Annotated in this window: 50 protein-coding genes, 4 tRNA genes and 2 pseudogenes (1 of these 56 running past the window's edge); 33 read left to right on the top strand and 23 right to left on the bottom strand. The window is 63.5% G+C overall.

The genetic code is table 11. The features are described 5' to 3' along the window. Positions 1-771, bottom strand: the 5' portion of a protein-coding gene (locus DU505_RS19830) for an ABC transporter permease (protein ID WP_114480695.1). It extends 177 nt beyond the left edge of the window; only the first 771 of its 948 coding nucleotides appear in the window; it begins with the start codon at positions 769-771; its stop codon lies off the left edge, out of view. Positions 772-835: 64 nt separating this feature from the next. Then, positions 836-2,413, bottom strand: a complete 1,578-nt coding sequence (locus tag DU505_RS19825) for an ABC transporter substrate-binding protein (protein WP_114480694.1) — start codon at positions 2,411-2,413, stop codon at positions 836-838. Positions 2,414-2,592: 179 nt separating this feature from the next. Between DU505_RS19825 and DU505_RS19820 the strand changes: the two genes are divergently transcribed. The 3 genes from DU505_RS19820 (at position 2,593) to DU505_RS19810 (ending at position 5,350) form a co-directional block, all read left to right on the top strand. After that, positions 2,593-3,261 (top strand): DUF1028 domain-containing protein, encoded by a 669-nt coding sequence (locus DU505_RS19820; RefSeq protein WP_114480693.1) that lies wholly within the window; start codon positions 2,593-2,595, stop codon positions 3,259-3,261. 178 nt (positions 3,262-3,439) lie between these two features. Further along, positions 3,440-3,907 carry a tellurite resistance TerB family protein gene (locus DU505_RS19815; protein WP_114480708.1) on the top strand — a complete coding sequence of 156 codons (468 nt, stop codon included), beginning with the start codon at positions 3,440-3,442 and terminating at the stop codon, positions 3,905-3,907. Positions 3,908-4,099: 192 nt separating this feature from the next. Further along, a complete protein-coding gene (locus DU505_RS19810; protein ID WP_114480692.1) occupies positions 4,100-5,350 on the top strand; it encodes an NAD(P)/FAD-dependent oxidoreductase in 1,251 nt (416 codons plus the stop codon). A 16-nt stretch (positions 5,351-5,366) separates the two neighbouring features. Here DU505_RS19810 and DU505_RS19805 read toward each other — a convergent pair whose 3' ends face one another. Beyond that, complete coding sequence (locus tag DU505_RS19805) at positions 5,367-5,798, bottom strand: hypothetical protein (protein WP_114480691.1); 432 nt, start codon at positions 5,796-5,798, stop codon at positions 5,367-5,369. Positions 5,799-5,929: 131 nt separating this feature from the next. Between DU505_RS19805 and pyrC the strand changes: the two genes are divergently transcribed. After that, positions 5,930-6,967, top strand: coding sequence for a dihydroorotase (gene pyrC, locus DU505_RS19800; protein WP_114480690.1), 1,038 nt, complete (start codon positions 5,930-5,932; stop codon positions 6,965-6,967). Between the two features lie 70 nt (positions 6,968-7,037). Here pyrC and mtnN read toward each other — a convergent pair whose 3' ends face one another. The 3 genes from mtnN to folD all read right to left on the bottom strand — a co-directional run bounded on the left by mtnN (position 7,038) and on the right by folD (position 9,313). Next, a complete protein-coding gene (mtnN, locus tag DU505_RS19795) occupies positions 7,038-7,817 on the bottom strand; it encodes a 5'-methylthioadenosine/S-adenosylhomocysteine nucleosidase (RefSeq protein ID WP_245948095.1) in 780 nt (259 codons plus the stop codon). Between the two features lie 65 nt (positions 7,818-7,882). Next, the gene (locus DU505_RS19790; RefSeq protein WP_114480689.1) at positions 7,883-8,356 is read right to left on the bottom strand and encodes an S-ribosylhomocysteine lyase; all 474 of its coding nucleotides are present in this window, start codon (positions 8,354-8,356) and stop codon (positions 7,883-7,885) included. A 39-nt stretch (positions 8,357-8,395) separates the two neighbouring features. After that, a complete protein-coding gene (folD, locus tag DU505_RS19785) occupies positions 8,396-9,313 on the bottom strand; it encodes a bifunctional methylenetetrahydrofolate dehydrogenase/methenyltetrahydrofolate cyclohydrolase FolD (protein ID WP_114480688.1) in 918 nt (305 codons plus the stop codon). A 225-nt stretch (positions 9,314-9,538) separates the two neighbouring features. Between folD and DU505_RS19780 the strand changes: the two genes are divergently transcribed. From DU505_RS19780 to DU505_RS19730, 11 genes are all read left to right on the top strand, one after another. Then, positions 9,539-9,615: transfer RNA gene (locus DU505_RS19780), tRNA-Pro, on the top strand. Positions 9,616-9,683: 68 nt separating this feature from the next. Continuing rightward, positions 9,684-9,760: transfer RNA gene (locus DU505_RS19775), tRNA-Arg, on the top strand. A 155-nt stretch (positions 9,761-9,915) separates the two neighbouring features. Continuing rightward, positions 9,916-9,990: transfer RNA gene (locus tag DU505_RS19770), tRNA-His, on the top strand. 37 nt (positions 9,991-10,027) lie between these two features. Next, positions 10,028-10,102: transfer RNA gene (locus DU505_RS19765), tRNA-His, on the top strand. Positions 10,103-10,423: 321 nt separating this feature from the next. Next, on the top strand, positions 10,424-11,794 hold the full coding sequence (tig, locus tag DU505_RS19760) for a trigger factor (RefSeq protein WP_114480687.1): 1,371 nt from the start codon (positions 10,424-10,426) through the stop codon (positions 11,792-11,794). Positions 11,795-11,890: 96 nt separating this feature from the next. Beyond that, on the top strand, positions 11,891-12,511 hold the full coding sequence (clpP, locus tag DU505_RS19755) for an ATP-dependent Clp endopeptidase proteolytic subunit ClpP (protein ID WP_114480686.1): 621 nt from the start codon (positions 11,891-11,893) through the stop codon (positions 12,509-12,511). 75 nt (positions 12,512-12,586) lie between these two features. After that, entirely contained in the window at positions 12,587-13,864 is a 1,278-nt protein-coding gene (gene clpX, locus DU505_RS19750; RefSeq protein WP_114480685.1) for an ATP-dependent Clp protease ATP-binding subunit ClpX, read from the top strand. A gap of 156 nt (positions 13,865-14,020) precedes the next feature. Continuing rightward, positions 14,021-16,426 carry an endopeptidase La gene (gene lon, locus DU505_RS19745; RefSeq protein ID WP_114480684.1) on the top strand — a complete coding sequence of 802 codons (2,406 nt, stop codon included), beginning with the start codon at positions 14,021-14,023 and terminating at the stop codon, positions 16,424-16,426. A gap of 175 nt (positions 16,427-16,601) precedes the next feature. Then, positions 16,602-16,874, top strand: a complete 273-nt coding sequence (locus tag DU505_RS19740; protein WP_114480683.1) for an HU family DNA-binding protein — start codon at positions 16,602-16,604, stop codon at positions 16,872-16,874. 200 nt (positions 16,875-17,074) lie between these two features. Next, positions 17,075-18,892 (top strand): SurA N-terminal domain-containing protein, encoded by a 1,818-nt coding sequence (locus DU505_RS19735; protein ID WP_114480682.1) that lies wholly within the window; start codon positions 17,075-17,077, stop codon positions 18,890-18,892. A 179-nt stretch (positions 18,893-19,071) separates the two neighbouring features. Continuing rightward, complete coding sequence (locus DU505_RS19730) at positions 19,072-20,106, top strand: CobW family GTP-binding protein (RefSeq protein ID WP_114480681.1); 1,035 nt, start codon at positions 19,072-19,074, stop codon at positions 20,104-20,106. Positions 20,107-20,126: 20 nt separating this feature from the next. Here DU505_RS19730 and DU505_RS19725 read toward each other — a convergent pair whose 3' ends face one another. Both DU505_RS19725 and DU505_RS19720 read right to left on the bottom strand, forming a co-directional pair. Next, complete coding sequence (locus DU505_RS19725; RefSeq protein WP_114480680.1) at positions 20,127-20,885, bottom strand: UDP-2,3-diacylglucosamine diphosphatase; 759 nt, start codon at positions 20,883-20,885, stop codon at positions 20,127-20,129. Between the two features lie 78 nt (positions 20,886-20,963). Then, positions 20,964-21,473, bottom strand: coding sequence for a peptidylprolyl isomerase (locus DU505_RS19720; RefSeq protein WP_114480679.1), 510 nt, complete (start codon positions 21,471-21,473; stop codon positions 20,964-20,966). 190 nt (positions 21,474-21,663) lie between these two features. Here DU505_RS19720 and DU505_RS19715 point away from each other — a divergent pair, with 190 nt between their 5' ends. Together DU505_RS19715 and cysS are read left to right on the top strand one after the other, a co-directional pair. After that, positions 21,664-23,373, top strand: a complete 1,710-nt coding sequence (locus DU505_RS19715; RefSeq protein ID WP_114480678.1) for a glutamine--tRNA ligase/YqeY domain fusion protein — start codon at positions 21,664-21,666, stop codon at positions 23,371-23,373. Between the two features lies 1 nt (position 23,374). After that, entirely contained in the window at positions 23,375-24,778 is a 1,404-nt protein-coding gene (cysS, locus tag DU505_RS19710) for a cysteine--tRNA ligase (protein WP_114480677.1), read from the top strand. Between the two features lie 53 nt (positions 24,779-24,831). Here the strand turns inward: cysS and DU505_RS19705 are convergent, their stop codons facing one another. Continuing rightward, complete coding sequence (locus DU505_RS19705; RefSeq protein ID WP_114480676.1) at positions 24,832-25,827, bottom strand: DUF1853 family protein; 996 nt, start codon at positions 25,825-25,827, stop codon at positions 24,832-24,834. A 93-nt stretch (positions 25,828-25,920) separates the two neighbouring features. Between DU505_RS19705 and osmF the strand changes: the two genes are divergently transcribed. The 9 genes and pseudogenes from osmF to DU505_RS19665 all read left to right on the top strand — a co-directional run bounded on the left by osmF (position 25,921) and on the right by DU505_RS19665 (position 35,792). Next, positions 25,921-26,832, top strand: coding sequence for a glycine betaine ABC transporter substrate-binding protein OsmF (gene osmF, locus DU505_RS19700; protein WP_114480675.1), 912 nt, complete (start codon positions 25,921-25,923; stop codon positions 26,830-26,832). A 48-nt stretch (positions 26,833-26,880) separates the two neighbouring features. Then, on the top strand, positions 26,881-28,002 hold the full coding sequence (locus tag DU505_RS19695) for an ABC transporter permease (RefSeq protein WP_114480707.1): 1,122 nt from the start codon (positions 26,881-26,883) through the stop codon (positions 28,000-28,002). After that, positions 27,999-28,940 (top strand): ABC transporter ATP-binding protein, encoded by a 942-nt coding sequence (locus DU505_RS19690; protein ID WP_114480674.1) that lies wholly within the window; start codon positions 27,999-28,001, stop codon positions 28,938-28,940. The genes DU505_RS19695 and DU505_RS19690 overlap by 4 nt, the downstream gene beginning before the upstream one ends. Further along, positions 28,937-29,719 carry an ABC transporter permease gene (locus DU505_RS19685; protein WP_114480673.1) on the top strand — a complete coding sequence of 261 codons (783 nt, stop codon included), beginning with the start codon at positions 28,937-28,939 and terminating at the stop codon, positions 29,717-29,719. The genes DU505_RS19690 and DU505_RS19685 overlap by 4 nt, the downstream gene beginning before the upstream one ends. Positions 29,720-29,938: 219 nt before the next feature. Next, positions 29,939-31,165: a thiamine pyrophosphate-dependent dehydrogenase E1 component subunit alpha gene (locus DU505_RS19680; protein ID WP_114480672.1), complete on the top strand. Its 1,227-nt coding sequence runs from the start codon at positions 29,939-29,941 to the stop codon at positions 31,163-31,165. A gap of 1 nt (position 31,166) precedes the next feature. Beyond that, positions 31,167-32,144, top strand: coding sequence for an alpha-ketoacid dehydrogenase subunit beta (locus DU505_RS19675; protein ID WP_114480671.1), 978 nt, complete (start codon positions 31,167-31,169; stop codon positions 32,142-32,144). A gap of 28 nt (positions 32,145-32,172) precedes the next feature. Further along, positions 32,173-32,379: pseudogene (locus DU505_RS23150) on the top strand (biotin/lipoyl-containing protein); the annotation flags it as partial. 201 nt (positions 32,380-32,580) lie between these two features. Then, positions 32,581-33,861, top strand: a complete 1,281-nt coding sequence (locus DU505_RS19670) for a 2-oxo acid dehydrogenase subunit E2 (RefSeq protein WP_422667064.1) — start codon at positions 32,581-32,583, stop codon at positions 33,859-33,861. Between the two features lie 71 nt (positions 33,862-33,932). Beyond that, positions 33,933-35,792, top strand: coding sequence for a protein kinase domain-containing protein (locus tag DU505_RS19665; protein ID WP_114480669.1), 1,860 nt, complete (start codon positions 33,933-33,935; stop codon positions 35,790-35,792). Positions 35,793-35,957: 165 nt separating this feature from the next. On the opposite strand, the gene DU505_RS19660 is transcribed toward DU505_RS19665, so the two are convergent. From DU505_RS19660 to DU505_RS19640, 5 genes are all read right to left on the bottom strand, one after another. Next, entirely contained in the window at positions 35,958-37,262 is a 1,305-nt protein-coding gene (locus tag DU505_RS19660) for a TRAP transporter large permease (RefSeq protein WP_114480668.1), read from the bottom strand. A 33-nt stretch (positions 37,263-37,295) separates the two neighbouring features. Further along, positions 37,296-37,859 carry a TRAP transporter small permease gene (locus DU505_RS19655; protein ID WP_114480667.1) on the bottom strand — a complete coding sequence of 188 codons (564 nt, stop codon included), beginning with the start codon at positions 37,857-37,859 and terminating at the stop codon, positions 37,296-37,298. 67 nt (positions 37,860-37,926) lie between these two features. Beyond that, on the bottom strand, positions 37,927-38,910 hold the full coding sequence (locus tag DU505_RS19650) for a TRAP transporter substrate-binding protein (RefSeq protein ID WP_114480666.1): 984 nt from the start codon (positions 38,908-38,910) through the stop codon (positions 37,927-37,929). 16 nt (positions 38,911-38,926) lie between these two features. Next, positions 38,927-39,919 (bottom strand): LysR family transcriptional regulator, encoded by a 993-nt coding sequence (locus tag DU505_RS19645; protein ID WP_114480665.1) that lies wholly within the window; start codon positions 39,917-39,919, stop codon positions 38,927-38,929. 13 nt (positions 39,920-39,932) lie between these two features. Next, the gene (locus tag DU505_RS19640; RefSeq protein WP_114480664.1) at positions 39,933-40,370 is read right to left on the bottom strand and encodes a VOC family protein; all 438 of its coding nucleotides are present in this window, start codon (positions 40,368-40,370) and stop codon (positions 39,933-39,935) included. 215 nt (positions 40,371-40,585) lie between these two features. On the opposite strand from DU505_RS19640, the gene DU505_RS19635 reads away from it, so the two are divergent. Genes DU505_RS19635 through DU505_RS19625 form a run of 3 tightly spaced genes read left to right on the top strand, consistent with a single transcriptional unit; the run spans position 40,586 to position 42,995 of the window. Continuing rightward, the gene (locus DU505_RS19635) at positions 40,586-41,338 is read left to right on the top strand and encodes a 5-oxoprolinase subunit PxpA (RefSeq protein ID WP_114480663.1); all 753 of its coding nucleotides are present in this window, start codon (positions 40,586-40,588) and stop codon (positions 41,336-41,338) included. A 23-nt stretch (positions 41,339-41,361) separates the two neighbouring features. Next, the gene (pxpB, locus tag DU505_RS19630; protein WP_422667063.1) at positions 41,362-42,039 is read left to right on the top strand and encodes a 5-oxoprolinase subunit PxpB; all 678 of its coding nucleotides are present in this window, start codon (positions 41,362-41,364) and stop codon (positions 42,037-42,039) included. Beyond that, the gene (locus DU505_RS19625; RefSeq protein WP_114480661.1) at positions 42,036-42,995 is read left to right on the top strand and encodes a 5-oxoprolinase subunit C family protein; all 960 of its coding nucleotides are present in this window, start codon (positions 42,036-42,038) and stop codon (positions 42,993-42,995) included. The genes pxpB and DU505_RS19625 overlap by 4 nt, the downstream gene beginning before the upstream one ends. Before the next feature lie 13 nt (positions 42,996-43,008). Here DU505_RS19625 and DU505_RS19620 read toward each other — a convergent pair whose 3' ends face one another. The 9 genes from DU505_RS19620 to DU505_RS19580 all read right to left on the bottom strand — a co-directional run bounded on the left by DU505_RS19620 (position 43,009) and on the right by DU505_RS19580 (position 51,668). Beyond that, the gene (locus DU505_RS19620; protein ID WP_114480660.1) at positions 43,009-43,224 is read right to left on the bottom strand and encodes a hypothetical protein; all 216 of its coding nucleotides are present in this window, start codon (positions 43,222-43,224) and stop codon (positions 43,009-43,011) included. A 163-nt stretch (positions 43,225-43,387) separates the two neighbouring features. Continuing rightward, a complete protein-coding gene (gene csiR, locus DU505_RS19615; RefSeq protein ID WP_114480659.1) occupies positions 43,388-44,074 on the bottom strand; it encodes a DNA-binding transcriptional regulator CsiR in 687 nt (228 codons plus the stop codon). A gap of 124 nt (positions 44,075-44,198) precedes the next feature. Further along, the gene (locus DU505_RS19610; protein ID WP_181872881.1) at positions 44,199-44,846 is read right to left on the bottom strand and encodes an ABC-type transport auxiliary lipoprotein family protein; all 648 of its coding nucleotides are present in this window, start codon (positions 44,844-44,846) and stop codon (positions 44,199-44,201) included. Then, the gene (locus DU505_RS19605) at positions 44,843-45,784 is read right to left on the bottom strand and encodes an MlaD family protein (protein WP_114480658.1); all 942 of its coding nucleotides are present in this window, start codon (positions 45,782-45,784) and stop codon (positions 44,843-44,845) included. The genes DU505_RS19610 and DU505_RS19605 overlap by 4 nt, the downstream gene beginning before the upstream one ends. Beyond that, positions 45,784-46,575, bottom strand: coding sequence for an ABC transporter ATP-binding protein (locus tag DU505_RS19600; protein WP_114480657.1), 792 nt, complete (start codon positions 46,573-46,575; stop codon positions 45,784-45,786). The genes DU505_RS19605 and DU505_RS19600 overlap by 1 nt, the downstream gene beginning before the upstream one ends. Further along, complete coding sequence (locus DU505_RS19595) at positions 46,572-47,714, bottom strand: MlaE family ABC transporter permease (RefSeq protein WP_114480656.1); 1,143 nt, start codon at positions 47,712-47,714, stop codon at positions 46,572-46,574. Before DU505_RS19595 ends, DU505_RS19600 begins: the two co-directional genes overlap by 4 nt. 264 nt (positions 47,715-47,978) lie before the next feature. Further along, positions 47,979-48,788, bottom strand: coding sequence for an IclR family transcriptional regulator (locus DU505_RS19590; protein WP_114480655.1), 810 nt, complete (start codon positions 48,786-48,788; stop codon positions 47,979-47,981). A gap of 98 nt (positions 48,789-48,886) precedes the next feature. Then, entirely contained in the window at positions 48,887-50,095 is a 1,209-nt protein-coding gene (locus DU505_RS19585; RefSeq protein ID WP_114480654.1) for a 3-oxoadipyl-CoA thiolase, read from the bottom strand. Positions 50,096-50,117: 22 nt separating this feature from the next. Further along, entirely contained in the window at positions 50,118-51,668 is a 1,551-nt protein-coding gene (locus DU505_RS19580) for a 3-hydroxyacyl-CoA dehydrogenase (protein WP_245948092.1), read from the bottom strand. 202 nt (positions 51,669-51,870) lie between these two features. Here DU505_RS19580 and DU505_RS19575 point away from each other — a divergent pair, with 202 nt between their 5' ends. From DU505_RS19575 to DU505_RS19560, 4 genes and pseudogenes are all read left to right on the top strand, one after another. Further along, positions 51,871-53,022: an acyl-CoA dehydrogenase family protein gene (locus DU505_RS19575; protein WP_114480652.1), complete on the top strand. Its 1,152-nt coding sequence runs from the start codon at positions 51,871-51,873 to the stop codon at positions 53,020-53,022. Then, on the top strand, positions 53,022-54,626 hold the full coding sequence (locus DU505_RS19570) for a class I adenylate-forming enzyme family protein (protein ID WP_114480651.1): 1,605 nt from the start codon (positions 53,022-53,024) through the stop codon (positions 54,624-54,626). Before DU505_RS19575 ends, DU505_RS19570 begins: the two co-directional genes overlap by 1 nt. Continuing rightward, positions 54,623-56,011: a hypothetical protein gene (locus DU505_RS19565; RefSeq protein WP_114480650.1), complete on the top strand. Its 1,389-nt coding sequence runs from the start codon at positions 54,623-54,625 to the stop codon at positions 56,009-56,011. Before DU505_RS19570 ends, DU505_RS19565 begins: the two co-directional genes overlap by 4 nt. Positions 56,012-56,155: 144 nt before the next feature. Beyond that, positions 56,156-56,705 (top strand): annotated as a pseudogene (locus DU505_RS19560) (electron transfer flavoprotein subunit beta/FixA family protein); the annotation flags it as partial.

Below are 56,705 nucleotides of genomic sequence, written 5' to 3'. Positions count from 1 at the left end.
GACAGCTCCACCAATGACGAAGCCGGCCTGTACCCCGATTACCGGTATCAGGTTGACCAGGGCCACCTTGAAGGCGTGACGCAGGACAACCCGACTCTCATCCAGGCCCTTGGCACGAGCCGTGCGGATATAGTCCTGGCGCATCACTTCGAGCATGTTCGAGCGGGTCAGTCGCGCGATGACTCCGGCGGCGACCACGGCCAGCGCGATCGAGGGCAGCGCCAAGTGGCGCAGGAGATCGGTTAGCCCACCGCCGCCATAGATCGAATACATGCCACTGACGGGAAACCAGCGCAGTTCGACGGCGAACAGCATGATCATCAACATGCCCAGCCAGAAGGCCGGCACCGAGATGCCCACAAGCACCAGCAGGGTAATGATCCGGTCGGCCCAGCCGTACTGGCGTATCGCCGAGATAATCCCGGCTGCGACGCCCACCAGGGTGCAGATCACCAGTGAGGTACCGGCCAGGATCAGGGTGGCAGAGAAACGCTCCATCACTTCGTCCAGCACCGGTCGATTCAGGGTGAAGGAGCGCCCCAGGTCGCCCTGGACGATATTGCCGAGCCACACCAGGTACTGCTGGGGCAGCGGCAGGTCGAGTCCCAGGTCGGCGCGCAGTCGGGCCAGGTTCTCAGGGGTGGCGTAGGAGCCGAGGATGGCCATGGCCGGATCACCGGGGATCAGGGACATGATCATGAACACGATCACGGAAAGACCCAGCAGCACCGGCAGGGTCATCAGCAGGCGGCGCAGCGCGTAGCGAGTCATTGCGAGTCCATCGGCGAAGTGGCGGTGACAGGCCAGGCCGCCCGGCCTGACCTGGCGTCATGTGTCAGTGCTTGGCCACGTCATGCAGCAGCAGGAAGAACGATGGCTGCAGCGTGAAGTTCTCCACGTTTGCGCGGGCCACGGCATTCTGTTGCCAGTTGGCGATGAAGGCCCAGGGTGCGTCCTCATGAACGATTGCCTGCATTTCCCGATAGAGAGCGGCACGCTCGCTCTGGCTGATGCTGCGCCTGGCCTGTTCGAGCAGGTCATCGACCTCGGGGTTGCTGTAGTAGCCCGAATTGAAACCGCCCTGGTCCGGCATGGCATCGGTGCGCAGGGCGAGGAAGGGCAGGGTATCCGGGTCGTTGGTCATCCATGCCATCTGCGCCATGTCGGCCTTGCCCTCGAGCCCCGGGTTGACCCGCTCGAGAAAGGTGTTCCATTCGTAGGTTTCGATGGTGACGTCGAGACCCACCGCGGCCAGGTCGGCCTGAATGGCTGAACCCATGGGGATGGGGGCCAGCATCCCGGAACCGCCTTCGGTGACGTAGAAGGTCAATTCGGCACCTGCATGGCCGGCTTCCTCGATCAGCTCGCGGGCGCGGTCAGGATCATGGGGGTAGGGTTCGAGCGAGTCGTTGTAGGCCCAGGCGAAGGCGGGGGGCGTGGGGCCGGCGGCTACCTCGGCGGTACCCTGGAGCACGTCGTCCACCAGCGAGCGTTTGTCGATGGCGTAGTTGACGGCCTGGCGCATGCGCTTGTCGGAGAAGGGGCCTTCCCGGGTATTGAGGATCAGGAACCAGAGGTGCGGCCCGGCCTGCTCGAAGACCTCGAACATGCCGTCTTCCTCGAACATGGCCACGTTGTCCGGTGGCACCTCGACCATGAGGTCGATACCGCCGGCCATCATCTCAGCGACTCGGGTGTTGCCGTCGGTGATGGGGCGAAAGACCACGGCCTCGAGGGGTGGCGCCCCGTCCCAATACGCGTCGTTGCGCGACGCCACCACCCGGCTGTTGCTTTGCCACTCTTCAAACTGGAAGGGGCCGGTGCCGGAGGGGTTGCGGCCGAATTCCTCGCCATGCAGCTCCACGGCACTTGGGGAGACGATCAGCCCGGTGGGATAAGCCAGGTTGGAGAGGAAGGGGGCGTAGGGCTCGGCGAGGGTGAAAGTCACCTCGAACTCTGCCGTTGCCTCGACGTGTTCCACGGCATTGAAGAAGAAGGCCAGCGGGAAGGGGCCCGTGTCATGGTAGGGGTGGGTGTCGTCGAGCATGCGCTGAAAATTGAACACCACCGCCGCGGCGTCCAGCGGGCTGCCGTCATGGAAGGTGACATCATCGCGCAGCGTGAAGGTGTAGACCGTACCGTCCTCGTTGATCGACCATTCGCTGGCCAGCGCCGGTTCCATATCGAGGGTGCCGTCGGCGTAGCGTACCAGGCCGTCGTAGAGGTTCATCATGATGCGGAAGTCGTTGACCGCCGTGACCTGAGCGGGATCGAGTGACTTGGGCTCGGCGATCTGGCCCACGATCAGCACATTGGGCGGGGTCTGGGCGGCCAGGGCGGCGCTGAAGCCGAGTGCGGCGCTGGCCAAGGCTGGAAGCAGCCAGCGGCGCACTCCTTTGGGTATGGGTGTCATCTTGCCTCTCCTGATGCGTCGGTTGTTGTTGGCGAGGTGTCATTTGTGAGCGAGAGCGGCTAGGCTGAAAACGCGCCCTGTATTTATCATTATAAATAGGCCCTATCAGGTATGGCACAGCTGCGCCGTCCCTGCAAGCCGACATCTACGCGTCAGCGGAGCCAGCTGGAGAGACCTACATGACCTATAGCCTCATCGCCCTGGATCTCGAAAGCCGTACGCTTGGAGTGGCCTGCGCCACGGGGGGGCCGGCCCTGGGTGGCTTCGTGCCGCACCTGCTTCCCGGCGTCGGCGCCGCGATCACCCAGGGCTACAGCACGCATGTGCTGGCGGCGGAGCGGGGTCTGGCCCAGCTTGGTGAAGGCTGTGATGTGGTAAGCATCATCGAGCGTTTGCGCGCCGATGACCGGGGCGCGGCTTGGCGTCAGCTGGCACTGCTGGACATGGCCGGCCGGGGCGCTGGCTGGACCGGTGAGGCCAATCTGCCGGAATGCGACATGCATATCGAGCCGGGCCTGGTCCTGGCCGGCAACATGCTGGCAAGTCGAGCGGTCGTGCCGGCGATGCGGGATGCCTATCTTGGGGCACAGAGCGCCGGCAAGCCCTTGTCACTGCGGCTGCTCGGGGCCCTGGAGGCAGGTCAGCAGGTCGGTGGCGATTACCGCGGGTCGTTGTCGGCGGCGCTCAAAGTGCGGGCCCCCGGTGGTTTGCCGCTGGACCTGCGTATCGATGATGCCAGCGACGCGGTCGCGGCGCTGGCGGCCCTGTATCGTCGCCTGCAGTTGGACGATGACTTTCAGCAGTTCCTGGGGCGCCTGCCGACCGCCGACAATCCCCACCGGCATTGAGCAGGACCATACGAGGCATCGTTGAGTCATTGTGATTGGCGACATCCTGAGCCAGCAGCCTTCCCCCACGCTCGCCAGACGACGGATAATCTCGTGGCCGACATCGCTTGCACACCACCGAACTGAACGCTGGCATTCAAGCGCGTGTCTCATGACCGACTACAGCCGGGAGTTCGATATGCTTGCCAGTATCACGCGGTTCTTCCAGGAAGCCCTTGCCGAGCCGGAGTCCACTGCCGACCCCGCACCGACCCTCGAGCTGGCAACCGCCGCTCTGCTGTGCGAGGTGATGCGCGCCGATTACCACACCGACCAGGCGCAACTCGATGCCCTGCGACAGCTGCTGCAGAATCATTTCCACCTGCAGGACGCCGCTGTGGAAGAGTTGATGGAGATGGCCAGGGAAGAGGTCGAGACGTCGGTGGATCACTACCAGTTCGTCAGCCTGGTCAAGCAGCACTACTCCTATGACCAGCGCCGTGAACTGGTGAGGATGATGTGGGTGCTGGCCTATGCGGATACACAAGACGGACATAACGCCCTGGAAGAGCACCGTATCCGCGGGCTGGCCGACCTGCTCCATGTCAGCCACTCCGACTTCATTCGCACCAAGCTCCAGGTTCAGAACGCTGCGGGCGGCTCCTAGCCACTCCCGAGTGGTCCAGTCAATGCGTTGTCTTCGCGTACCGGGCCCCTCAGCCCGGTTTTCGATCGATACATTGATTCGCCTCAGGGCGCGCGGGAATGCGTCGGCGTCGGTCCGGCAGCGCTGATAGAATGAGCCCTCGCCTTCGGTCGGGAGTCGGGGGCACCGTCTGCGCACACCTGGAGGAGAGGCATGTCTCGCGAAACCATCGTACTGGGCGCCGGGATGGTCGGCGTTTCCATTGCCTGGCATCTGGCCCGTCGCGGGCGCTCGGTGCTGCTGGTCGACCGCCGCCCGCCGGGGCAGGAGACCTCATTCGGCAACGGTGGTCTGATTCAACGCGAGGCCGTCCGCCCCTATCCCTTTCCCCAGGGGGTGGGCAAGCTCCTTTCCGTGCTGCCCAATCGCCGGGTGGATATTCGCTATAACCTCCGTGGCATGCTGGAGGCCGCCGGGCCACTCTTTGGCTATTGGCGCCACTCCCTGCCGCGCAGCCATGCGCGGATCATTCCCGAGTATGCCTCGCTGATCATGCTGTCGACCCAGGAGCACGAGCCGATGATCGAGGCGGCGAATGTCGATGCCATGATCAGCAAGGACGGCTGGCTCGAGGTCTATCGCAGCCAGGCCGGGTTGGACGCACGCCGATTGGAGGCCCGTGAAGCTGCCGAGCGCTTCGGGGTGACCCATGAAGTGCTGGATCGGGCGGGTCTTGTGCGGCGTGAACCCCAGCTCTCCGACCGAGCCATTGGCGCAATCCATTGGACGAATTCATGGGGTGTCGACGATCCAGGCGGGCTGGTGGCGGCTTACGCCCGCAGCTTCGAAAGCGAGGGTGGTCGTTTCGTCCAGGCCGAGATCCAGGATGTCGCCCGGAATGGCCAGGGCTGGCGGGTAGTGACCGACGGGGGCGTGCATGAGGCGCAGGAGGTGGTCATGGCATTGGGCCCCTGGGCCGGGAGCTGGATGAAGCGCCTGGACTACCGCATGCCGACCTTCGTCAAGCGCGGCTATCACATGCACTACGACGCCCATGAGGCCCGGCGGCTGCAGTATTGGGTCGCCGATGCCGAAGTCGGCTATATCCTGGCGCCGATGCGCGCTGGCATTCGGCTGACCACCGGTGCCGAGCTCAAGCCTCTCGATGCACCGCCCCACTATGGCCAGCTCGACGCCGCGGAGCGAGTGGCCCGAAGCATCTATCCCTCCTTGGGGGAACGCCTGGACCCCGAGCCCTGGAAGGGCGCGCGCCCCTGCCTGTCGGACATGAAGCCGGTCATTGGCCCGGCCCCTCGGCACGAGGGTCTCTGGTTTGCCTTCGGCCACGGACATCAGGGATTCACACTAGGGCCGGTCACCGGCCGGGTGATGGCCGAAATGATGGAGGGTGAGGTGCCAGTGGTGGAGATGTCGCCTTTCCGCGCAGACCGCTTCGGAAACTGATGGAATGTTCAAAGGCTCAGGCATGGCCCGACCGCTGGCGGCGCTTCCTCAGCAGGTGGTGAATGAACTTGATCACCAGGGTCATGACATAGACGACCCAGCCGGCCGTGGCCAGGACATTGAGCAGCAGCATCTTCTGCTGTCCACTGAGCGGGGCGATCAGCATCTCGAGCAGGACGCCGAGCAGCAGGGCCAGAACCATGGGTAGCGCCAGGATATGCATCCACATTTCGGTACGGCGCTTGCGCACGTGATAGCGGCTGAGATGGACGCGAAAGGGGCGATGGACAAAACTGACCAGTATCATGGCTCCCAGAGCGAGCAGGGCGGCCAGAGTGGGTTCGATGCTGTCGAGGCGAGCGGAAATGCTGATCGACCAGAAGACGAGAAGCCACATCAGACCGGCCAGAATGGCGACGATATCGGCGTAGTGGCGAACCCTGGGCATGATAATGTCTCTTGCGGTGAAAACGGCGTCGATGATACGGCAATTCGGCTCGGCTTGCTGTGGTTTGACGTGCTTCCGGTATACTGTCGCCCGCCATTCCCTGCCGATCACAGCCGACTACAGGATATGCCGTGAACACTATTACCCTGACCCGACCCGACGACTGGCACCTTCACCTGCGCGATGGAGACGCGTTGCAGGCAGTGGTGCCCGCGACTGCCCGGCAGATGGGGCGTGCCATCATCATGCCCAACCTGAAGCCCCCGGTCACCACCACGGTTCAGGCGCAGGACTATCGTGAGCGCATCCTGGCTGCCCGGCCCCAGGGATCGGGTTTCGAGCCATTGATGACCCTCTATCTCACCGACGACACGCCGGCGGAGGAGATCGAACGGGCATACGCCAGCGGCATGATCCATGCAGTGAAGCTCTATCCGGCAGGAGCGACAACCAATTCGGCTTCCGGAGTGACGGATCTGGCGCATTGCGACGAGGCAATCGCGGCCATGGCGCGATTGGGCATGCCACTGCTGGTTCACGGCGAGGTCACCGATAGCGAGATCGATATTTTCGATCGCGAGGCGGTCTTCATCGATCGGGTCATGAAACCGCTGCTGGCACGGCATCCGTCGCTCAAGGTGGTCTTCGAGCATATTACCACCGCCGATGCCGCCGACTTCGTGGCCCAGGCGCCCGCCAACGTGGCGGCCACCATTACCGCACATCACCTGCTGTTCAACCGAAACCACATGCTGGTGGGCGGTATTCGCCCGCATTACTACTGCCTGCCGATTCTCAAGCGCGAACGCCATCGCGAAGCGCTGCTGGCGGCGGCGACGTCCGGCAGTAGCAAGTTCTTCCTGGGCACCGACAGTGCCCCCCATGCCCAGGGTGACAAGGAGTCGGCCTGCGGCTGTGCCGGGGCCTATACGGCACCGGCCGCCATCGAGTTGTACGCCATGGCGTTCGAGCAGGCAGGCGCTCTGGACAGGCTGGAAGGGTTTGCCAGTCATCATGGCCCCGATTTCTATGGCCTGCCACGCAACGCCGATACGGTCACCCTGGTGCGTGAAACATGGCAGCTGCCCTCGTCGCTGCCCTATATCACGGGCCAGCGGATCGTGCCGCTCAAGGCGGGTGAGACGTTGGACTGGAAACTGCGCGACTGATGCGACGCAAACGGCCGCCTCGAGAGGCGGCCGTTTGCGTAGTCAGGGGGCGAAGACGTAGAGAGAGGCTTCAGCCGACGGTGGCCGTCTCGGGCTCTCCCTCGCCTTTATTCTTCTGTTTCCGCTGCTGTTCTCCCGAGAGCGATGGGTCGGCCAGGCGCGCCACCATGGTTTCGACCATGCGTGCGGAGTGGGCGGCCGCTTTTTCCAGAAACTCTTCGAAGGAGAGGTGGTTGTCGCCACCGCTAGCGATATCCGACAGCGAGCGGATGACCACGAAGGGGCAGCCGTACAGGTGGCAGGTCTGGGCGATGGCTGCGGCTTCCATCTCGGCGGCCAACATGGTGGGAAAACGCGTGCGCGTCTTCAGGACCAGTTCGGGGCAGGCCATGAAGACATCGCCGGTGGCAATGAGTCCTTCTACCACCCGCACCTCACCCAGTGCCTCGACGCACTCCCGGGCGATCTTTACCAGGCGTTGATCGGGCATATAGGCCGCGGGCATCATAGGCACCTGGCCATGCTCGTAGCCGAATACCACGGCATCGACATCGTGATGGCGTACCTCGCTGGACACCACCACATCGCCGATCTCCAGGCCTTCGCCGAAGCCGCCCGCCGAGCCGGTATTGATGATCGCTTCCGGCTTGTAGACATCCAGCAGCAGGGTGGTGCCGATGGCGGCATTCACTTTTCCGATGCCGGACTGAAGGATCACCACATCGACGCCATGGAGCATGCCATGGTGGAAGGTGCAGCCCACGTGAGTCCGGGTGCGGCGACCTTCCAGCAGCGAGGCAAGGTAGTCGACCTCCTGGGCCATGGCGCCGATGATGCCGATGCGTTTCATTCGTGGGGGTGTCTCCGGTGTCGCTGGGTCAGAGGTGTTGCCGGCCCGGGGCCGTCGAGCCGGTTTCACGCCTCGGCCGCGAAGACATGGATCCATTCATCGCGCTTGGCAAGGAAGCCGCTCGCGATCTGCTTGGCGCCCTCCAGGCTGTGGCTCGCCGCCCAGCCGCACTGCATCTCGTTGCAGGCAGGAACCTCGTCGGCTTCCAGCACGTCCTCCAGGGTTTTCTGCAGCAGATTCAGCACGTCGTCATAGTCGTCGTGATTGATCAGAGCCACATAGAAGCCGGTCTGGCAGCCCATGGGGCTGATGTCGACGATACGGTCCGAGTGGTTGCGAGACAGCTCTGCCATCAGGTGCTCCAGGGAGTGCAGGGAAGGCATCTCCATGTGTTCCTGGTTGGGTTGGCAGATACGCATGTCGTACTTGTGGATCGTGTCGCCGTTGAGTCCCGTCTTGATATCGGCCAGGCGCACGTAGGGAGCCTTCACCTTGGTGTGGTCCAGGTTGAAGCTTTCGACGTTCATCTTGTCGCTCATGGGCGGCCTCGGGGCTAGGTAAATGGAAAGGGGCGTATTCTACCCGAGGTACGTGTCCCTGTCAGGCGCTGGCTCGTCTCGGGCAGGCAGCGACCCCTGCTCCATGGCGTCATGCATCTCGGCTGCGATCAGCGTGTTCTCCAGCAGCGATGCAATGGTCATGGGGCCGACGCCGCCGGGCACGGGGGTGATCCAGGCGGCACGTTCCGCCGCACTGGTGAAATCGACGTCGCCCACCAGTCGACCGTCCTCCTCGCGGTTGATACCCACGTCGATGACAATGGCGCCCTCGCGCACCCATTCGCCCTTGACCAGGCCGGGGTTGCCTACCGCCACCACCAGCAGTTCGGCGCGCCTGACGTGCTCCTCGAGGTTGCGGGTAAAGCGGTGGCATACCGTCGTGGTACAGCCGGCCAGCATCAGTTCCAGCGCCATGGGGCGGCCGACGATGTTGGAGGCGCCGACGACGGTGGCATCGAGGCCCCGGACCTTGAGGCCACTGGCCTGCAGCAGGGTCATCACCCCCTTGGGCGTGCAGGGGCGCAGCATCGGCAGCCGCTGGGCAAGACGACCCAGGTTGTAGGGGTGGAAGCCGTCGACATCCTTGTGGGGCAGGATGTGCTCCAGTATGGGCCGGGCATCGAGGTGGTCGGGCAGGGGCAGCTGTACGAGAATGCCATCGACCCGCGGATCGGCGTTCAGCTCGTCCACCAGCGTTTCCAGTGCCTGCTGGGATGTTTCGGCCGGAAGGAGATGCAGGAAGGAGCGGATGCCGGCCTGCTCGCAGTCGCGGTGCTTGTTGTTCACGTAGATGCGGGAGGCCGGGTCGTCGCCCACCAGAACGACGGCCAGGCCTGGGGTCCGCTTGCCATCCGCGTGGCGTGTCTCGAGCTGGCGAGCAACCTGTTGGCGGACCTGGGCGGCAATGGCCTTGCCATCGATGAGTTGGGCGGTCATCGTTTCTTCCTCGTGCTTGGGTGGTGGGCTGGCCGGCGGCAGCATCACCCTTGGAAGGAGGCTGGCCGGTGCAGGAAGGGGGCTGATTTTCGCATGGCGGGGCCGTCAGGCAAAGCGCAAAAAAGGCCGGCTTGTCAGGCCGCTATTGACCCCGAGGAATTCTCGCGTAGAATACGCAGCGCTCGATGAGGCCCTGTGGCGGCATCGGGGCCGTGCGAAGACCGGCGGGGTGTAGCGCAGTCTGGTAGCGCGCCTGCTTTGGGAGCAGGATGTCGGGGGTTCGAATCCCTCCACCCCGACCACAACCTCTTGTTTGCGCGAAGGAACTTGCACAATCAGGGTTGCGGTCAGACGCCATGGAACGTAGAATGCGCCCATAGCTCAACCGGATAGAGCAACGGCCTTCTAAGCCGTAGGTTGCAGGTTCGAGTCCTGCTGGGCGTGCCATGCGGCATGTTGTGGCAGTGACTGTTCCTGATCGTCTGAGGCGGGATCGTCTGAGACGCCGAGACAGGATTGTCTGAGCAAGATTGCCTGGGTAAGATTGTCTGGGCAAGAAAGGCGCCGGAAGCGCGGTGCCAGTAGTTCGAGTCATCGTTATGGTGGATGTAGCTCAGTGGTAGAGCCCCGGATTGTGGTTCCGGCTGTCGTGGGTTCGATCCCCATCATCCACCCCATATCGATGCTTCAGATATTGAAGTGGTGCTTGCAGTGGTGGATGTAGCTCAGTGGTAGAGCCCCGGATTGTGGTTCCGGCTGTCGTGGGTTCGATCCCCATCATCCACCCCATTGCCACCTGACCAGATCGTTACTCCGCTCGTTCCTTCTGATTTTCGTTCTTTGTTTCTCGCTCTCCAGCTCTTGTGTCGGCGCTTGCGCCAGCCTTTTTCCGTGTGTCTGTCTCCCGCAGCGCCATCTCCGGATCGTTTGCCATTGTCGGTAGTCAGGCCATCGTTTGCCTATGTCGATTGCCGCCGGCCCCTTGTAATCTATCCTGATGCCCCAATCCTATGGGCATGGCGCTTGCCAGCGCAGGCCGGGATTCTTAGAATCTCTCTTTTGACCTTCCACGCTTTCAACTGAACGCCCCCAGTCGGTAGAGGACTATTCATGCAAGTTTCCGTCGAAACGCCTTCCCAGATCGAGCGCCGTGTCACGTTTCAGGTGCCAGCGGCCGAGGTCGACGAAGCCGTCGAGGCTCGCCTCAAGGACACTGCGAAGAACGTGCGCCTGAACGGCTTCCGCAAAGGGCGTGTGCCCATGGCGGTGGTGCGTCAGCGTTACGGTCGCGACGTGCGCGATGAAGTGGTGGGCGAAGTGATGCGCGAGCGTTACGTCAAGGCCATCTCGGAAGAGAACCTCAACCCCGCCGGTTTCCCCAGCATCGAGCCCCGGGTAAACGAAGCGGGCAAGGACCTGGAGTTCGTGGCCAATCTCGAGGTCTACCCCGAGATCGAGCTGGCCTCCATCGACGATGTCGAGGTCGAGCGTCCGGTCGTTGACGTGACCGATGCCGATCTCGAGGAGATGGTCGAGACGCTGCGCAAGCAGAACGCTTCCTGGGAGGAAGTCGACCGCGTCGCCGAGGAAGGCGACCAGGTGAAGATCGACTTCCAGGGCTTCCTGGGCGATGAGCCCTTCGAGGGCGGCAGCGCCGAGGGCCACGACCTGGTGCTGGGTTCCGGCAATTTCATCCCCGGCTTCGAAGCACAGCTGGAGGGTGCCAAGGCTGGCGACGAGAAGGAGATCAAGGTCACCTTCCCGGAGGATTATCAGGCCGAGCAGCTGGCCGGTCAGGAAGCCACCTTCAAGGTCAAGGTCCATGCGGTGAAGGGCCAGGCCCTGCCCGAGATCGACGAGGAATTCATCAAGCGCTTCGGTGTGGAAGACGGCGATATCGAGAAGTTTCGTGCCGAAGTGCGCAAGAACATGGCGCGCGAAGCGAAGCAGGCCGTCGATAACCGCGTCAAGCAACAGGTGCTCGATGCGCTGAAGAAAGCCAACGACGTGCCGGTGCCCCAGGCACTAGTGCAGCAGGAGACCGATGCGCTCAAGCGCCAGGCGGCCCAGCAGTTCGGCCTGGGTGAGGACTTCGACGTTTCCCAGCTGCCCAACGAGCTCTTTGCCGAACAGGCCAAGGGGCGCGTCCAGGTCGGCCTGCTGCTGGCTGAAGTGATCAAGTCCAGTGAGCTCGATGCCACTGATGACGAGATTCGCACCAAGGTCGAGGAACTGGCCGAGCAGTACCAGGACCCGCAGCAGGTGGTCGAGTACTACATGAGTAACGAGCAGCTGAAGACCCAGGTCAAGTCAGCCATCCTCGAAGAGAAGGCGGTTGACAAGCTGCTGGAACAGGCGACCGTCAAGGACGTCGAAATGAGCTACCAGCAGGCCCTGGCCGCTGCACAGCAGCAGGCCGAGCAGGACGACGAAGCTGCCAGCGAGGCCGAGGCCGAAGAAGGTCAGGAAGCCAAGAGCTGAACCCAAGCCGGCTGACCCTTCCGGCGCTGTCGAGACTGGCAGGTACCGGAAGGGGGTATTACGCTTCCATTCATCGGATGCAAGGACATCACACTGATGAGCAACGAGTTCGAGATCCAAAACGCCGGCGGCCTGGTGCCGATGGTGGTAGAGCAGAGCGCACGCGGTGAGCGGGCCTATGATATCTACTCTCGCCTGCTGAAGGAGCGTGTGATCTTTCTGGTGGGGCCGGTGGAGGATCACATGGCCAACCTGGTGGTGGCACAGATGCTTTTCCTCGAGTCCGAGAATCCGGACAAGGACATTCATCTCTACATCAATTCACCGGGTGGGGCCGTGACCGCCGGCATGGCGATCTATGACACCATGCAGTTCATCAAGCCGGATGTGTCAACGGTCTGTATCGGCCAGGCGGCCAGCATGGGCGCTCTGCTGCTGGCTGCCGGTGCGGCTGGCAAGCGCTACTGCCTGGGCAATTCACGGGTGATGATCCACCAGCCGTTGGGTGGCTATCAGGGGCAGGCCTCCGATATCGAGATCCACACTCGTGAGATACTCGGCATCCGGGACAAGCTCAATCGGATTCTGGCGCACCACTCCGGCCAGGATTTCGAGACGATTGCGCGGGACACCGATCGCGACAATTTCATGGATGGCAGCCAGGCGGCCGAATATGGACTGATCGATGCTGTGCTGGATAAGCGGCCCACATCCTGATAGCGTGATTCGATACACGCCCTTCACACGTGACAACCGGCGGCTTCAGGCCGCCGAAGCGACAGAGGTACGCGAATGGCCGACGGCAAAGGCAAGGACGAGGGCGGCAAGCTGCTGTACTGCTCGTTCTGTGGCAAGAACCAGAATGAAGTGCGCAAGCTGATTGCAGGCCCGTCCGTGTATATCTGCGACGAGTGTGTCGATCTCTGTAACGACATCATTCGCGAGGAAGTTCTCGATGCCGACGCCGAGAGCGATGAGGAGCGGTTGCCCGTTCCCCGCGAGATTCGTCGCACCCTGGACGATTACGTCATCGGCCAGGACCGCGCCAAGACGGTGCTGTCCGTAGCCGTCTACAATCACTACAAGCGCCTTCGCGCCGGTATCAAGGGCGACGACGTGGAGTTGGGCAAGTCCAACATCCTGCTCATTGGCCCCACCGGTAGCGGCAAGACTCTGCTGGCCGAAACCATGGCGCGGCTGCTCAATGTGCCGTTCACCATCGCGGACGCCACCACGCTTACCGAGGCGGGTTACGTCGGCGAGGACGTCGAGAACATCATCCAGAAGCTGCTGCAGAAGTGCGACTACGATGTGGAGAAGGCCCAGCGTGGCATCGTCTACATCGACGAGATCGACAAGATCTCGCGCAAGTCGGACAACCCCTCCATCACCCGAGATGTCTCGGGCGAGGGCGTGCAGCAGGCGCTGCTGAAGCTGATCGAGGGCACCACGGCTTCCGTACCGCCACAGGGTGGCCGCAAGCATCCTCAGCAGGAGTTCCTGCAGGTGGATACGGGCAATATCCTGTTCATTGTCGGCGGTGCCTTTGCCGGCCTGGACAAGGTGATCCGCGATCGCGCCGAGAAGGGCGGTATCGGTTTCAATGCCACGGTGAAGAGCAAGGACGAGGCGAAGGGCGTTGGCGCCTTGCTTGCCGATGTCGAGCCTGAGGATCTGGTCAAGTTCGGCCTCATTCCCGAGTTTGTCGGGCGCCTGCCGGTCATTGCCACCTTGACCGAGCTGAGTGAGGATGCGCTGGTCCAGATTCTTACCGAGCCGAAAAACTCCCTGGCCAAGCAGTATGCGCGTCTGTTCGACATGGAAGGGGTGGAGCTGGAGTTCCGCGAGGACGCCCTGCGTGCCGTGGCGGTCAAGGCCATGACCCGCAAGACGGGGGCCCGTGGGCTGCGCTCCATCCTCGAGTCGGTATTGCTCGACACCATGTACGAGATTCCCTCTATGGAAGGGGTGACCAAGGTGGTGATAGATGCCACGGTCATTGCCGGCGAGAGCGAGCCGCTGCTGATCTATTCGCAGCAGGACCAGCGGGTCGACGGCACCGACGGCTGAAGCACGGCGGGTAATCCCGGCCGATGCTCATGCCAGTGGAAGGGGTCGCTTGAGCGACCCCTTTGGCTGTCTGTTACCTGCGCTCTCCCTTGCAATGGGGGCGCTGCGCCCCCATTCCCTTCTGTATCCACCCGATTCGTTTGAGGAACGTCTGCGATGCAGCAGAACGCCGATCAGACCCTGAGTCTGCCCCTTCTTCCACTGCGCGATGTCGTTGTCTATCCGCAGATGGTGATACCGCTGTTCGTTGGACGGGAGAAGTCCATCCAGGCACTGGATGCGGCCATGGCGGCCGACAAGCGTGTTCTGCTTGTGGCCCAGCGTGAAGCCGGCCAGGACGATCCTGGCACCGAGGATCTCTTCGGCATCGGCACCGTGGCTGAGATCATGCAGCTGCTCAAGCTGCCCGACGGCACCGTCAAGGTGCTGATCGAGGGCACCTCCCGTGCCGATCTCCGCGAGGTGCACCATACCGATCAGGGTTACAGCCTGGCCGAGGCGGTGCTGCGTGACAGCGAGCCGCTCTCCGAGCGTGAGCAGGAGGCCCTGGTACGGGTGCTGCTCAACCAGTTCGAACAGTACGTCAAGCTTTCCAAGAAAGTCCCCAATGAAGTGCTCAACTCCCTGTCCGGGATCGAGGACCCGAGTCGTCTGGTCGATACGGTCTGTGCCCACCTGTCGCTCAAGATCGGCGACAAGCAGCAACTGCTGGAGATGGATCGGGTTCGTGACCGCATCGAGCACCTGATGGCGCTGATCGAGTCGGAAATCGACCTGCTGCAGGTCGAGAAGCGCATCCGCTCCCGGGTCAAGGACCAGATGGAGAAATCCCAGCGCGAGTACTATCTCAACGAGCAGATGAAGGCCATCCAGAAGGAGATGGGCGAGCTCGAGAACGTGCCCAATGAGGCTGAGAAGTACGAGGCGGCGATCGAAGAGTCGGGCATGCCGCAGGAGGCCCGCGAGAAGGCGCTGCAGGAGCTGGGCAAGCTAAAGATGATGTCGCCCAACTCGGCCGAGGCCACGGTGGTGCGCTCCTATCTCGATTGGCTGGTCGCCGTGCCCTGGAAGAAGCGCACCCGGGTCAAGCATGATCTGGTGCATGCGCACAAGGTATTGGACGAAGACCACTATGGCCTGGACGAGGTGAAGGAGCGAATTCTCGAATACCTCGCCGTGCAGAAGCGGGTCAAGAAGCTAAAGGGCCCGGTGCTCTGCCTGGTCGGCCCGCCCGGAGTGGGCAAGACCTCGCTGGGGCAGTCGATCGCCCGTGCCACCAACCGCAAGTACGTGCGTCTGGCGCTGGGTGGGGTGCGTGACGAGTCCGAGATTCGCGGCCACCGTCGCACCTATATTGGCTCGCTGCCGGGTAAGCTGGTCCAGCGCATGAGCAAGGCGGGCGTCAGGAATCCGCTCTTCCTGCTCGACGAAGTCGACAAGATCGGCATGGATCATCGCGGCGATCCGGCATCCGCCCTGCTCGAGGTGCTTGATCCGGAGCAGAACGACAAGTTCAACGATCACTACCTCGAGCTGGACTACGACCTGTCAGACGTGATGTTCATCTGTACCGCCAACTCCATGAACATCCCGGGGCCTCTGCTGGACCGCATGGAGATCATACGTCTACCCGGCTACACCGAGGACGAGAAACTCGCCATCGCGCGTCGCTACCTGGTTGCCAAGCAGCTCAAGGCCAATGGCTTCAAGGAAGACGAGCTGAGCTTTGCCGACGACGCGCTGCTCGAGCTGATTCGCTACTATTCACGCGAGGCCGGCGTTCGCGAGCTTGAGCGCCAGATAGCCAAGGTGTGCCGCAAGGTGTTGCGTCAGCGGCTGGAACAGCAGGGGCAGGGTGCCCTGGCGCCGGTGGCACTGAGCGCGGCCGACATCGAGCAGTACGCGGGTGTGCGCCGCTACAGCTACGGTCTTGCCGACATGGAGGACCAGGTGGGACGGGTCACCGGCCTGGCATGGACATCGGTCGGTGGCGAGCTGCTCAATATCGAGTCGGTCGTCACCCGGGGCAAGGGGCGCATCAACAAGACCGGCTCACTGGGTGATGTCATGAAGGAGTCGGTGAGCGCCGCTCACACCGTGGTGCGTGCCCGTGCCGATGCGCTTGGTATCGATCCGGAGCGCTTCGAGAAGGAGGATCTTCATATCCACGTTCCTGAGGGTGCCACACCCAAGGATGGCCCGAGTGCCGGCATTGCGATGGTGACTGCGATGGTCTCTGCCTACACTGCTCGACCGATCCGTTGTGACTTGGCGATGACGGGGGAGGTCAACCTGCGAGGCGAGGTGATGCCGATCGGGGGGTTGAAGGAGAAATTGCTGGCTGCGCGGCGCGGTGGTATAAAGATCGTGCTCATTCCGGAAGAGAACCGACGGGATCTCAAAGAGGTGCCGGATAACATCAAGGATGCACTGGATATCCGGCCCGTCCGCTGGATCGATGAGGTGCTTGAGGCGGCTCTGGCTGAAAGGTCTGGCCCCAAGAGTGAGGATTCCCGAACGGATGATTCTGCAGCATCCACCTCAATGATCAGCACGCATTAACGATATTTTAGCGTCATGCTGGGAGAAAAACCCCGGTATGACGCGGTTTGGCGCTGTAAGTTGCTTGACACGTCTTTTGCTGCATTGCTATAAACTGCTGCCATGCTGTGATCGTGTTGCCAGGCGAAAGGTGCGCCGATTAGAGCCATTTACTGAAATAGTCAAGGGGTGAAGTGTGAACAAATCCGAGCTGATCGAAGCCATCGCCGCGTCTGCCGATATTCCCAAGGCCGCCGCGACTCGTGCATTGGATGCCATGGTCGACACCGTCACCGAGAGTCTTAAGAGCGGTGAAACCGTCTCCCTGGTGGGCTTTGGTACTTTTTCCGTCAAGGAGCGCGCCGCGCGTACCGGGCGTAACCCTCAGACCGGCGAGCCGATCCAGATCAGCGCAGCCAAGGTGCCGTCCTTCAAGGCTGGCAAGGCGCTCAAGGACTCCGTGAACTGAGTCAGCGGGATATTTGCGCCGCGGGTCGTCGGCTCACGCAGGCCATCATCGGCAGCAAAAAATCAGGCGCATCGCTATCGCGATGCGCCTTCTTTTTTATGGGCTTACGCTCTGTATCGGGCGGGGGCCATGGTGGGAATGCCTCTGTCACCGTATAATACGGCGCGTCAGCCAGCCAACAATCATCAGCCGAGGCCTCCATGCTGCAAAGTATACGTGACCGCTCCAGAAGTTGGGGCGCGAAGATCATCATCGGAGCCGTCGTCGTGACCATGGCCTTGTTCGGGGTCGAATCCCTGGTAGGCCTGTTGGGCGGAGGTGGCGACGAGGTAGCCAAGGTCAATGGCCAGACGATTACCCGTCAAGAACTGGAGATGGAGGTTCAGCGAGCCATTCGTTCTGGCCAGGTGCCTCCCGAACAGGAGCGGGCGCTGCGTGGTCAGGTCCTCGACGAGCTGATCGGTGAACGACTGCTGACGGCTTTCGCCGAAGATGGCGGCCTGCACCTCTCCGACGAGCAGCTTGACCAGGTGATCGTCACGCTACCGGAATTCCAGAACCAGAATGGCCGCTTCGATGCCGACCTGTTCCGCAACCGCCTGGCAAGCGCCGGTTTCACGCCGTCATCGTTTCGCGCTGCGCTACGAGTGGACCTCAAGCGTCAGCAGGTTCAGCAAGGCCTCGTCATGAGCGACTTCTCGCTGGAAAGTGAGCGAGAGAGCCTGGCGGCCCTGCAGCGTCAGGCTCGCACCTTTCGTTACCATGCGCTGAGTGCCGATGACCTGGCCGAGCCCGTGGAAGTCACCGAACAGGACCTTGTTGCTTACTACGAGGAAAATGCCGACCGCTACCGGCGTCCCGAGCAGGTTCGGCTCGAGTACGTCGTTCTCGATCGTCAGGAGATGGCAGAGGCCGTAGACATCTCAGACGACGACGTTCGCAACGCCTGGGAGGCGCGTGGCCGCGATGTGGATCGGCGGGTGTCCCATATCATGGTGGGCTTCAACGATGAGCGTAGTCGTGAGGAAGCCGTTTCTCGGTTGGAGAGCATTCGTGCTCAGCTCGCCGAGGGTGAGGACTTTGCCGAGCTGGCGCTCCGCTATTCCGACGATCCGACGACCGCCGAGCAGGGGGGCGACCTGGGCGTGATCAGTCGCGGGTTCTTCGGCGATGCGTTCGATGATGCCGCCTTTGCCCTCGCTCCCGGGCAGGTTTCCGATATCGTCGAGACCAGCAGCGGCCTGCATCTTGTGAAGGTGACCGAGCTTGATCAGCCAGCCCTTGAAGAGATGCGTGAAGAGTTGCAGCGTGAGTTGGCGCTGTCCGAGGTCAGCGATGCCTTCAACCGCCGGGTCCAGACCCTGATCGACGAAAGTTTTGCAGCCGATGACCTTGCCAGCGTGGCCGATCAGCTCGAACTGGAACTGCACCAAAGCGATTGGACATCCCGCGACGGCGGCGAGGGTGTGGTCTCCGAACCTGGCGTGATGCAGGAAGCCTTTAGTGACGATGTCCTGGTGGACGGGTTCAACAGCGATGTCATCGAGCTGGACCAGGACCGCAGGATGGTGTTGCGGGTCGCCGATCACCGCGAGGCAGCCGTGCTTCCCCTCGATGAGGTCCGCGATCGCGTGACAGCTGCGGTGGAGCGCCGCAAGCAGCGCGAGGCACTGCTCGACGTGGCGCGCAGCCAGGTGGAGCTGCTGCGGGAGGGCGAGGAGCTGGATATCGAATGGCGCCGCGTCGAGAGCGCCGCGCGTCAGCAGGATAACGTCCCGCGCTCCGTGCTGCAGGCGGCGTTCCGTCTTCCTCACCCCGAGGAGGGTGAGACCGTCTATGGCCAGGCCTCGGACGAGAATCGGGTGGTGCTCATCGCCCTGGACAGCGTCGAGCAGGGCGAAGCGGATACCCAGGTTGAGAACTTCGTGGCTCGGATGTCGGAGCAGCTGCGCGGGCAGGCAGCGATTCAAGGGCTCCAGTCTCACCTGCGTGAGACGGCGGATATCGACCGCCGCTGAAACTGGAGGAGCCGATAAGCAGGAGGCGCGTGGTGCCTCCTGCTTTTTTCTTGCCAGGAATTATACCGTTATCTTGAGCATATATTCGGGGCGACCAGACGAAAGGCATGGGCGAAAAGTGACACGGCAAGTGTTATTATATAACATTAATGCCGATTGAATTTTCCTGGAGGCGAGCGATGCCTGGCACACCGCTTGAATCGATACCCGTGCATCTGGTGAAAGGTTTCCTCGGTAGCGGCAAGAGTACGCTGATCCGTGGGCTCATCGACCAGAAGCCAGCGGATGAGACCTGGGCGATTCTGATCAACGAATTCGGTCAGGTTGGGATCGATCAGGCGATGTTCCAGGCGCGGGAAGATCTGGTGGTGAAGGGGCTGCCGGGAGGCTGTCTCTGCTGCCAGCTGGCCTTCGTCCTGCAGGCGACGCTGGTCAACCTGCTTCACCGCCATCGTCCGGACCGGCTGATCGTCGAGCCGTCTGGCCTGGGGCATCCGGCGGGTCTTCTCGATGTGCTGCGAGGGGAGGCCTTCCACGGCATTCTCGATGTCCGCGACATCATCGTCGTGCTCGATCCGGCGCGCCTCGATGAGCCACGGGTGCGGGAGCACGAGACTTTTCGCGACCAGCTGGCCATGGCCGATGCCGTGGTGCTGACCAGGACGGACCTGGCTTCGTCGGGGCAGGTGGAGGCGGCGCACCGCCATGCAGCCGATCACTGGCCGGCGAGGAAATGGATCCTCGAGGCGCCGAATGGGCAGCTGCCGATATCGCGGCTGCTTTACAGCGAAGGACATGCCGCCATGACGGAGGAGCCGCTCGCAAGCGATGCCCACGACCGGTTGCGAGCCGTGGCAGAAAGAGGGCGGGTCGTGATGCTGGATGATGTGATATCACGACCCGAGCGCGGAAAACCGATACACGAGACGGCAACGGCGCTGGGCTACACCACGCTGGGGTGGCGCTGGCACCCGGATACGCGCTTCGACCTGGATTGTCTGACCGGTGTGCTCGATCGGCTGTCACCGGAGCTGCGGGTCAAGGGGGTGCTGAATACCGATGCCGGCTGGAAGCTCTATAACCGTGGCGATGGCGCTGCCAGGCTGGAGCCCAGCGTGTGGCGGCTGGATTCCCGGCTGGAGGTGATCGGGGAGGCGGGAGGCCTCCCCGATCCGGAGGCGCTGCAGGCCGACCTGGCGGCCTGTGCGGACTGACCTGTCGAGTGGCTTGTGGGTTAGAAGTCGATTTGCTGCAGGGTGGGGTGGCCGTCGTTCTCGATGACCACTTCCCAGCCCCGGCCGGGCTGCCAGTCTCCCAGCACGACACGCTGAGCGGGCGTGCCGTCGATCTCGAGATCATGGACCGCCGGGCGGTGAGTATGGCCGTGGATCAGGGTCGTAACGCCATGGTCGCGCATTACCTGGACGACTTCGTCGGGCGTCACGTCCATGATGTCATCGGCCTTGTTGGAAGTGGCTTCACCGGACTGCTGGCGCAGCGAGGCCGCCAGCGTGATACGGTCGGCAATGGGCATGGCCAGTATCTGCTGCTGCCATTCGGGTTGCCGCGCCCGGGCACGGAAGGCCATGTAGGCTTCGTCCCGGGTGCAGAGGCTATCGCCGTGCATCAGCAGCATTGGCTTGTCGTGAAACACGACCAGGGCGGGGTCGGCCAGCAGCTTCGCGCCGGCAGCGGTGGCGAAGCGCTGGCCGAGCAGGAAATCACGATTGCCGTGCATCAGGTAGATGGCTGTGCCATCGTCAGCGAGTCGACGTAGCGCGGCGGCGATATCCGCGGCAAGGGCGGCATTGCCGCTGGCATCGGCATCGACCATGTCGAGGATGTCGTCACCGACCCAGGCCTCGAAGAAATCGCCGAGTATGTAGAGGGCATCGACCCCACGGGCTCGTTTCTGGAGCCAGCCGAGAAAGCCATCGATCACCTCGGGGGCTTCAGGATGCAGGTGGAGGTCGGAAACTATCAGGGTGCTCATGGGCCATCTCGCAGGGCTGTCGCATGAAGGGCCAGCGCAACACGGCCGCGCAGGCGGTCATGTTGCGCTTCGATCCTGTCAGGTGTCGGCAGGGTGATCCTTCATGTAGGCCCGCTGGATGATCACATCCTCGGCCGGGACGTCGGCGTGCATGCCCCGACGGGTGGTTTCCACGGCGGTGATCTTCTCTACCACATCCATGCCTTCGACCACCTCGCCGAAGACGCAGTAGCCCCAGCCCTGGATGTTCTTGCCGCTGTGGTTGAGGAAGTCGTTGTCGGCCACGTTGATGAAGAATTGCGCCGTGGCTGAGTGGGGGTCCTGGGTGCGCGCCATGGCCAGGGTGCCGATGGTATTCTTGAGGCCGTTGTCGGCTTCGTTCTCGATGGGGTCGCGGGTTGGTTTCTGATTGAATTCCTGATCGAAGCCGCCACCCTGTACCATGAAGCCAGGGATCACCCGATGAAACAGCGTACCGTCGAAATGGCCGTCGCGTACGTACTGCTCGAAATTGGCGGCGGTTTTCGGGGCTTTCTCGTGATTCACGGAAACCGTGATATCACCGAAGTTGGTCTCTAGAACGATCATCGCTTTTTCCTGTGCGCTTTGGCTTTGGCAATAGCAGGCGCGCCTTGGCGCCGTGCAGGGGCGTGACGCTATAATAGCGGTTTTGCATCGATGCGCGAAGCGCGTCGGGTCGTTCCTTATTCTACGACAGCCCACGACACGGGCTTCGCGCCCATGGGCCGCGATTCAACCAGAGGTTTACCGCATCAACATGTCCACCGAAACCGCCAGCGCGCCGAATTTCATCCGCAACCAGATCCGCGACGAGATCGAAGCCGGCAAGGCCGACAGGGTCGTGACGCGTTTTCCGCCCGAGCCCAACGGCTTTCTGCACGTGGGCCATGCCAAGTCGATCTGTCTCAATTTCGGCCTGGCTGAGCAGTTCGGTGGCGACTGTCATCTGCGCTTCGACGATACCAATCCCGCCAAGGAAGAGCAGGCCTATATCGATGCCATCAAGGAGGATGTGGCCTGGTTGGGCTTTCAGTGGGCGGGCGAAGTGCGTTTTGCCTCCGACTACTTCGACCAGCTCTATGCCTGGGCGCAGCATCTGATCCGGGAGGGCAAGGCCTACGTGGACGACCTCTCTCCCGAAGAGATTCGCGAGTATCGCGGCAGCCTGACCGAGGCTGGCAGGCCGAGCCCCTACAGCACGCGCAGTGCGGAAGAGAACCTCGATCTGCTCGAGCGCATGCGCATCGGCGAGTTCGCCGAGGGCGAGAAGGTGCTGCGTGCCCGGATCGACATGGCCGCACCCAACATCAATCTGCGCGACCCGATCCTCTATCGTATTCGCCATGCCCATCACCACCAGACCGGCGACAAGTGGAAGATCTATCCCTCCTACGACTTCACCCACGGCCAGTCGGATGCCCTCGAAGGCGTTACGCACTCCATCTGTACCCTGGAGTTCGAGGATCATCGGCCGCTCTACGAGTGGTTCCTGGAGAACCTGCCGGTGCCGGCCAAGCCGCGCCAGATCGAGTTTGCCCGGCTCAACCTCAACTACACCCTGACCTCCAAGCGCAAGCTCAAGCTGCTGGTGGACGAGGGTATCGTCGACGGCTGGGACGACCCGCGGATGCCGACCATCTCCGGCATGCGTCGCCGCGGTTATACGCCGGGCTCGATCCGCAAGTTCTGCGACATGATCGGCGTGACCCGCGCCGATGGTGGTCTGGTGGACATCGCCATGCTCTATCACGCCATTCGCTCTGATCTCGAGGACAACGCGCCGCGGGCCATGTGCGTGCTCAGGCCGCTCAAGGTAGTGCTGACCAACGTCGCCGACGATCACGAAGAGGTCTTTGATGTGCCGGGCCACCCCGCCCGCGAGGACATGCCCGTGCGTAAGGTACCGTTCACCCGCGAGCTATACATCGACCAGGATGACTTCCTGGAGGAGCCCCCGAAGAAGTTCTTCCGCCTGGCGCCGGGCCAGGAGGTGCGGCTGCGCAACGCCTACGTGATTCGTTGCGACGAGGTGGTGAAGGACGGCGCCAGCGAGATCGCCGAACTGCGCTGCTCGGTGGACTTCGACACCCTGGGCAAGAATCCCGAGGGGCGCAAGGTCAAGGGCGTGATTCATTGGGTCAGCGCGGCCCATGCCGTGCCGATGGAAGTTCGCCTCTACGACAACCTCTTCCTGGTCGAACAGCCGGACAAGGACAAGGACGCCGACTTCCTCGAGCACCTCAACCCCGAGTCGCTGCAGGTCTGTCAGGCCATGGGCGAGCCGAGCCTGGCCGACGCCGCACCCGAGTCGCGCTTCCAGTTCGAGCGCGTCGGCTACTTCTGTGCCGACCGCCACGCCTCTCGCGACGGCAAGCGGGTGTTCAACCGTACCGTCGGACTCAAGGATAGTTGGGCACGTATCCAGAAAAAAGATGGCCAGAAGAATGATGGTCAGAAGAAGGGCTGACATGCAGATCTACAATACGCTGACGCGCCGCAAGGAAACGTTCACGCCGATCGAGCCGGGCAGGGTGCGCATGTACGTCTGCGGCATGACCGTCTACGACTACTGCCACCTGGGCCATGCCCGGGTGATGGTGGCGTTTGATGTGGTGACCCGCTACCTGCGCTGGCGCGGCCTTGACGTCACCTACGTGCGCAACATCACGGATATCGATGACAAGATCCTCAAGCGTGCCGACGAGAACGGCGAGAGCATCGGTGCGTTGACCGAGCGCATGATCGCCGCCATGCACGAGGACGAGGCGCGCCTCTTCGTGCTGCGTCCGGATCATGAGCCTCGTGCCACTGGGCATGTGGCCGAAATCATCGCCATGATCGAGACCCTGATCGACAAGGGCTACGCCTATGCGGCGAGCAACGGCGACGTCTACTACCGGGTGCGCAAGTTCGAGGGCTACGGCAAGCTCAACAATCGCGACCTGGACGAGATGCGCTCCGGGGCCCGGGTCGAGGTCGACGAGCACAAGGAGGACCCGCTCGACTTCGTACTGTGGAAAGCGGCCAAGCCCGGTGAGGCGAGCTGGTCGTCGCCCTGGGGCGAGGGGAGGCCGGGCTGGCATATCGAGTGCTCGGCGATGTCGACCTGCTGCCTGGGGGAGACCTTCGACATTCATGGCGGCGGACCGGACCTGACCTTTCCCCACCATGAGAACGAGATCGCCCAGAGCGAGGCGGCCACCGGCAAGCCCTACGTCAACACCTGGATGCATGCAGGAGCGGTGAGGGTGGATCAGGAGAAGATGTCCAAGTCCCTGGGCAACTTCTTCACCATTCGCGAGGTGCTCGAATCCCATGACCCGGAGGTGGTGCGCTACCTGCTGGTGGCCAGCCACTATCGCAGTGCCATCAACTACGCCCCGGAGTCCCTGGCGGATGCTCGCAAGTCCCTCGAGCGGTTCTACAATGCCCTCGAAGGGCTGGCGTTCGAGGGTGATGAGCCACAGCCGGGCGAGGTGGACGCGCGGTTCGCCGAGCGCTTCATCGCCGCCATGGACGACGACTTCAATACCGCTGAGGCGCTGTCGGTGCTCTTCGACCTGGCCCGCGAACTGAACCGGGCAAGAAAGGAGGCGCCGGGCAGGGTGCGGCCCCTGGCCGCCGAACTCAAACGCCTGGGCGGGGTGCTTGGCCTGTTGCAGCAGGAGCCCGAGGCGTTTCTCAAGGGCGGTGCCGGCGAGCTGCCGCTGAGTGAGGCAGAGATCGAAGCGAAGATCGTTGCCCGTGCAAGCGCCAAGAAAGCGAAGGACTTTGCCGCAGCCGACGGTATTCGTGACGAGCTGGCGGCCCTTGGCATCATTCTCAAGGATTCCCGTGAGGGGACGACCTGGGTACTGGAACAAACGGATTAGGTCGAATGACGTCACGTGGCAGAGCGCCCGGCCCCTGGCCGGGCGCTCTGCGTTCAGCCAAAGGCTTTTGCGGGCGGCAGCGGGATCTGGCGCGGCCAGTCATCAGCGACGACGAATAACCGCCGATAGCCATCGCCCATGTGCCGGTCGCCGCCTGCCAGCAGGGCGATCTGGACCGGTGAGCCGTGGCCCTGGAAGTGCTGTGACAGCCGCGCTTCCACATCCCTGAGGGGAGCGAACGCCTCGTCTCTTGGCAGGGCCAGCCAGTGCGGCTTGGCCAGCCAGGCGGCGCGGATTCCCCGGGGCAGGCCGTCGCGGAAGTTGCGCCACTCGCCCCAGCGGAGCCACTCTCCCCTGAGATGATCCTGGGTCGCCTCCCGGGGGGGCGGTAGTGTCTGGTGCCAGGGATAGAAGAGCACGCCGGGCATCGCCAGCTGGGGCTGTATAAACGGCTCCGGAGAAGGGCCGACGTCCCTGGGGCGAGTGTGGAGCCGGATCGCCAGGCGTGTCTCGGCCCGCTCCGTCAGGCGCAATTGATGGCGATGAAGATGCTCGCGCTTGGTCGCCAGGCTATCGGCCCCACCGGGGCCGATCCAGCGCGCCTGGTCGCTGGGTTCGCCTGGCCCTTCCGGCAGGCCGAGATAGAACTTGATGGCCACTTCCAGATGAATGGGCATCGGGTCGCAGCGGCGGCGATAGAGCAGGTCGAGTTCCCCCAGGGTGCGCTTTCCCTGGTGGATACGCAGGTTATGCGCCAGTAGCCGAGTACCGGGCGCGGCATCGAGCAGAAACTGCCAGAGTCTTTCATGGTAGAGCCCCATGCGGCCTTCAACGGTGGTGCCGACCCGCTGTTCGAGTAACTGCGGTGTGGCTTCCAGTCTCAGAAGGAAAGCGTTGCGCTGGCAGTCGTCTGCCAGCCCCAGGGCGTCGTGTGACGGGCGTCCCGGCCACTCGGCGTGGATCAGGTCGGGTGCCTGGAGAATCCAGGCCAGGTCGCGCACCAGGGGGTGATGACAGTCAGCGAGATGTGGGTCGCCGCTTGCAAGCATGGTAAATAAGCATTCCGCGTTGAGATCGGGTCTGACAGCCAAACTGTACACCCCTTATACTCTGGGTACATTCATAACCAATGGGTGGTGGCGATGAAGCGCTCCCTGATCGGCCTGGCAGTCCTGACGACAGCCTCCGTGCTGACCCTGTCTGCGGCCCAGGCCAACGATCCCGTGGTAGTTTCCTCCAAGATCGATACCGAAGGTTCGGTACTGGGCCAACTGATCATGCAAAGACTCGAGCAGGCAGGCATCGAGGTCGAGGATCGATTGCAGCTGGGTGGCACCAGCATCGTGCGCAGCGCCTTGAAGGCCGGCGAGATCGACATCTACCCCGAGTATACCGGCAATGGCGCCTTCTTCTTCGACATGGCCGATAGCGATGTGTGGAACGACGCCGATGAAGCCTACGCCGCGGTACGGGACCTGGACGCCGAGGATGGCCTGATCTGGTTGACGCCGGCCGATGCCAATAACACCTGGGCCATGAGCGTCCGCGGTGACCTGGCGCGTGAGCAGGGTTTGGCCACCCTGGAAGATCTGGCGGACTACCTGGCGGAGGGGGGCGAGTTCAAGTTCGCCGCCAGTGCGGAGTTCGTCGAATCCGAGCAGGCCTTGCCGGCATTCCAGCAGGCCTACGGCTTCGAGCTGTCGTCGGACCAACTGCTGGTGCTTTCGGGTGGCAATACCGCCGCCACCATGCGGGCCGCTGCCCAGCAGACCAGTGGCGTCAACGCGGCCATGACCTATGGCACAGACGGTGGCCTCGGTGCGCTGGACCTGGTGGTGCTGGAGGATACGCTGGGTGTTCAGCCGGTCTATCAGCCGGCGCCGGTGGTTCGTGAAGCCGTTCTTGCCGCGTATCCCGACATCGAGTCGGTCCTTGAGCCGGTTTTTAAGGCACTGGATCTCGAGACGCTGCAACGGCTCAACGGACAGGTGGCCGTGGACGGGCTGGATCCGCGCCGTGTCGCCGAGGATTTCCTTGCCGATCTTGCGGAATGATTCGTGACGACTGACAGGTCCGCGCCCAACTGGGTATTGCTGTGCCTGATGCTGGTTGGGCTGCTCGCCTGGCTCACGCTCGATGCAGTGAGCATCGCGCCCAATCGCATCGTAGCCGGCACCCCCCATCGCGCTCATGAGGTGCATGGATGGTGGGCAGCGCTGCTGGCCAGCTTGCCCATGCTTGCCGTGATGGTGCTCGCCTGGCGGCCTGACACCCAACGCCTGCAGGTCGCCATGGCCCTGGTGATCGGGTTGCTGGTGGCGATGCCGCTATGGCTGTCAACGGTTGTCGCGACCCTGGCCGATCCCGACATGCCCCAGACGCGACTGGGGATCGGTGCGTCGCTCTGGCTGTTGCTGTTCCTGTGGCTGCTGGTGCTGATCGAGTTGCGTACCCGGCTGAACCTGTCGCGTACGTTCGGCTGGCTGTTGCTGCTGCCTATCTTGCTAGCCTGGTGGTTATCCCTGTCGCTCTGGCTCGAGCCGCTGGCACTCTACCGGGAGTATCAGGGGCGTAGCGATCAGTTCGCTTCAGCCATCGTCTACCACCTGGCCCTGGTTGGCGCGGCGGTGGGTGCCAGCCTGTTGCTGGGGATCGTGCTGGCGCTGTGCATGCGCCGCTACCCCGGCATGCGCAAGGCCGGCTTCGGCGTGCTCAATTTCGTGCAGACCATTCCCAGCCTGGCTCTCTTCGGACTGCTGCTGGCTCCCCTGGCCTGGCTCGCGTCTCGTGTCGAGTGGTTGGCATCCATTGGGGTGAGCGGCATCGGCTGGGCGCCGGCCTGGCTGGCTCTGGTGGGCTATAGCCTGCTGCCCATGGTGCGCAACACCTATGTGGCGCTGGAGGGTGTCGAACCGGCGGTGATCGAATCGGCCCGGGGAATGGGCATGAGCCGTCGTCAGACCTTCCTTCAGGTACGCCTACCGCTGGCGTTGCCGGTCGTGCTGGAGGGGGTGCGAATCACCACGGTACAGGCCATCGGACTGACTGCCGTGGCGGCACTGATCGGCGCCGGCGGCCTGGGCACCTTCATCTTCCAGGGCCTGGGCCAGGCGGCGATGGATCTGGTACTGCTTGGCGCGCTGCCCATCATTGCCCTGGCCCTGGTGGCCGATGCGCTGCTGGGCGCTGTGGCCGAGCGGCTTCGTCACGGAGGGACCCCATGATCGAGCTCTTCGACGTCACCAAGCGTTTCGGCACCGAGACCGCTGTCGACGCTATTTCGCTGCGGGTGGAGAAAGGCGAATTCTGCGCCCTGGTGGGCACCTCCGGGTGCGGCAAGTCGACCACACTACGCATGATCAACCGGCTGATCGAGCATAGTGAGGGAGAGATCCATCTCGATGGCCAGCCGGTTCGATCGTTCAATGAGGAGCTGTTGCGTCGGCGTATCGGCTACGTGATCCAGAACACCGGGCTCTTCCCGCACTGGACGGTGGCGCGCAATATCGGGCTGGTTCCGCGGCTGCTGAAATGGCCGCGCGGGCAGGTACGCGAGCGGACCGAAGAGCTGCTCGAGCTGCTGGGGCTTCCGCGCGAGGAGTTTGCCGACAAATATCCCCACCAGCTGTCGGGCGGGCAGGCGCAGCGGGTCGGCGTGGCCCGGGCGCTTGCTGCCGACCCCGAGATTCTGCTCATGGATGAGCCCTTCGGGGCCCTGGATCCGATTACTCGGGAAACGCTGCAGCGCGAGCTGCAGGACCTGCAGGCGCGCCTCAACAAGACCGTGGTCTTCGTGACCCATGACATGGACGAGGCCTTGGCCCTGGCCGACCGACTGGTAGTGATGCACCAGGGGCGCATCATTCAGCAGGGGCGGCCCATCGACCTGTTGCATGACCCGGTCGATGCGTTCGTCGAGTCGCTGCTGGGCGGCATGGACCGAGGGCTCAAGGAGGCGGCCCTGACCCGCGTCAGCGAACGTATGGCGCCCTTCGGGCCGCGGCTGCTGGCCAGCGAGCGTATTCCCTACCGGGCGCCGCTGAGCCAGGCGCTGTCGGTCATGCTGTGGCACCGGGTGGAACGCCTGACGGTGGTCGACGACGAGGACATCCCCATCGGCGAGCTGTCGCTGCGCCGGCTGCTGGGTGCCAAGCCATCATGAGCGAAAGCGAGCTTCTGGTCGAAACCCGCGGGCAAGTTGGCCGCGGGGTGGCGCAATGGCGTCACTGGGGCGTGCCGCTGATCTGGCTGACGCTGCTGCTGCTGCTCACCTTCGGCATGGCGCAGCTGGAGGCGCTCTTTCGGCTGATCGAGCCCGATACCCGGCAAGTCCTGTATCACCGTTCGAGTCTTGCTGCCCTGCTGGGCCAGCATGTGTTCGTGGTGGCCGTGGCATCGGCGCTGGCCATTCTGCTGGGGGGGAGCGCCGCCATTGCCGTCACGCGGCCGGCTGGCCGCGATTTCCTGCCATTGGTGGCCCAGCTCGCCTCCATCGGCCAGACGTTTCCGCCAGTCGCCGTGCTGGCGCTAGCGGTGCCGGCACTCGGCTTCGGCACGCTGCCGATCATCGTGGCACTGCTGCTGTACGGTCTGCTCCCCATCGTGCGCAACACCTTGGCTGGCCTTTCGGGCATCGACCCGGGCGTCCACGAGGCGGCCCGGGGCATGGGCATGACCGGTGGGCAGATTCTGCGGCAGGTCGAGCTGCCGCTGGCGGCGCCGGTGATTCTGGCGGGTATCCGTACCTCCGTCACCATCAATATTGCCACGGCTGCCATCGGTGCCACGGTCGGGGCGAGCAACCTGGGTGACCCCATCATCTCGGGGATCGTCAACGGCAATACCGCCTATATCGTGCAGGGGGCCCTGCTGATCGGGCTGCTGGCGATCACCGTCGATAGTACGTTCGAGCGTTTGCTGCGTCGACCGACGAGCCGTTAGCGCGATATCCAGCGGGTACGACGGCGCCGGCAGTGGATTCATCCGGTCGAGTGTCGAAGGGCTAGCAAAATAGATGCTTTTGATGGCATCTTACGTTAACGTCAACCAGCCAGCGTTGGCGGTACGCTGGAGACAACCTCTGGCAGCCGACTACATTACAGTCAACACTGCCCTCACAAGGGGCGGTTTTCCTCCTGCCACCACCCAAGGAACAGGATGATGACAACAACATACGACGTCCATTCGCCGACCTTCATGACCGGCGACGAATTCCAGATACCCACGTTCCGGCTATTGCAGCAGGACGGCACGCTTTTTGATGGCGCCGAAGCCCCCGAACTCGACAAGGAGAAGGCGCTCAGGATCTATCGCGCCATGCTCGTGACCCGTGTGCTAGACGAGCGCATGCTGGCAGCCCAGCGGCAGGGCAGACTCTCCTTCTACATGCAGTGCACGGGTGAAGAGGCGGCGGTGATCGGCGCCACGGCGGCGCTGGACGATGGCGACATGATCATGGCCCAGTACCGCGAGCAGGGCGCACTCGCCTATCGCGGCTTCACCTACGACGAGTTCATGAACCAGCTGTTCGGCAACGAACTCGACTACGGCAAGGGCCGGCAGATGCCGATCCACTACGGGTCGCGCAAGCTCCATTACATGACCATATCCTCGCCGCTGGCGACGCAGATTCCCCAGGCAACCGGCTACGCTTACGGTCAGAAGTTGGCCGGAGAGGGACACTGCACCATCACCTTCTTCGGTGAAGGGGCGGCCTCCGAGGGCGATTTCCACGCAGCCCTGAACATGGCCTCGGTGCACAAGGTTCCGGTGATTTTCTTCTGCCGCAACAACGGCTATGCGATATCGACCCCGGCCACCGAACAGTTTGCAGCCGACGGCATCGCGCCGCGCGCCTTCGGTTATCGCATGCATGTCATCCGCGTCGACGGTAACGATATCCTGGCGGTCTATCGCGCTACCCAGGAGGCCCGCGCCATCGCCGTGGAGCAGAACGAACCGGTTCTGATCGAGGCCATGACCTATCGGCTGGCGGCCCACTCCTCTTCGGACGACCCTTCCGGCTACCGTTCGCGCAAGGAGGAGGAGGCCTGGCGGGAGAAGGACCCGATCCTGCGCATGCAGCGCTGGCTGTTCGACCGGGAGTGGTGGAGTGAGGAGGAGGAGAAGGACCTTCAGGAGAGCCTGCGTCGTGAGGTGCTGGAAACCATGAAGCGCGCCGAGAAACGACCGCCGCCCCCGCTGGAGAGCCTCGTCACCGATGTCTATGCCGACGTGACGCCGGCGCTGCAGCGTCAACTCGATGCGCTCAAGACCCACATCCGCAAGTATCCGGACGCCTATCCGAAGGGCGCGCGCTCGCTCGACCCTGATGTCAGCGCGTCCAGCGATGCCGTCAAGGCCAGCGACGACCAGGAAGGAGCCTGAGATGCCGAAGATGAACATGCTGCAGGCGATCAACAATGCCCTGGATATCGCCATGGCCGAGGACGACAAGGTCCTCTGCTTCGGCGAGGACGTGGGGGTGTTCGGCGGTGTATTCCGCGCCACCAGCAACTTGCAGGAGAAGTATGGCCGCGCCAGGTGCTTCAATACCCCGCTGGTGGAGCAGGGCATCATCGGCTTCGCCAATGGACTGGCGGCCCAGGGCTCGGTACCGGTGGCCGAGATCCAGTTTGCCGACTACATCTTTCCGGCCTTCGACCAGATCGTCAACGAGACGGCCAAGTTTCGCTATCGCTCCGGTGACCTCTTCAACGTCGGCGGCCTGACGATTCGTACACCCTATGGTGGCGGTATCGCGGGCGGGCTCTACCACTCGCAGTCGCCGGAGGCGTACTTCGCCCACACGCCGGGGCTGAAGGTCGTGGTGCCGCGTAACCCCTACCAGGCGAAGGGGCTGCTGCTGGCGGCGATCCGCGATCCGGACCCGGTGATCTTCTTCGAGCCCAAGCGGCTCTATCGTGCCTCCACCGGCGAGGTGCCGGAGGATGACTACCAGTTGCCGATCGGCGAGGCCGAAGTGACCAAGGAAGGCACCGATGTCACGGTGCTGGGCTGGGGGGCGCAGATGGAGCTGATCGAGAAAGCGGTCGAGATGGCCGAGAAGGCCGGCATTTCCTGCGAGATCATCGACCTGCGCACGATCCTGCCTTGGGACGAGGACTCGGTCGCCGAGTCGGTACTCAAGACCGGTCGTCTGGTGATCAGTCATGAAGCGACACGTACCGGTGGCTTTGCCAGCGAAATCGCCGCAACCATACAGGAGCGCTGCTTCCTGTACCTGGAATCGCCCATCGAACGGGTGACCGGAATGGATACCCCTTTCCCGCTGACGCTGGAGAAGGAGTACATGCCGGACCACCTCAAGATCTACGAAGCCATCCGGGCCAGCGTGGATTTCTGACGATCGATATCAGGACAGGAGATGCAAGATGAGTGACTTCATGCTGCCCGATATCGGTGAAGGTATCGTGGAATGCGAAATCGTGGAATGGCGTGTCAGTGAAGGCGACGTCATTGTGGAAGACCAGCCGGTGGTCGAGGTGATGACAGACAAGGCGCTGGTGGAGATCACCGCGCCGGAAGCCGGGCGAGTGACCAGGCTGTACGTACCCAAGGGTGAGATCGCCAAGGTCCACTCCCCGCTGTTCTCCTATGAGAGCGACGTGGAAGAGAGTGGCAGCGACAGCGTGAACGAGAACCAGAACCAGAACGAGAGCGACAGCGGGCAAGCGCGTGCTCCCAAGGTAGAGACAGCGCCGGCGGAGCCGGCGCCTGCTCCGACGCCAACGCCACCCGGCTCCCCGTCAGCCACGGCAGCCGTTGCCGCTACCGACTTCATCCTACCGGATATCGGCGAGGGTATCGTCGAGTGCGAGGTAGTGGAGTGGCGCGTCGCTGAGGGAGACCGCATCGAAGAGGACCAGCCGCTGGTCGATGTGATGACCGACAAGGCGCTGGTGGAGATCACCGCGCCCGAGGCCGGACGTGTCACTCGACTCTATGTGCCCAAGGGTGAGATCGCCAAGGTCCATGCGCCGCTGTTCGCCTATGAGCCGACGCATGGGGCAGAGAGTCCGCCGTCGGCATCCTCGGTACCGGAACACCCCGGTACGGGTAAACCACCCTCGAGCCAGCATGCCGCTCCCGAGACCGGCGCTTCGTCGGGCGTGGGTGTGGCAACGACGGGGCGAGGCCCCTATGGGCGTATCCCGGCGAGCCCCGCCGTTCGCCGGCTGCTGCGCGAGCATGATCTGGCGCTGGAAGCGGTGCCGGGATCGGGCAAGGAGGGGCGGGTGCTCAAGGAGGATGTGCTGCGCCACCTGGAGCAGGGTGGCGAGTCGACACCGGCCACGAGTGGCCGGACGACTAGCACGCCTGAGAGGGCGCCGGCGCCCGCACCCACCGGCGAGGGCGAGATTACCGTCGAGCCGATCCGTGGGGTGCGCGCGGTCATGGCCCGTCGGATGGTGGAGTCCGCCAGCACGATTCCGCACTTCCAGTACGGCGAGGAGATCGACGTCACCGACCTGCTGGCCTTGCGTGCCCGTCTCAAGCCCCAGGCCGAGGCGCAGGGCACGCGCATGACCCTGATGCCGCTCTTCATGAAGGCCATGGCGCTGGCGGTGAAGGAGTACCCCATTCTCAATGCCCGGCTCAATGCCGATGTCAGCGAGATCCACTACATGTCTTCCTGCAACGTGGGCATGGCGGTGGATAGCAAGGCGGGTCTCCTGGTGCCCAACGTGAAGCATGTCGAACGCCGCACCTTGCTCGACGTGGCCCGCGAGGTCGAGCGGTTGACTGTGGCGGCGCGAGAGGGCCGGGTGGATCAGGCCGACCTCAAGGGCGGCACCATCAGCATCTCCAACATCGGCGCGCTCGGGGGAACCTATGCGGCCCCGATCATCAACGCGCCGGAGCTTGCCATCGTCGCCATCGGCAAGACCCAGTGGCTGCCACGCTTCGATGACAACGGCGAGGTGGTGCGGCGGGCGATCATGACCATTACCTGGGCGGGGGATCATCGCGTCATCGATGGCGGCACCATCGCCCGCTTCTGCAATGCCTGGAAAGGATATCTGGAGAGTCCGGAAACGATGCTCCTCCACCTGGGGTGACAGATGTTGATCCATGTCGTGTTTTTCAGGCGGCGACATGGATCAGCGACATCCTGACGAGAAGGTAACGTATGTCCCAGGCGCCGCTGCAGCAGTTCTATATTCCCGAAGAGCAGTCGATCTACCTGCTCAGCCATGACGATGCCCGCAAGCTCAAGGAGTGGGTGGCGCTGTGTCAGGCCCAGCTGTCCCAGCTGGGCTACCGGGATATCGCGTTGATCGGCAAGGGCGCCTACGGTTTCGTCTTCGCCGGGGTCACCGCCCACGACGAGCAGTATGTCTTCAAGTTCACCCGGGTCAACCTGCCCCAGCACCTCCAGGACCGCCTGGAGGAGGAGGCCTTCATGCTGGAACAGGTCGATCATCCCAGGGTGCCGAGGCTGGTGGCCTACCAGCGGGTGCGGAACCAGTCGATACTCGTCATGCAGCGGGCGCCGGGGCTCAACCTGGAGGAGGTCTCGCTGCGCGAGGGCAGGCTCTCTCCCCGGTTGGTCGTGCGTATCGCCGGACAGCTGGCGGATATCCTGAGCGCGCTACGCCGTGAGTCGGGGCCGGCAGGTCGCCCTATCGTGCATGGCGACATCAAGCCCTCGAACCTGGTCTTCGACGCACGCAGTGAAGAGGTGGCGCTGATCGACTGGGGCTCCTCGGTATTCGCCCAGCTCGATGCCAACCAGCAGTTCGTGGCGGCCAACGTCATGGAGCTGATGTCGGATAATCTCCAGCAGACCAACGCCCGCCTGGGCGACGTCTATTTCATCGGCGACGAGCAGCTCAACGGGGCGCTCTCCTCGCCGCGCTTCGACGAGCAGGGAGCCGCGGGGACCCTCTACGCCCTGGCATCCGCCCAATCCTGCCGCTTCGGACATCGCGCCATACCCGCCACCTCGTTGGGTTTGCCCATGGAGTTCGCTCGCATGCTCGATGGCATGCTCGATCCCGATCCTCGGGTGAGGCTGCGTGCCGGCGACCACTTCATTCGCGAGATGCCAAGGCTCGCACGCCTGGTGATGCTCGACCTGCCCGAACCCCCGGAAGCTGCACTGGTGCCCACCTGGGTGCGGCCCTCCAGCCGTGAGATCGACACCGTGGTCTACAGTTCTCGCAAGGCCTTCCTGCGTGAAGAGGGCGCCCCGGAGACGCTCAGTGACGTCAACGATGTCCAACTGGACCGCTACTACAAGAACTTCATGCAGGGCATGGGGGAGACGGAGAAAGCGTTTCTCGCCGCCGTCAGCCGGCTGGGGAGGTACCCAGTGGTGGGCGGGCTGGCGGTGCGCTGGGAAGCCGAGGGCGTCTACATCGACACTTCGCTCAATCTACATGACGCCGAGCTGAAGTCCGCCTTCGTCGCGGCCGTCAACAACATGGTCAATCTCGCCCGGGCGATCTATCGTCAGGGCATCTTCAAGAGCTGCCTGTTCAATGCCCGCGATACCCTGCACCTAGACCGTGAGGGGCCGGACCATCCTTTCACCGTGGAGCCGGGCATGGCGCTGCGCTATGAAGTCAGTGCCATGCCCGAACTGGAAGATAGAAGCCGGCTGCACAGTTACTTCGAGGATGGGCCCGACCCGGAGGAGTTCCTGGTGCTGCCCGAGGCGATCATCGTCTCGCTGGAAGCGCTCAACGACATCCACCATACCGGCATGATCATCTTCGAGGCATTGCCGCAGCACCTGAAGATCCATAGCTACTACCGGCTGCTGGATCCATCGCGGGAGACGGAGTTCCGTCAGCGGCTCGACGATATCCTGACGGCGGTGGGCCTGATCGAAGGGCTGGGGGTCTCCGGCTTCATGAAGATGCCCTACAAGGACACCCGGTTCTTCGCCCATGTGGAGCGTCAGCCGGAGCGCTACTATCCCCGGGACCCCCGGATGGCGCAACGCGACGCAAGCGCTGCGTTGCGCCAGGATCCGGCCGGTTGAATCCTCAGGAAACACTGCATAAATGTCTGCGCGTGCGAATCACTGCGTTGCGCGGTGCTGGTGCGCCAGCCCGGTCGAAATCCTCACCTATACCCCATAGGCTCCGGTTTCTGCGCTCCGTGCGCCTTGTGTTTCATCCCGCTCGACGATTTATTCAGCGCTTCCTTAGCGGTTCATTGCCTGGGGCAGGTAGAGGGCGATCTCGGGGAAGATGTGCAGCAGCGCGATGGAGGCCAGCATCAGCAGGAAGAAGGGCAGGGTCGCCTTGGTGATCGTGATGATGTCCTTGCCGGTCAACCCCTGGATGACGAACAGGTTGAAGCCGACCGGCGGGGTAATCTGCGACATCTCCACCACAACGACCAGATAGATGCCGAACCAGATCAGGTCGAAGCCCGCAGCGCTGACCAGCGGCATCAGAATGGCCGTCACCAGCAATATCAGCGAAATTCCGTCGAGAAAGCAGCCCATTATCAGCAGCAGCAGCGTCAGTGCCACCAGCAGCATGGTGGGAGACAGCCCCATCTCGCCGATGGCCTGGGCCAGCTGCATGGGAACCTGGGTAAAGCCCATGGCCGATGTCAGGAACGACGCACCGGCAATGATGAAGGCGATCATGCAGGCGGTACGCACTGCCGCAAAGAGCGACGCCTTGAAGGTGGCAAGGCCGAAACTGCCGGTCCAGCGTGCGATGGCGATGGACAGTACCACCCCGACAGCTGCTGCCTCGGTAGGCGAGGCCAGGCCACCGTAGATCGAGACGATGATCCCGCCGATCAGCAGCAGGACCGGTATCAGCGACAGCGTATGGCGAAGCTTCTCGGCCAGCGGCATCGACGACTCGTCCTTGCCGGTAAGGCCTTCGCGGTTGCCCTTGAGCAGCGACCAGAGGATCAGATAGCTCATGAACAGGGCCAGGATCAACAGCCCGGGGCCGATACCGGCCATGAACAGCCGTGAGATCGACTGTTCGGTCACCACGCCGTAGACGATCAAGACAATGGAGGGTGGAATCAGTAATCCCAGCGTCGAGGCGCTGGCCAGCGTGCCGATCGCCATGCCGCTGTCGTAGCCTCGACGCTCCAGCTCGGGCAGGGTCATCTTGCCCACGGTGGCACAGGTGGCCGCCGACGAACCGCAGACTGCCGCGAACATGCCGCTGCCGATGATGTTGGTATGCAACAACCGGCCGGGCAGCCGGTTCAGCCAGGGCGAGAGTCCGCGAAACATGCTGTCGGCCAGCCCTGAGCGGAACAGAATCTCGCCCATCCAGATGAACATGGGCAAGGCGGTAAGGTCCCAGCCGTAGCTGGCGCCCCAGAAGTCCGATGCCAGGATCGGGCCCGGTGCAAACGGACTGAAGAAAGCCAGCGCCACCCAGGCGGTACCGATCAGTGCGAAGGCGATCCATACGCCACTGCCCAGAAGCAGCGCGAGCGTGAAGACGGTAGCCAGACTCAATGTCAGCACGAGTAGTTCTCCGAGAGAGGATAGTGGCCGAGCTCAGCGAGTCTCGCTGTCTTCGGTTGCCGTTGCTTCTCGAAAGCTCGAGGGGTCGCGGGCGGCGATGCGCAAGGCAAAGACCAGGGCTTCAAGCAGTGCCAGGCAGAGCAGGCCCACCCCGGTTACCAGGACGGTCTGTGGAATCCAGAGGGGGATCGACAGGAAGCCTGATGAGACGTCATTGAAGTGCAGGCTTTCCCTTACCAATTCGATCAGGCCGTAGCCGAGCAACAGGCTGAGGGTCAAGGCAACCAGCAGTCCGAAGACCTCGAACCAGACGCGTATGGCAGAGGGTAGCCGCGAGATCAGCAGCGTCACGCGGATGTGGGCATGATGCACGAAGGTATAGGCGAGGCCGAGAAACGTCGCGCCAACCAGCAGGTAGGAGGCAAGCTCCGATACCCCGGTTATGCTCAGCCCGGTGCGGCGCAGGCCAGTCAGCACCAGGCCCGCGTCCATGAGCCTGAAGGCGACCTGCAGCGAAATCAGGACGCAGATGGTGATCATGCAGGCGGCCGCCCCCCAGGCCCCAAGGCGGTAAAGTTTATCGAACTTGAAAATCATGGCTTGGCCTCATGGCGAACTTGAGGGAGGGCGCGGCGGATGGCCGCCGCGCCTTCGTGGTCAGGCCTCAGTTGTCACGCTGCTCGCGATACGTTTCGAGCACCTGCTTGGCCGTATCATCGGCGCGGGCTTCCCAATCGCTGAACAGCTCATCGCCTGCCGCCTGCAGGGCTTGTGCCACCTCGTCATTGGGCTGCGATACGGTGATGCCGTTTTCCTGAAGTGCCTCGGTACTCGCCTGGTTATCATCTCGGCTCATCTGCCAGCCACGCTCTTCGGCACGGGCGGCTGCGTCGAGCAAGGCCTCCTGGGTGGCCTCGTCCAGGCGGTCGAAGGCGCGCTGGTTGATGAAGACGATGTTCTTGGGCAGCCACAGGTTCGCGTCGGTGTAATGGGAAACATAGTCCCATGCGGTCATCGAGTTGCCGGTGGAGGTCGAGGTGATCATGGCATCGACCCGCCCGGTGCTGAAGGCGGTGGGAATGTCAGATTCTTCGGTTTCGGTGGGGTTGCCCCCGAGATTGTCGACGAAGCGCTGGGTGTTGATGTTCGGCGCCCGTACCCGCAGCCCCTCGAACTGCTCAGGATCGTTCAGTTCGAAATCGGTATAGATGCCCTGGGAGGGCCAGGCCACCGCGTAGAGGGGCATCATGCCCTGGTTGGCGAACACCTCGGCGATGACGGGCTTGGTCGCCTCCCACAGGGCGAAGGCTTGCTCATAGCTGCCTGCAACCCCAGGCAGGGTGTCGACCTCGAAGATCGGGTCGTCGTTGGACAGAACCGAGAGGAAGACCTCGCCCGCCTCGATGGTGCCGCGACGGACCGACGGCTTGATCTCGCCGTGAGCGACCAGGGAGCCGCCGCTGTGGACATTGATGGTCAATTCACCATCGGTGGCTTCTGCAACGTCCTCGGCGAATTGCTTGACGTTCTTGGTATGGAAGCTGGCATCGCCATACGGAGTGGCCATGGTCCATTCCGCTGCCTGGGCGCCCGCAGCGAAACTGAAGGCGGCTGCCAGCATCACGGGTGTGGCTATTGTCTTGTGCATGATAAAGACCTCTTGTTCATGTTGATGGTCGTGTTGTTGCCTGGGGGTGAGTCGTGGGGTATTGCGGCCGCACCCAACGGCCTTCGAAATCGGGGGCTTCACGTTCGGCCCGACGCAATTCGGCATAAACCGAGGCACACTCTTGCGCCAAGCGGCCCACGCCACGACAGAAGCGCGGATGATTGGCCGTGCGCCATATCACATCATAATGCATGTCCGGTAACGGCTTCGGCAGCTCGATACGTTCAAGCTCACCGTTGCGCCACTGGTCCAGAACCGTTGCGACGGGCAGGGCGCCGATGCCGAGCCCCTCCATGGTCATCCGGGCGATGGTCATCAGCGTGCTGACGCTGTGTATCTGGGGGCTTTTCAACTGTTGCTGTGACAGGTATTGAATGAGCTCCTCATAAGGCCTGGCCTGCTTGCCGAAAGAGATGAAGGGTAGCGTCTTCATCCAGTGGCGAGGGTTATTCATCAGCATCTCGGTATGAACTGGCGCGATGAACATGCCCATTTCATAGGGACTGAGTGGCATGCTGGAAATGCGCTCCTCAGAAATATAGCCATTCATTGCCAGCAGGATATCCAGTTCATTCCTGTCGAGTCTGGCATTCAGCGCAGGTGAATAATCGACGGTCAGTTCGATGACCAGGTCCGGGTACCTGCCCGTCAGCCTGCGCATGAAATCCGGCAGCCAACTGTGGGCGATGGTCTCGATGGTGCCGACCCGCAAGGGCGCCGAAAAGGTCTCCTCGCTGTCGAACAGCTGCATAGCCTCATCGCGCTGATGCAGCATGCGCTCGGCATGGAGAAAAAACTCCCGCCCGCGCATTGTCGGCTGAATGGGGCGTGCCGATCGCTCCAGAAGCCGTTCTCCCACGATCGATTCGAGGCGTGAGATCCGCTCGGAAACCGAGGGCTGCGTCAGATGCAGGTGTACGGCGGCCTTTCGAAACGAACCGAGACGAACTGCCCACACGAAGGCCTCGAGCTCCTTGAAATCGAGCACCCGAATTACCTCGTCACTGCTTCTTGAACAGCTGGCTCTCGCGATCCTTGAATGCCTTGAATTCCAGGGCATTGCCGGAGGGGTCGTAGAAGAACATGGTGGCCTGCTCGCCGGGCTCACCCTCGAAGCGGATGTAGGGCTCTATCTCGAAGCGCACGCCATGGGCTCTCAGCTTGTCGGCGAGCGCCTCCCAGGCCGCCATTTCCAGCACCACGCCGAAATGAGGGACCGGCACGCCGTGGCCGTCGACAGGGTTGGTATGGCTGGAGACGGGATTCTGCTTGAGGGCCGGGTTGAGGTGGCAGACGAACTGGTGGCCGAAAAGATCGAAGTCGACCCAGCTGTTCGAGGAGCGGCCTTCGGCACAGCCCAGGAAGTCACCGTAGAAGGCGCGCGCCTCATCGATATCGCGGACCTGAACGGCAAGGTGGAAAGGATCGGAAACGGACATGGGACCTCCTGTGTTGTTGTCGTTTTGACGCGCGGTTCTATTTAAATTGATAAACCTCAAGGCGGCCATCGTCAATCATTTTTATAAATAATATCAGGTTGATAGGAGTGCCCGATAAAGAATATCGGAAAAAACGATTGGCACCGAAAAAGCCCTCTCCATATAGTGAGACGGCAAGGAATTAAGCTTTATTCACCCTAATAAAAGGAATCGCCATGGTCATGCCCTTGCTCAATTGCGACATGGGGGAAAGCTTCGGCAACTGGACCCTGGGCATGGATGACGACGTGATGCCCTTCGTGGATTGCGCGAATATCGCCTGCGGGTTCCATGCCTCGGACCCTCACGTGATGCGCCGCACCGTGGCACTGGCTGCCCGTCATGATGTCCGGATCGGCGCGCACCCCGCCTATCCCGACCTGATGGGCTTCGGCCGCCGCTCGCTGGCCTGCACCCCCGCCGAAGTCGAGGACATGGTGCTCTACCAGATCGGTGCCCTGGCGGGGCTCTGCCGGGCGGAAGGTGTCACCATCCAGTACGTCAAGCCCCATGGCGCCCTCTACAACGATATGGCTCGGGATCCGGCGCTGCTCGAGGGAGTGATGCGGGCGGTGCATGCCTATGACGCCAGCCTGCCACTGATGGTCATGGCCACGGCCGACCCGGAGCCCTTTCGTACACTCGCTGCGGAGATGGGGCTGTCCATCTGGTTCGAGACCTTCGCTGATCGTGCCTACGATGCCCAGGGCCACCTTGTCTCGCGTCGTCTGCCCAACGCCGTGCACCACGACGAAGCCACCATCGTGGCCCAGGCGGTAGCGCTGGCCAGGGGTGAGGCCTTGACAGCCAGCGATGGCTCGGCATTGAGACTGCCCTGCGATACGATTTGCGTGCACGGCGACAATCCCGAGTCGATCGCTGCCGTGCGGGCCATTCGCGAGGCGTTTGGCAGGCTGGCGTCAGCGTGAGGGCAGGCATCGAAACGACGGCCATGGACGTGCTGATGGTCAGGCTCTTCGACACCATCGAAGAAAACAATATGGGATGGATCATTGCCGCCGACCGGGCTCTCCGCGAGGCCTTCGGCAAGACGCTGATCGACCTGGTGCCGTCGTATACCACACTGATGGTTCACTATGATTGCCGTGTGCTGGCGCATGGCGAGGCCCACGCGCGTATCCGAGAGGCGCTGCAATGCCTGCAGCCCGCCGACACCCAGACAGGAAAACGCCATGAGATTCCGGTGTGGTACGACGAGAGTGTCGGCCCCGAGCTGCAGCGCGTGGCGGATCGGGCAGGGATCGCCATCGACGCGCTGATTCGTCGTCACTGCGACAATGAGTACTGCGTGTTCGCCCTGGGCTTCGCACCCGGTTACGGGTTCATGGGGCTGGTCGAGGAGGCGCTGGCGACGCCACGCCTGGAGACGCCGCGGCGCAAGGTCGCCGCGGGCAGCGTCGGTATTGCGGGACGCCAGACCGCCATCTACCCGCTGCCGTCGCCTGGGGGCTGGAATATCCTGGGACGCACCGCTGTACCGCTGTTCGAGCATGCCCGGCGCGGCGACCCGCTGCTTAAGCCGGGAGACCGAGTGCGCTTCCAGGCCGTCTCCCGTGACGAGTTCGAGGCGCAGGGCGGCGATACCACGCCGCTGGAGGAGCGCCCATGAGCGACTTCAGTGCTGAGGGTGTGCGTGTCATCCAGGCCGGCCCCCTGGCCATGATCGAGGATGGCGGGCGAGTGGGCGTGCGCCATCTCGGTGTGACCCAGAGCGGCGCCGCCGATTGGGTCTCACTCTATTGGGCCAATTGGCTGCTGGGCAACGCCCCTGACAGCGCCGCCCTGGAGATCGTGGTGGGGGGCGGCTTGACCCTCGAGATCGAACGCGCCACGAGGCTGGCACTGGTAGGCGCCGATCTCGATGCGCGACTCGATGACGCGCCACTTGTCCCCGGCACGAGCTTCGCCGTGCGCGAAGGACAGCGACTGGTATTCCGGCAGCCCCGGGATGGGCTGCGAGGCTATCTCGCTTTTCCCGGTGGGCTGGAGGCGCCGGAGGTCTTGGGTAGCCGCAGTACCACGCCACGGGAGCAGCTTGGTGGTCTCCACGGTGATGGCCGGCCGCTCAAGGCCGGGGATCGCCTGGTCTGGCTGGGACATCCGATCGACGAGCGCAGCATTCCCACGGGCCTGCTGCCTCCGATGCCTCGCCCGGGCTGTCGACTGGCGCTGGTGCCCGGCGCCCAGATCGCGGAATTCACCGGTACCAGTCTTTACGCCGCTTTCAATGCCGTCTGGCGGGTTGATGATCGTGCCGACCGCATGGGGGTGAGGCTGCGGGGGCCGCGGTTGCAGTGTCGTCTGGGGAGCATGATATCGGAGGGCATTCCGCTTGGGGCCGTCCAGGTGCCGCCGGATGGTCAGCCGATCGTTCTGCTGAATGATCGTCAGACGATCGGGGGATACCCGCGCCTGGGTGCCTTGACGCCACTCGCCGCGGCCAGGCTGGCCCAGTGCCTGCCGGGACAGGAGGTCAGGCTGGTGGCCGTCTCAAGGGAGCGGGCGGTCGCCGACTATCGATGGGTCATGCGGAACTTCAGCGACGGCGGGCCAGCGTCACGCTGAGCCGTGCCGCCCCTCAAGCGCCAAGTCCGCTTTCCCGTAGCAGCTGATCCAGGCTCGTCTGGGTGACCGGCCGTTTGCTGGCGCCTTCCATATGCAGTTGGGTTTCCAGGTCATCCAGACCGATGCCGAGGCACTGTTCGATCAACTCGGCCTTGCTCATGCCGGTCTGCTGACAGAGAAGGTCGAGACGGGATTCGGTTTCACGGGGAAATCGCAGCAGATGTGGCATGGCATCGTCTCTCCATTCACCCGTCCGTCAGCATCGCGCTGAGACAGGCCGGTAGCCCGGTGATATCTTCAAGATAAAAGGTGTGTGCTGCCTTGTCACCTCTTCAGCACACCGCTTGATGATGCCGGCCTCCTGTGACCGCTTCATGACAGCGCTGTCGATTTCACGCCAGACCTCGCCGCCGCATGACCTCGGTAATGATCGGTACTGGTGTCATCAGGTGTTCGCGCATCATGTCGGCGGCACGCTCGGCCTTGCGCTCCAGGATGACGTCGACCAGGGCGGCATGCTCCCGGCGCTTGCGCTCCAGGGCCGCTTCAGAGAGGACTGTCTCGCACAGCCAGAGATGGCGATAACGCTCTACCTGGTCGAACAGGCTCTCGCGAACCTGCAACAGGTGAGGGGAGCGGCAGCCGCTGGCAATGGCGGTATGAAAGGCCTGGTGACGGGTGTCCCAGACATCGAGCAGCTCATCGGGTGTATTGACTTCCATGACCTTGGATAGCGTATGGGCCTTGGCCAGGATGTCGGCTTCCCAGCTGTCATCCCCGCGCTCGATGGCCAGTTTCAGGATAAGTCCTTCGAGTTGGGCGCGGGCGTCGTAGAGATCGGTCAGCTCGGCCATGGACATCGGCGCGACCCGATAGCCCCGCTGACTGATCGCCACCACCAGGCGCTCCGCCACCAGTTGGGACAGGGCTTCTCGTAGCGGGCCGATGCCCAGGTCGTAGCGCTCCTTGAGACGGCTCATCAATAGTTTTTCGCCGGGCTGGAACACCCCGCGTGTGATGTCATGCTTGAGCCAACTGTAGGCGCTGATGCCAAGGTTCTGTCGTGGGCTGCTGTCCATCGTCGGTCATCCTTGCTTTTGCAGAGCATGATAACCAATTGGCACCAAGACGGTAATGGCAGGACATTCAATCCAAGTGTCCTTTTTTGGAGTGAGTGTCCTTCATTACAAGAAGACGTGGATATTAACGGCTCTGCGGCTGCCGTTGTTGCTGGTCGTCCATTTGCGCCACCGACCAATCAACCAGCTCCTGCGCGACTCGGTCCGCCGCCAGGCCAAACGCCTCGACCACCGCGGTAATATCAGTGCCGTCTGCGGTTTGTTGCTGGGTGAAACGCCGGCTGGCCAGCAGCTCCCTGGAGCGGGTATCGATCAGGCGTGCATCAAGTCGAATGACAGCTTCGGGGCGACCGTTACGGTATTCGCTCTGGAAGGCCCGCAAATCGCTGGTGAGTTCCAGGTCGGCCGAGAGCGGCGTGTCGGCATGGGTCAGCCGAGTTATTCGCCCATCCTCCTGAAAGGCATCGATCAGGCGATTGCGTATCAGTACGGGCGCGGCATCTGCCCAGCGAGCACCCTGGTAGACCTGAGGCTGGTTGGGGGTCGGCACCACGACGATACGTGTTCCGTTAAGCAGCCCACCGGCGCTTGGCGTCGCCAGCCGCAGGGTGGGGCCGTCTGATGTCGTTTCACCCCGTTGCGCGCTCTCCCCGGGTTGGGCGGGCAGGTCATAGAGCGTGACGGGATCGCTTTGTGGAATCAGGGTGCAGGCGGGAAGCAGACCCAAAGCGGCGAGCGACAGCAGCCTGGCGAAACGTTGTCTTGTTCTCACGGAGTGAACTCCTCGACGCCGTCACGTCCCAGCAGGAAGTCGGTTGGATTCTCTTCCAGGCGACGGATGACCCGGTTGAGGGTATTGAGGGTGTTGCGCAGCTCGACCGTTACGGGACCGAGTCCCTCAATGCCGCGTATGCCGCTTTCCAGAGCGCCCCGATTGGCACCAAGCAGCGCCTCTATCTGCTCGGCGGTCCGGGCCAGGCTCGCGGTGGTCTGGCGGGCACCGTCCATGATCTCCTCGCCCTGGCCACCCAACATGCCGCCGGCCCGTTCGATGAACGAGCGCAGCTCACCAAGGGCCTGGGTACCTTCGGCGGACAGGGCTTCCGTTTGTGCCACCAATCGGCTGGGGCCGTCACCGATGCGGGCCAGGCTGGCGGTGGTCCGCTCCAGGTTGGCCAGGATATTGTGCACACTCTCGGTGTTTTCTTCCGACAGCAGTGCTTCGAATCGATCGAGCACGCGGTTGACGTTGCCGAGGATTTCCTCGCCATCACCGAGCAGGGCGCTGAGTGGCGAAGGATCGGCGACGATTCGAGGCGGGGTGTCTCCCGGGTAGGCGACGAGTAGCGGGCTCTCCGGTGTACCGCCATGCAGCTGAATCGACATGCTGCCTGTGATATTGGCCAGCGCCAGCCGGGCACGGGTATCGCGGCGAATGGGTACATGGCTTTCGACGCGAATGCGTGCCAGCACGTTGCGGGGATCTTGTGAATCAAGTCGCAGGTCGGTGACTTCGCCCACCCGGACCCCGCTGTATTCAACGGCGTTTCCTTCCGCAAGGCCGCTGACGCTGCGGTCGAAGAAGACCTCGTAATGGTTGAATTGACGGTCGCTGGTGCTCTGGGTCATCCACAGGGCGAACAGTAGCCCGCCGGCCAGGGCCAGTACGGTGAACAGGCCGATCACGATATGGTGCGCTCGCGTTTCCATCACCGATCCTCCGTACGCTGTGCGGCCTGGCTGGCCGATCGGCCCCTGGGGCCATGAAAGTAGTCGCGAATCCAGTCATCGTCGGTGGCCTCCACTGTCGCCAGGTCATCGGCGACGAGGACACGCTTCCTGGCGATCACCGCAACCCGGTCGCAGGCGGTATACAGCGTATCCAGATCATGGGTGACCAGGAACACGCTGAAGCCCAGGGCATCACGGAGGGTCATCAGCAACTGGTCGAAGGCCGCTGCTCCGATAGGGTCGAGGCCGGCAGTGGGTTCATCGAGGAACAGCACTTCGGGGTCCAGCGCCAGGGCCCGCGCCAGGGCAGCTCGCTTCGTCATGCCTCCGGAAAGGGCATCAGGAGCCATCAGGGCCGCCTCCGGCGGAAGCCCCGCCAGTGCCAGCTTGACCCGGGCGAGATGCTCGGCATCGGCGCGAGAAAGGCCGGCATGTTCGATCAGGGGCAGGGCCACGTTTTCCTGCAGATTGAGTGAGGTGAACAGGGCGCCACGCTGGAACATTACCCCGAAGCGGCGCTCCAGCCGGGACCGCTGGTCGGCGGCCAAGCGCTGCAGGTCCTGGCCGAAGACACGGATGCTGCCGCCGTCCGGGTGCTTGAGGCCTACGATACTGCGCAACAGTACCGATTTGCCGGTGCCCGAGCCGCCGACAACACCGAGTATCTCGCCGCGCCGGATGTCGAGGTCGAGGTCTTCGTGCACCACGTGAGAGCCAAATCGATTGACCAGGCCGCGTACTTCGATGACCGTCTCTTCTGACCTGCTCACCAGCCCATCTCCATGAAGAACATGGCTGCCAGGGCATCGATCAGGATCACCATGAAGATAGACTGTACCACGCTCGAGGTGGTGTGCTCGCCCACCGACTGGGCGCTTCCGCTGGCCTTGAAACCTTCCAGGCAGCCGATGACAGCAATCAGGAAGGCGAAGATGGGGGCCTTGCCGAGCCCCACCAGGAGGTGCCGCAGGGGGGTATCGCGCTGCAGGATGTCGAGGAACTGTATCAGCGTGATGTCCAGCGCCAGGACGCAGACCATCGCACCTCCCGCGATGCCGCTGAGCATGCCGATGAAGGTGAGTATCGGCAGGCTGATCATCATTGCCAGGACTCGGGGCAAGACCAGCAGCTCCATGGGGCTGAGTCCCTGGGCGCGCAGGGCGTCGATCTCCTCGTTGGCCTTCATCGAACCGATCTGGGCGGTGAAGGCGCTGGCCGTTCGGCCGGCCAGCATGATGGCGGCAAGCAGTACACCGAATTCGCGCAGGAAGGCGTAGGCCACCAGGTTGACGGTAAAGATGGTGGCACCAAAGTCGCGCAGCACCGTGGCGCCGAGGAAGGCGACGACGGCACCGACCAGAAAGGTGAGCAGGGCGACGATGGGGATGGCGTTGAGCCCGGTCTGCTGGATATGGGCGACCAGGGCGGTGACACGCCAGCGCCAGGGCTTCACCAGCACCGATGCCAGGCTGCCCAAGGTCAGGCCGATGAAGCCGAGCAGCTGGAGCTGCTGCCGCCCCAGGTTTTCCATGATTCGGCCGATCTCCCCCAGGGCAACGACGGCGGGCGACCGGGCACGAGTGGGGATCGGGGTGGAATGGTGCATGGCGCCAGCGACGGCCATCAACAGCGCGTGGCGTTCAGCCGGCTGTTCGGGTGCCCAGTTCGCCACCTCGAGCATCCGCTCCGGCCCCATGATCTCGACCAGAAGTACCGCGCCGGAGGTATCCAGTTCGCCCAGTCCCTTCAGGTCCAGGTTCAGATCCTGCGTATTCGCGGCATGACCAGGACGCTGCTGTTCAATCGTCCTGCGGAGCCGTTTGTGGTGCGGCAACGTCCAGTCACCGCTGGCGCGAAGCCCGCCGGCCTGCTGTTCTAGCTTGCCGGGGGATGAAGCGGTCTTTGGCATCGCGTATCGCCTGTCATTCCCTGAAGTTGGCTGCAATGGCGTTGAGATATCACTATACCCTTATGCAGCGGGGGGTGACAGCGCGCGCCAGGCCAGTGCCGCGACAGGCCTAGGAGCCGATGCGTTAAATGGCGGGCTATTCGCCTCATCAGATCGATCAACTTGTCTCGAAACCAAATCTCTCGTGACGATCGGTCAAATCCGACAGGCGCCTAGATGTCACGGATTCCGGAGACGAGCGAGACAGCGTAGCGGCGATTGACGTCAGCCACCGTGCTGCAGTTCGCCAAGTATCTGTTTCGCCATCCGCTTTAGTCGTGGCCCCAGGTTCTCGACCAGAACCTGATGGCTGAGGCGATGTGAGGCCCCACCGCAGTTGACCGCCATGACTTCGGCGCCATCCTCGAGGATCAGCGGTGTGGCCACGGCGCTGATCTGCGACTGCCAGTCACCTTCCGAGAGGCAGAAACCGTAGCGCTCGTAATCCTGCTGACTACGCTTGATGCCGGCCTCGAGTGCCGGCCATTCGCTGCCATGTGCCTCGGCGAGCTCGGTCAGCACGGCATTGCGGCGGGCGGCGGGCAGGCCGCATAGCCAGGCACGCCCAATCGCCGTGGTCGCCATGGGCAGTCGTGAACCCACATCGAGGCGCATGATCAGGGGGCCGCTGCCGTGGCAGCTTTCGATGTACATCATCGAGGTCTTGTCGGCGGCCCCAAGGCTGACATTGCAGTCGGTGGCTTCGGCCAACTGCTGCATGAAGGGTCGGGCGATTTCGCGAATGCCCTGGTTGGCCAGGAAACGGTATCCCAGGGCGAGAATGCCAGGCCCGAGCCGGTACTTCTCCAGCCGGGTGTTGTGCTTCAGATAGCCGAGCTGCGTCAGCGTATAGGTCAGGCGCGAGACCGTGGGGCGCGGAATACCGGTGCGGCTGGAGAGTTCGGCATTGCCCAGGTACTCTTCGCCGGCGCCGAAGGCACGCAGCAGTTCGAGGCCGCGAGCCAGAGCGGTGACGAAGTTGCGGTCCTTGGCCGGAGCGGCCTGGTCATCATCCAGAGGGGCTGGCTTGTTCATGGGTGTTCCCTGTGGCGAGATCGTTGCGCGGAGTATCGCATATTGCCCCGGGAACGGTCCGTCGACGGCGACAGGCCCGGGGCGTTGCCATGGCGGCTTCAGGCATCGAGGCGCTCGATAAGGGTTGCGATGCCCTGGCCGACGCCGATGCACATGGTGACGAGCGCATACCGCCCTCGTGTGGCCTCCAGCTGGCGCAGCGCGGTCAGCGCCAGGCGGGCGCCGGAGGCACCGAGAGGGTGGCCGATGGCGATGGCGCCGCCGTTGGCATTCAGGCGACTGTCGTCGGGATCGAGGCCGAGCTGCTTGACGCAGCCCAGCACCTGGACGGCGAACGCCTCGTTGATCTCTATCACGTCCACCTGTTCGAGGGTCAGTCCGGCCCGTTCCAGTGCCTTGCGGCTCGCCGGTACCGGACCGAGCCCCATGACCCGGGGCGGTACGCCGGCCAGGGCGCTGGAGACGATCCGCGCCCGCGGGGCGACTCCCGCGCGCTCGCCGGCGGCACGGCTGCCGACAATCAGCGCGGCGGCGCCGTCGTTGAGCCCGGAGGCGTTGCCGGCGGTGACCACGCCGCCGTCGAACAGCGCCCCCAGCCTGCCCAGCTTCTCGACGTCGGTACCCGGGCGCGGGTGCTCGTCCCTGTCGACCACTAGCGGGGGCTGCTTGCGGCCCTGAGGCACCTCGACGGCGAGCAGCTCGTCATCGTAGAAACCGCGGGCAAGCGCCTCGGCGTAGCGTGCCTGGGAGCGGGCGGCGAAGGCGTCGCTCGCGTCACGACCGATGTCGAGATCGCGGGCCACGTTGTCGGCGGTCTCGGGCATGCTATGGCTGCCGAACTCGCGGGCGATCCAGGGGTTGGGGAAGCGCGAACCGATCACGGTGTCGTACAGGGGTTGGTTGCGGGCGAAGGCCGACTCGGCCTTGCCCAGCACATAGGGCGCGCGGGACATCGACTCCACGCCACCGGCCAGGAAGAGCTCGCCTTCGCCGAGGCGAGTAGCCCGCGCTGCGTCGACCATGGCCGCCAGGCCGCTACCGCACAAGCGGTTGACCGTCTGGGCCGCTACCTCGACGGGCAGTCCGGCCAGCAGGCCCGCATGGCGTGCCACGTTGCGGGAATCTTCGCCGGCCTGATTGGTGCAGCCTGCCAGCACCTCCTCATAGGATGCCGGGGTGAAGTCGTTGCGTGCCACCAGGGCCTTGAGAACGTGCCCCAGCAGGTCGTCGGGTCGCACCCCGGCGAGTCCGCCACCGTGGCGGCCGAAGGGGGTCCGCAGCCCGTCGTAGATATAGGCGTCTTGCATGGAAATCGTCTCCGATTGGTGCTCAAGGGGTGGTCAGCCGCAGTCCCAGGGTGGCGCGGCGGCGCAGCCATGGGCTGGCCCGGTAGCGGGGGTCGCCGGTGGCAGCGAGCAGGTTGTCGAGAATGGCGAGTATGCGGCGGCTGCCATAGTGGTCGCCCATGGCCAGGGGGCCGCGGGGATAGCCCAGCCCGAGCTCCACGGCGCGGTCGATGGTATCCGGCTCGGCCACGCCCTGCTGGGCGATCTCGCTGCCCACGTTGACGATGCAGGCCACCACCCGCTGCAGCACGAAGCCGTTGCTGTCGCTGAAGGCGCTGACCGGTGTGCCGTCGTGGCTGAGCAGGGCCATGGCGGCGTTGCGGTAATCGGCAAGAGTGGCCGGGGTGGTCATCAGGCAGCGGCGCTTGTCGAGGCCGGCCAGCAGGTCCACTGCCACGCAGCGTTCCGCCGGCAGGCCCAGGCGCAGGGTACAGGCTGTGGCATCCTCGCCCAGCGGTGCCACAAGGCAGAGCGCGTCCGCCGATGGCCCCGGGCCGTTCTCCAGTGCCCAGCCAGCGCCGCGTACCAGATCGGCGAGCTGTGCTTTTGCCTCATCAGCCTCGGCGCCTATCCAGACCGGGCGCGGTGAGGCATCGGGCAGTGGCGGCTCATCGGGGACCTCCGGCTTGCCGTCGACGTACCGGTAGAAGCCCTCGCCGCTCTTGCGACCCAGCAGGCCGGCGGTCAGCCGCTGGCGCGTCAGCGGCGAGGGACGAAAGCGTGGCTCCTCATAGTACTGATGGTAGATCGACTCCATCACCGCATGGGAGACATCCAGCCCGGTCAGGTCGAGCAGGGTGAAGGGACCCATGCGAAAGCCGCCCTGGTCGACCAGGATGCGATCGATGGTGGCATGATCGGTCACGCTCTCGCCGAGGATGCGCAGCGCCTCGGTGCCGAAGGCGCGCCCGGCGTGGTTGACCAGGAAACCCGGCGTGTCAGTGGCTCGCGCGGTGAAATGTCCCATGGCCTTGCCCAGCGCCTCGACCCTATCGGTCACGTCGTCTGACGTGCGCAGCCCAGGGATCACCTCGACGATCTTCATCAGCGGCACGGGGTTGAAGAAGTGGAAGCCGATGACGCGCTGAGGTCGGCGGCAGGCCGAGGCAATGGCGGTGACCGAGAGCGATGAGGTATTGGTGGCCAGCACCGCCCGGTCATCGAGGATCTCCTCGAGCTGCTGGAACAGGGTCTGTTTTGCCTCGAGCTGCTCGACGATGGCTTCGATGACGATATCGCACCCGGCCAGGTCGGCAAGGGTCGTGGCCTCCTTGAGGCTGGCGCGAAAGCGTTCGGCGTCGGTTTCGCTCAAGCGCTGCTTCTGTACACCTCGATCCCACAAGCCTCCGATGAACTCGCGCGCTTCATCGATGGCGCCGTCGCGCAGGTCATGCAGGTAGACGGTCAGTCCAGCCTGGGCGGCGATCTGGGCGATGCCGCGGCCCATGGCGCCGGTGCCGACGATGCCCAGAGTCTGGTAGGGAGGGGGCGTCGTGTCCGCTTTCAGTATCTCCTTGGACATTCCTTTCGACATGGGGTCGTCCTCTTGAATCGTGTTTGTTGTTTCGCTTTGCGGAATTGTATTCCGTTTATTGACTGCCATCCTAGGCTATGCAAGAGTGCCTGACAACCAAGTGCGGTCTTTGATTCTGCTTAGCGAAATAAGGACAGATGAGCCTGACGAATTCAAGGTATCTCGTCCAGACCAGCCGCCTTCTTATTCATGAGGACATGTCATGATTCGCGATACCGAACTGCTCGATCAGCTGATCGATACCATTTCCCGCTTCGTGCGCGAGCGCCTGATACCCAATGAGGCGCGGCTGGCAGAAGACGATGCCGTGCCGCCCGAGCTGCTCGAGGAGATGAAGGAGATGGGGCTGTTCGGCCTGTCGATCCCGGAGGAGTACGGCGGCCTGGGCCTGACCATGGAAGAGGAGGCACTGGTGGCGATGGAGATCGGCAAGACCTCGCCGGCCTTCCGCTCGGTATTCGGCACCAATAACGGCATCGGCGCCCAGGGCATCCTGATCGATGGCACCCCCGAGCAGAAGGCGAAATACGTGCCTCGCCTCGCCACCGGTGAACTGCTCAGTTCCTTCTGTCTGACCGAGCCGGACTCCGGCTCCGACGCCGCCAGCCTGCGCACCACGGCGGTGCGTGACGGCGATCACTATGTGCTCAACGGTACCAAGCGCTACATCACCAACGGCCCCGAAGCCGACGTCTTCACCGTGATGGCGCGCACCGACCCCGCCAACAAGGGAGCGGGTGGCATCTCCGCCTTCATCGTCGATGGCGACGCGCCGGGTCTCAAGCGCGGGCCGTCGGACAAGAAGATGGGTCAGAAGGGGGCCCACACCTGCGATATCATCTTCGAGGACTGCCGGGTGCCGGCCGAGAACATCATCGGTGGAGAGGAGGGCAAGGGCTTCAAGACCGCCATGAAGGTGCTCGATCGCGGCCGACTGCATATCTCGGCGGTGTGCGTGGGGGTGGCCGAGCGTCTTGTCGAGGAGTCGCTCAATTATGCTATCGAGCGCAAGCAGTTTGGCGTGCCGCTGGCCGATCACCAGTTGATTCAGGCGATGCTCGCCGACAGCAAGACGGAAGCCTATGCCGGTCGCACCATGGTGCTCGACGCCGCGCGGCGCAAGGATGACGGAGAGAACGTCTCGACGCTGGCGTCCTGTTGCAAGCTGTTCTGCGCCGAGATGGTGGGGCGTGTCGCCGACCGGGCGGTGCAGGTGCACGGCGGAGCCGGCTACATGGCCGAGTATGCGGTGGAACGCTTCTACCGCGACGTGCGCTTGTTCCGCATCTACGAGGGAACGACCCAGATTCAGCAAGTGGTGATTGCGCGCAACATGGTGCGGGAGGCGAACTGATGAGCCTCCCGGTGACAGGCCAGGCACCCGACGAGGCGATATTCGGCCGCCTGGCAAGCGACCTGGTGGCCGAGCTGCCCGAGCGGCTGAGTGCTCGGGTATTGGACAACGCCGAGCGGCTTGCCGATGAGCCGGCGCTGGTCGACGGTGAGGTTCGCTGGAGCTATGCCGAGCTGGGCCGCGAGATACGTGCCGCCGCCGAGTGGCTCGATTCGCTGGGGGTTCGCCCGGGCGATCGTATCATGACGGTGAGCGAGAACTGCCGGGCGCTGGTGGTGCTGCTGCTGGCAGCGAGCGAGCGAGATGTCTGGGTGGCCATCGTCAATTCACGGCTTACGAGTCAGGAAATCGACGCGATCCGCGACAATTGCCAGCCGCGCCGGGTGTTCTACACCAGCGAGGCCTCGCCGGATGCCCAGGCCCACGGCGTTCGGCATGGCGCCGAGGCCAGTGAACACCCCAGCCTGGGTAGGCTGATGCTCTCGCCCCGGGCCGATGTCGAGCCGGAGCCTGTCGCAGCCGGCGGTGCCGACCAGGTCGCAGCGATGATCTACACCTCGGGAACCACCGGCACGCCCAAGGGGGTGATGCTGACTCATAGGGGCATCCTGTTCATTGCCACGCTCTCGGGGGGCATGCGTCACCTCTGCCAGGGCGAGCGCGTCTATGGCGTGCTGCCGATGTCCCATGTGTTCGGTCTTTCATCGGTTTGCATGGGGTCGCTCTACAACGGCGCCTGTCTCTATACCGTGCCACGCTTCGATGCCGCCGCCATGTTGGCGGCACTGGTGGATGAGCGCATCACTGTACTGCAGGGCGTACCGGCCATGTTCGCGCGTACGCTGGAGTTTCTGCGTCGCGAAGGGCGGCCGCTGGAGGCGCCTGAGTTGCGCTACATCTCCGCCGGCGGTTCCCCGCTTGACGGCGACCTCAAGGGCCGGGTCCAGGCACTGTTTGGCCTTACGCTGCACAACGGCTATGGCCTCACCGAGGCGAGCCCGACCATCAGCCAGACCCGCATCGACGATCGCTTCGACAACAATACCGTGGGCCGGGTGCTGCCACTGTTGGAGTATCGCCTGGAGCCGCTGGGCGAGGGCGGTGAAGATGAGCCCGGTCACGCAGGCGCAGGCGAGCTATGGGTGCGTGGCCCCAATGTGATGAAGGGCTATTTTCGCCAGCCCACTGCCACGCGTGCGTGCCTCACCGAGGACGGCTGGCTCAATACCGGTGACATCGCCCGCTTCGACGAGGACGACCAGCTCTACATCGTCGGTCGCAGCAAGGAGCTGATCATTCGCTCCGGTTTCAACATCTACCCGCCCGACGTGGAGGCGGTGATCAATGAACATCCTGACGTGACCCTGTCGGCCGTGGTGGGTCGTGAGGTCGAGGGCAACGAGGAAGTGGTCGCCTTCGTCCAGTGCGAGCCCGGTGCCATGCTCAGCGAGGTCGAACTGCGCGACTTCATCAGCCCGCGGCTGGCGCCCTACAAGCGGCCGACTCGCCTGATCCTGCTGGATGCCTTGCCGGCCACCGCCAGCGGCAAGATCCTCAAGGGACGCTTGCGTGACATGGCCGGTAGGGAGGACCCTCCCGAGTGAGGTCGGCGCGTCTGCGCGCCGGCCTGCTGGTTGTCGTCACGCTGGCCACCCTGTGTCACCTCGTCTTCGTCAGCACGACCCTTCAGGCTATCGGCGTCTTGGCTTTGGCTGGCTATCTGGCCACGCTGCGTGGCAGCCTCTCGCCCATGGCGCGGGGGTTGCTGCTCGCAGCCGGCATCTTGACCTTGATGGCGCTATGGCGTGCCGAAGCGCCCGGACGGCTGCTGTTCGAGTCGGCCGGGCGTTTCGCCTTCTTCGCCACCTTCGTCGTCGCGCTCAGTCTGTTGCGCCTGCCGGCCTACCGCTCGCGGCTGGTTCGCCGCTGCGGCGAGGCAATGCTGTTGCAGCCCCCCGGGCGCCGCTATCCCATTCTTTCCGCCGGTTCCGCGCTGTTCGGCATCATTCTCAACATCGGCGTGCTCAACCTGTTTGCCGGCATGATCGAGAAGAGCAATACCCTGGCGGCGGCCCAGGGGCGTGCCTGGGTAAGACAGGCGCGCCAGCGGCGGATGATGCTGGCGCTGCTGCGGGGTTTTTCATTGGCGCCGCTGATTTCCCCCATGGGGATCGGCGTGGCGGTCGTACTCTCGAACCTGCATGAGCTGCGATGGATCGACCTGGCGCCTTACGTGATCGGCGCGGCACTGCTCATTTTCCTGGTGGGCTGGGCCGTTGACCATCTGACCGGCCCGCACCCAGCCGTCGGTGGCGTCAAACACCCGGCGCCTTCGCTGGCACCTCTGGGAGAGTTCTGCCTATTGCTGCTCAGTATCGTCTCGCTGGTGTTCCTGCTCTCCTGGGCGCTTGAGGTGCGGTTGCCCATCGCTGCCCTGCTAGGTGCACCGCTTGGTGCGCTTGGGTGGCTTTCCTGGCAGCGGCGTCGGCTCGGCCTGCTGGGTGTGCCGGCAGCGCTGTCCAGCCTGCGCCGACAGCTGCCGTGGCTTGTGGCACCCATCGGCAATGAAGTGGTGGTGCTGGGGGCGGCGGGATACCTTGGCCACCTCTGCGTAGCGCTGGTGCCGGTGGATAGCCTGGGACCGCTGCTGGTCGTGATCGAGCCGCTGGGGGCAGCCAATGCGGTGCTGGCGATGCTGGCAGTGGTGGGACTGGCCCAGGTCGGGATCAATCCCATCGTTACCGTGACACTGCTCGTCGGCCTGCTACCCTCCCTGCCCATCGAGGGGTTGAACCCGGCGCTGATAGGGGCATCACTGATGGTCGGCTGGGCGCTGGCGCTGATGTCATCACCGATGACGGCATCGATGCTGATCCTGTCGCGTTTCACCGGCGTGGCGTCGACCCGCATTGGCTACCGCTGGAACGCGCGCTTCCTGCTGGCCTGTATTCCGCTGCTTTCCGGCTGGTTCCTGTTTGTCTCTTGGTGAGCTTTCACTGAAGCATGGCCTTGACCTTGAGGTTGCGTTTTTTTATCGTTGCTTGATTCGAAAAGTAAAACATAATTCCGCTAAGCAGAATATTCGGCTCCTTTGAGCTGGTGGAATATCTTGGGAGAGTACCTATGAAGATCNGACCTCACCAACGTCAAGATGGCCATGAACCCCTTCTGCGAGATCGCCGTGGAAGAGGCGGTGCGGCTGAAGGAGAAGGGCGTGGCCACTGAGGTCGTGGCCGTGACCATCGGCCCCAAGGCCGCCCAGGAGCAGCTGCGCACCGCCCTGGCGCTGGGCGCCGACCGCGCCATCCATGTCGAGACCGACGAGCGCGTCGAGTCGCTGGCGGTGGCCAAGCTGCTGGCCAAGGTGGTCGAGGAAGAGCAGCCGGATCTCACCATTCTCGGCAAGCAGGCCATCGACACCGACAACAACCAGACCGGCCAGATGCTGGCCGCACTCGCCGGCCTGCCCCAGGGCACCTTCGCTTCGGAAGTCGTGGTCGACGGAGACAAGCTGCAGGTGACCCGCGAGATCGACGGTGGCCTGCAGACCGTCGAGCTGACCCTGCCGGCCATCGTCACCACCGACCTGCGCCTCAACGAGCCGCGCTACGCCAAGCTGCCCGACATCATGAAGGCCAAGAAGAAGCCCATGGACGTCAAGAGCCCGGCGGATCTCGGCGTCG

It is taken from the genome of Billgrantia montanilacus (genome assembly GCF_003336675.1).
Classification (GTDB): Bacteria; Pseudomonadota; Gammaproteobacteria; order Pseudomonadales; family Halomonadaceae; genus Halomonas; species Halomonas montanilacus.
The sequence above is the reverse complement of the archived record's forward strand: the minus strand, read 5'-3'. Positions and strand labels throughout refer to the sequence as shown.

Bases quoted from the DNA above. Each gene is read 5' to 3' on its own strand.
- DU505_RS19620 (WP_114480660.1), bottom strand. From the start codon at position 43,224: ATGCCACATCTGCTGCGATTTCCCCGTGAAACCGAATCCCGTCTCGAC.
- csiR (WP_114480659.1), bottom strand. From the start codon at position 44,074: ATGGACAGCAGCCCACGACAGAACCTTGGCATCAGCGCCTACAGTTGG.
- DU505_RS19665 (WP_114480669.1), top strand. From the start codon at position 33,933: ATGTCCCAGGCGCCGCTGCAGCAGTTCTATATTCCCGAAGAGCAGTCG.
- DU505_RS19815 (WP_114480708.1), top strand. From the start codon at position 3,440: ATGCTTGCCAGTATCACGCGGTTCTTCCAGGAAGCCCTTGCCGAGCCG.
- DU505_RS19605 (WP_114480658.1), bottom strand. From the start codon at position 45,784: ATGGAAACGCGAGCGCACCATATCGTGATCGGCCTGTTCACCGTACTG.
- DU505_RS19580 (WP_245948092.1), bottom strand. From the start codon at position 51,668: ATGTCGAAAGGAATGTCCAAGGAGATACTGAAAGCGGACACGACGCCC.
- DU505_RS19625 (WP_114480661.1), top strand. From the start codon at position 42,036: ATGAGCGACTTCAGTGCTGAGGGTGTGCGTGTCATCCAGGCCGGCCCC.
- DU505_RS19575 (WP_114480652.1), top strand. From the start codon at position 51,871: ATGATTCGCGATACCGAACTGCTCGATCAGCTGATCGATACCATTTCC.
- DU505_RS19715 (WP_114480678.1), top strand. From the start codon at position 21,664: ATGTCCACCGAAACCGCCAGCGCGCCGAATTTCATCCGCAACCAGATC.
- clpP (WP_114480686.1), top strand. From the start codon at position 11,891: ATGAGCAACGAGTTCGAGATCCAAAACGCCGGCGGCCTGGTGCCGATG.
- osmF (WP_114480675.1), top strand. From the start codon at position 25,921: ATGAAGCGCTCCCTGATCGGCCTGGCAGTCCTGACGACAGCCTCCGTG.
- DU505_RS19690 (WP_114480674.1), top strand. From the start codon at position 27,999: ATGATCGAGCTCTTCGACGTCACCAAGCGTTTCGGCACCGAGACCGCT.
- clpX (WP_114480685.1), top strand. From the start codon at position 12,587: ATGGCCGACGGCAAAGGCAAGGACGAGGGCGGCAAGCTGCTGTACTGC.
- DU505_RS19685 (WP_114480673.1), top strand. From the start codon at position 28,937: ATGAGCGAAAGCGAGCTTCTGGTCGAAACCCGCGGGCAAGTTGGCCGC.
- DU505_RS19675 (WP_114480671.1), top strand. From the start codon at position 31,167: ATGCCGAAGATGAACATGCTGCAGGCGATCAACAATGCCCTGGATATC.
- DU505_RS19725 (WP_114480680.1), bottom strand. From the start codon at position 20,885: ATGAGCACCCTGATAGTTTCCGACCTCCACCTGCATCCTGAAGCCCCC.
- DU505_RS19655 (WP_114480667.1), bottom strand. From the start codon at position 37,859: ATGATTTTCAAGTTCGATAAACTTTACCGCCTTGGGGCCTGGGGGGCG.
- cysS (WP_114480677.1), top strand. From the start codon at position 23,375: ATGCAGATCTACAATACGCTGACGCGCCGCAAGGAAACGTTCACGCCG.
- DU505_RS19720 (WP_114480679.1), bottom strand. From the start codon at position 21,473: ATGATCGTTCTAGAGACCAACTTCGGTGATATCACGGTTTCCGTGAAT.
- DU505_RS19635 (WP_114480663.1), top strand. From the start codon at position 40,586: ATGGTCATGCCCTTGCTCAATTGCGACATGGGGGAAAGCTTCGGCAAC.
- folD (WP_114480688.1), bottom strand. From the start codon at position 9,313: ATGACCGCCCAACTCATCGATGGCAAGGCCATTGCCGCCCAGGTCCGC.
- DU505_RS19705 (WP_114480676.1), bottom strand. From the start codon at position 25,827: ATGCTTGCAAGCGGCGACCCACATCTCGCTGACTGTCATCACCCCCTG.
- DU505_RS19735 (WP_114480682.1), top strand. From the start codon at position 17,075: ATGCTGCAAAGTATACGTGACCGCTCCAGAAGTTGGGGCGCGAAGATC.
- DU505_RS19585 (WP_114480654.1), bottom strand. From the start codon at position 50,095: ATGCAAGACGCCTATATCTACGACGGGCTGCGGACCCCCTTCGGCCGC.
- DU505_RS19640 (WP_114480664.1), bottom strand. From the start codon at position 40,370: ATGTCCGTTTCCGATCCTTTCCACCTTGCCGTTCAGGTCCGCGATATC.
- DU505_RS19820 (WP_114480693.1), top strand. From the start codon at position 2,593: ATGACCTATAGCCTCATCGCCCTGGATCTCGAAAGCCGTACGCTTGGA.
- DU505_RS19695 (WP_114480707.1), top strand. From the start codon at position 26,881: ATGCTGGTTGGGCTGCTCGCCTGGCTCACGCTCGATGCAGTGAGCATC.
- lon (WP_114480684.1), top strand. From the start codon at position 14,021: ATGCAGCAGAACGCCGATCAGACCCTGAGTCTGCCCCTTCTTCCACTG.
- mtnN (WP_245948095.1), bottom strand. From the start codon at position 7,817: ATGAAACGCATCGGCATCATCGGCGCCATGGCCCAGGAGGTCGACTAC.
- DU505_RS19650 (WP_114480666.1), bottom strand. From the start codon at position 38,910: ATGCACAAGACAATAGCCACACCCGTGATGCTGGCAGCCGCCTTCAGT.
- tig (WP_114480687.1), top strand. From the start codon at position 10,424: ATGCAAGTTTCCGTCGAAACGCCTTCCCAGATCGAGCGCCGTGTCACG.
- DU505_RS19590 (WP_114480655.1), bottom strand. From the start codon at position 48,788: ATGAACAAGCCAGCCCCTCTGGATGATGACCAGGCCGCTCCGGCCAAG.
- pxpB (WP_422667063.1), top strand. From the start codon at position 41,362: ATGGACGTGCTGATGGTCAGGCTCTTCGACACCATCGAAGAAAACAAT.
- DU505_RS19805 (WP_114480691.1), bottom strand. From the start codon at position 5,798: ATGCCCAGGGTTCGCCACTACGCCGATATCGTCGCCATTCTGGCCGGT.
- DU505_RS19810 (WP_114480692.1), top strand. From the start codon at position 4,100: ATGTCTCGCGAAACCATCGTACTGGGCGCCGGGATGGTCGGCGTTTCC.
- DU505_RS19595 (WP_114480656.1), bottom strand. From the start codon at position 47,714: ATGCCAAAGACCGCTTCATCCCCCGGCAAGCTAGAACAGCAGGCCGGC.
- DU505_RS19825 (WP_114480694.1), bottom strand. From the start codon at position 2,413: ATGACACCCATACCCAAAGGAGTGCGCCGCTGGCTGCTTCCAGCCTTG.
- DU505_RS19570 (WP_114480651.1), top strand. From the start codon at position 53,022: ATGAGCCTCCCGGTGACAGGCCAGGCACCCGACGAGGCGATATTCGGC.
- DU505_RS19790 (WP_114480689.1), bottom strand. From the start codon at position 8,356: ATGAGCGACAAGATGAACGTCGAAAGCTTCAACCTGGACCACACCAAG.
- DU505_RS19680 (WP_114480672.1), top strand. From the start codon at position 29,939: ATGACAACAACATACGACGTCCATTCGCCGACCTTCATGACCGGCGAC.
- DU505_RS19730 (WP_114480681.1), top strand. From the start codon at position 19,072: ATGCCTGGCACACCGCTTGAATCGATACCCGTGCATCTGGTGAAAGGT.